Source organism: Pseudomonas congelans, assembly GCF_900103225.1.
Classification (GTDB): Bacteria; Pseudomonadota; Gammaproteobacteria; order Pseudomonadales; family Pseudomonadaceae; genus Aquipseudomonas; species Aquipseudomonas congelans.
In genome coordinates this window covers 57147-113460 of the sequence record NZ_FNJH01000002.1, presented here as the reverse complement: position 1 = coordinate 113460, position 56314 = coordinate 57147, and the positions used below count along the sequence as shown (strand labels likewise).

At 59.7% G+C, this 56314-nt stretch carries 56 protein-coding genes and 2 tRNA genes (2 of these 58 only partly in view); 32 read left to right on the top strand and 26 right to left on the bottom strand.

The genetic code is table 11. The features are described 5' to 3' along the window. The 4 genes from BLR20_RS07300 to BLR20_RS07285 form a co-directional block, all read right to left on the bottom strand. Positions 1-1164, bottom strand: partial view of a hypothetical protein gene (locus BLR20_RS07300; protein ID WP_143009982.1) — the 5' portion only. It extends 711 nt beyond the left edge of the window; only the first 1164 of its 1875 coding nucleotides appear in the window; the start codon lies at positions 1162-1164; its stop codon lies beyond the left edge, outside the window. Between the two features lie 224 nt (positions 1165-1388). Continuing rightward, positions 1389-1877 carry a CesT family type III secretion system chaperone gene (locus tag BLR20_RS07295; RefSeq protein ID WP_010427572.1) on the bottom strand — a complete coding sequence of 163 codons (489 nt, stop codon included), beginning with the start codon at positions 1875-1877 and terminating at the stop codon, positions 1389-1391. Positions 1878-2248: 371 nt separating this feature from the next. After that, entirely contained in the window at positions 2249-3361 is a 1113-nt protein-coding gene (locus tag BLR20_RS07290; RefSeq protein WP_235810027.1) for a hypothetical protein, read from the bottom strand. A 42-nt stretch (positions 3362-3403) separates the two neighbouring features. Next, positions 3404-3646, bottom strand: a complete 243-nt coding sequence (locus BLR20_RS07285) for a hypothetical protein (protein ID WP_054994549.1) — start codon at positions 3644-3646, stop codon at positions 3404-3406. Between the two features lie 209 nt (positions 3647-3855). Between BLR20_RS07285 and BLR20_RS07280 the strand changes: the two genes are divergently transcribed. The 15 genes from BLR20_RS07280 to BLR20_RS07210 all read left to right on the top strand — a co-directional run bounded on the left by BLR20_RS07280 (position 3856) and on the right by BLR20_RS07210 (position 13954). Further along, positions 3856-4341 carry a Rap1a/Tai family immunity protein gene (locus BLR20_RS07280; protein ID WP_143009981.1) on the top strand — a complete coding sequence of 162 codons (486 nt, stop codon included), beginning with the start codon at positions 3856-3858 and terminating at the stop codon, positions 4339-4341. A 524-nt stretch (positions 4342-4865) separates the two neighbouring features. Further along, complete coding sequence (locus BLR20_RS07275; RefSeq protein WP_010427580.1) at positions 4866-5774, top strand: sigma 54-interacting transcriptional regulator; 909 nt, start codon at positions 4866-4868, stop codon at positions 5772-5774. A 259-nt stretch (positions 5775-6033) separates the two neighbouring features. Beyond that, on the top strand, positions 6034-6315 hold the full coding sequence (locus BLR20_RS07270; protein WP_010427582.1) for a hypothetical protein: 282 nt from the start codon (positions 6034-6036) through the stop codon (positions 6313-6315). Positions 6316-6408: 93 nt separating this feature from the next. Beyond that, positions 6409-7389 carry a hypothetical protein gene (locus BLR20_RS07265; protein ID WP_010427584.1) on the top strand — a complete coding sequence of 327 codons (981 nt, stop codon included), beginning with the start codon at positions 6409-6411 and terminating at the stop codon, positions 7387-7389. Between the two features lie 20 nt (positions 7390-7409). Next, positions 7410-7784: an EscI/YscI/HrpB family type III secretion system inner rod protein gene (locus tag BLR20_RS07260; protein ID WP_010427586.1), complete on the top strand. Its 375-nt coding sequence runs from the start codon at positions 7410-7412 to the stop codon at positions 7782-7784. Between the two features lie 11 nt (positions 7785-7795). After that, positions 7796-8626: a type III secretion system inner membrane ring lipoprotein SctJ gene (sctJ, locus tag BLR20_RS07255; RefSeq protein ID WP_032612075.1), complete on the top strand. Its 831-nt coding sequence runs from the start codon at positions 7796-7798 to the stop codon at positions 8624-8626. Then, positions 8623-9183, top strand: a complete 561-nt coding sequence (locus BLR20_RS27730) for a hypothetical protein (RefSeq protein WP_054994551.1) — start codon at positions 8623-8625, stop codon at positions 9181-9183. Before sctJ ends, BLR20_RS27730 begins: the two co-directional genes overlap by 4 nt. Then, positions 9161-9733, top strand: a complete 573-nt coding sequence (sctL, locus tag BLR20_RS07245; protein WP_050549112.1) for a type III secretion system stator protein SctL — start codon at positions 9161-9163, stop codon at positions 9731-9733. Before BLR20_RS27730 ends, sctL begins: the two co-directional genes overlap by 23 nt. Before the next feature lie 112 nt (positions 9734-9845). Next, positions 9846-10067, top strand: coding sequence for a hypothetical protein (locus BLR20_RS07240; RefSeq protein ID WP_010427593.1), 222 nt, complete (start codon positions 9846-9848; stop codon positions 10065-10067). Then, positions 10054-10494, top strand: coding sequence for a hypothetical protein (locus BLR20_RS07235; protein WP_010427595.1), 441 nt, complete (start codon positions 10054-10056; stop codon positions 10492-10494). Before BLR20_RS07240 ends, BLR20_RS07235 begins: the two co-directional genes overlap by 14 nt. Continuing rightward, positions 10487-12592, top strand: a complete 2106-nt coding sequence (gene sctC, locus BLR20_RS07230; RefSeq protein WP_032612077.1) for a type III secretion system outer membrane ring subunit SctC — start codon at positions 10487-10489, stop codon at positions 12590-12592. The genes BLR20_RS07235 and sctC overlap by 8 nt, the downstream gene beginning before the upstream one ends. After that, positions 12589-12792: an HrpT family type III secretion system protein gene (hrpT, locus tag BLR20_RS28055; protein WP_025990807.1), complete on the top strand. Its 204-nt coding sequence runs from the start codon at positions 12589-12591 to the stop codon at positions 12790-12792. The genes sctC and hrpT overlap by 4 nt, the downstream gene beginning before the upstream one ends. Before the next feature lie 5 nt (positions 12793-12797). Next, complete coding sequence (locus tag BLR20_RS07220) at positions 12798-13163, top strand: hypothetical protein (RefSeq protein ID WP_010427599.1); 366 nt, start codon at positions 12798-12800, stop codon at positions 13161-13163. A gap of 40 nt (positions 13164-13203) precedes the next feature. Next, positions 13204-13590, top strand: a complete 387-nt coding sequence (locus BLR20_RS07215) for a CesT family type III secretion system chaperone (RefSeq protein WP_010427600.1) — start codon at positions 13204-13206, stop codon at positions 13588-13590. A gap of 163 nt (positions 13591-13753) precedes the next feature. Further along, a complete protein-coding gene (locus BLR20_RS07210; protein ID WP_010427602.1) occupies positions 13754-13954 on the top strand; it encodes a hypothetical protein in 201 nt (66 codons plus the stop codon). Between the two features lie 183 nt (positions 13955-14137). Here the strand turns inward: BLR20_RS07210 and BLR20_RS07205 are convergent, their stop codons facing one another. The 12 genes from BLR20_RS07205 to BLR20_RS07150 form a co-directional block, all read right to left on the bottom strand. Continuing rightward, positions 14138-19672, bottom strand: coding sequence for an AvrE-family type 3 secretion system effector (locus BLR20_RS07205; RefSeq protein WP_162235688.1), 5535 nt, complete (start codon positions 19670-19672; stop codon positions 14138-14140). Positions 19673-19786: 114 nt separating this feature from the next. Next, complete coding sequence (gene sctU / locus BLR20_RS07200) at positions 19787-20875, bottom strand: type III secretion system export apparatus subunit SctU (RefSeq protein ID WP_032612081.1); 1089 nt, start codon at positions 20873-20875, stop codon at positions 19787-19789. Beyond that, positions 20872-21681 (bottom strand): type III secretion system export apparatus subunit SctT, encoded by an 810-nt coding sequence (sctT, locus tag BLR20_RS07195; protein WP_025990808.1) that lies wholly within the window; start codon positions 21679-21681, stop codon positions 20872-20874. Before sctT ends, sctU begins: the two co-directional genes overlap by 4 nt. Then, positions 21681-21944, bottom strand: a complete 264-nt coding sequence (gene sctS / locus BLR20_RS07190) for a type III secretion system export apparatus subunit SctS (RefSeq protein ID WP_010427610.1) — start codon at positions 21942-21944, stop codon at positions 21681-21683. Before sctS ends, sctT begins: the two co-directional genes overlap by 1 nt. 7 nt (positions 21945-21951) lie before the next feature. Next, positions 21952-22605, bottom strand: coding sequence for a type III secretion system export apparatus subunit SctR (gene sctR, locus BLR20_RS07185; RefSeq protein ID WP_032612085.1), 654 nt, complete (start codon positions 22603-22605; stop codon positions 21952-21954). Beyond that, positions 22602-23783: a FliM/FliN family flagellar motor switch protein gene (locus tag BLR20_RS26415; protein ID WP_054994553.1), complete on the bottom strand. Its 1182-nt coding sequence runs from the start codon at positions 23781-23783 to the stop codon at positions 22602-22604. Before BLR20_RS26415 ends, sctR begins: the two co-directional genes overlap by 4 nt. After that, on the bottom strand, positions 23780-24388 hold the full coding sequence (locus BLR20_RS07175) for a type III secretion system HrpP C-terminal domain-containing protein (RefSeq protein ID WP_050549113.1): 609 nt from the start codon (positions 24386-24388) through the stop codon (positions 23780-23782). The genes BLR20_RS26415 and BLR20_RS07175 overlap by 4 nt, the downstream gene beginning before the upstream one ends. Before the next feature lie 22 nt (positions 24389-24410). Next, entirely contained in the window at positions 24411-24869 is a 459-nt protein-coding gene (locus BLR20_RS07170; protein ID WP_032612086.1) for a hypothetical protein, read from the bottom strand. Further along, a complete protein-coding gene (locus BLR20_RS07165; protein WP_390175875.1) occupies positions 24859-26223 on the bottom strand; it encodes a FliI/YscN family ATPase in 1365 nt (454 codons plus the stop codon). The genes BLR20_RS07170 and BLR20_RS07165 overlap by 11 nt, the downstream gene beginning before the upstream one ends. Further along, positions 26220-27134: an FHA domain-containing protein gene (locus BLR20_RS07160; protein ID WP_032612088.1), complete on the bottom strand. Its 915-nt coding sequence runs from the start codon at positions 27132-27134 to the stop codon at positions 26220-26222. The genes BLR20_RS07165 and BLR20_RS07160 overlap by 4 nt, the downstream gene beginning before the upstream one ends. Before the next feature lie 28 nt (positions 27135-27162). Next, positions 27163-29259 (bottom strand): type III secretion system export apparatus subunit SctV, encoded by a 2097-nt coding sequence (gene sctV / locus BLR20_RS07155; RefSeq protein WP_010427626.1) that lies wholly within the window; start codon positions 29257-29259, stop codon positions 27163-27165. Next, positions 29256-30347: an HrpJ domain-containing protein gene (locus BLR20_RS07150; protein WP_054994554.1), complete on the bottom strand. Its 1092-nt coding sequence runs from the start codon at positions 30345-30347 to the stop codon at positions 29256-29258. Before BLR20_RS07150 ends, sctV begins: the two co-directional genes overlap by 4 nt. 282 nt (positions 30348-30629) lie before the next feature. On the opposite strand from BLR20_RS07150, the gene BLR20_RS07145 reads away from it, so the two are divergent. The 4 genes from BLR20_RS07145 (at position 30630) to BLR20_RS07130 (ending at position 33214) form a co-directional block, all read left to right on the top strand. Then, positions 30630-31175: an RNA polymerase sigma factor gene (locus BLR20_RS07145; RefSeq protein ID WP_010427633.1), complete on the top strand. Its 546-nt coding sequence runs from the start codon at positions 30630-30632 to the stop codon at positions 31173-31175. Positions 31176-31310: 135 nt separating this feature from the next. After that, complete coding sequence (locus BLR20_RS07140) at positions 31311-32144, top strand: hypothetical protein (RefSeq protein WP_054994555.1); 834 nt, start codon at positions 31311-31313, stop codon at positions 32142-32144. A 74-nt stretch (positions 32145-32218) separates the two neighbouring features. Next, positions 32219-32599 carry a hypothetical protein gene (locus BLR20_RS07135; RefSeq protein WP_010427636.1) on the top strand — a complete coding sequence of 127 codons (381 nt, stop codon included), beginning with the start codon at positions 32219-32221 and terminating at the stop codon, positions 32597-32599. 39 nt (positions 32600-32638) lie between these two features. After that, positions 32639-33214 carry a lysozyme family protein gene (locus BLR20_RS07130; RefSeq protein WP_010427638.1) on the top strand — a complete coding sequence of 192 codons (576 nt, stop codon included), beginning with the start codon at positions 32639-32641 and terminating at the stop codon, positions 33212-33214. A 132-nt stretch (positions 33215-33346) separates the two neighbouring features. Here BLR20_RS07130 and rdgC read toward each other — a convergent pair whose 3' ends face one another. Further along, positions 33347-34261 (bottom strand): recombination-associated protein RdgC, encoded by a 915-nt coding sequence (gene rdgC / locus BLR20_RS07125; protein ID WP_010427639.1) that lies wholly within the window; start codon positions 34259-34261, stop codon positions 33347-33349. Positions 34262-34432: 171 nt separating this feature from the next. On the opposite strand from rdgC, the gene BLR20_RS07120 reads away from it, so the two are divergent. The 5 genes from BLR20_RS07120 to BLR20_RS07100 all read left to right on the top strand — a co-directional run bounded on the left by BLR20_RS07120 (position 34433) and on the right by BLR20_RS07100 (position 37129). Beyond that, a tRNA-Val gene (locus BLR20_RS07120) sits at positions 34433-34508 on the top strand. 21 nt (positions 34509-34529) lie between these two features. Beyond that, a tRNA-Asp gene (locus BLR20_RS07115) sits at positions 34530-34606 on the top strand. 362 nt (positions 34607-34968) lie between these two features. Then, positions 34969-35364 carry a hypothetical protein gene (locus BLR20_RS07110; protein WP_054994556.1) on the top strand — a complete coding sequence of 132 codons (396 nt, stop codon included), beginning with the start codon at positions 34969-34971 and terminating at the stop codon, positions 35362-35364. 125 nt (positions 35365-35489) lie between these two features. Continuing rightward, complete coding sequence (locus tag BLR20_RS07105) at positions 35490-36680, top strand: CaiB/BaiF CoA transferase family protein (protein ID WP_032612097.1); 1191 nt, start codon at positions 35490-35492, stop codon at positions 36678-36680. A gap of 56 nt (positions 36681-36736) precedes the next feature. Beyond that, on the top strand, positions 36737-37129 hold the full coding sequence (locus BLR20_RS07100; protein WP_032612100.1) for a VOC family protein: 393 nt from the start codon (positions 36737-36739) through the stop codon (positions 37127-37129). A 32-nt stretch (positions 37130-37161) separates the two neighbouring features. On the opposite strand, the gene BLR20_RS07095 is transcribed toward BLR20_RS07100, so the two are convergent. After that, positions 37162-37680 (bottom strand): cupin domain-containing protein, encoded by a 519-nt coding sequence (locus BLR20_RS07095; RefSeq protein ID WP_010439491.1) that lies wholly within the window; start codon positions 37678-37680, stop codon positions 37162-37164. 245 nt (positions 37681-37925) lie between these two features. On the opposite strand from BLR20_RS07095, the gene BLR20_RS07090 reads away from it, so the two are divergent. From BLR20_RS07090 to BLR20_RS07070, 5 genes are all read left to right on the top strand, one after another. Next, the gene (locus BLR20_RS07090; protein ID WP_010439494.1) at positions 37926-39335 is read left to right on the top strand and encodes a DUF4329 domain-containing protein; all 1410 of its coding nucleotides are present in this window, start codon (positions 37926-37928) and stop codon (positions 39333-39335) included. Positions 39336-39541: 206 nt separating this feature from the next. Beyond that, complete coding sequence (locus BLR20_RS07085; RefSeq protein ID WP_003346532.1) at positions 39542-40312, top strand: BamJ family beta-barrel-assembly machinery protein; 771 nt, start codon at positions 39542-39544, stop codon at positions 40310-40312. 366 nt (positions 40313-40678) lie between these two features. Continuing rightward, positions 40679-41131, top strand: a complete 453-nt coding sequence (locus BLR20_RS07080) for a YkvA family protein (protein WP_010439499.1) — start codon at positions 40679-40681, stop codon at positions 41129-41131. A gap of 100 nt (positions 41132-41231) precedes the next feature. Further along, positions 41232-41573 (top strand): helix-turn-helix domain-containing protein, encoded by a 342-nt coding sequence (locus BLR20_RS07075; protein ID WP_010439500.1) that lies wholly within the window; start codon positions 41232-41234, stop codon positions 41571-41573. Beyond that, on the top strand, positions 41570-41941 hold the full coding sequence (locus BLR20_RS07070; RefSeq protein ID WP_003430937.1) for a hypothetical protein: 372 nt from the start codon (positions 41570-41572) through the stop codon (positions 41939-41941). Before BLR20_RS07075 ends, BLR20_RS07070 begins: the two co-directional genes overlap by 4 nt. Positions 41942-41958: 17 nt before the next feature. Here the strand turns inward: BLR20_RS07070 and BLR20_RS07065 are convergent, their stop codons facing one another. Together BLR20_RS07065 and BLR20_RS07060 are read right to left on the bottom strand one after the other, a co-directional pair. Further along, on the bottom strand, positions 41959-43731 hold the full coding sequence (locus BLR20_RS07065) for a bifunctional diguanylate cyclase/phosphodiesterase (RefSeq protein ID WP_025991158.1): 1773 nt from the start codon (positions 43729-43731) through the stop codon (positions 41959-41961). Between the two features lie 117 nt (positions 43732-43848). Continuing rightward, a complete protein-coding gene (locus BLR20_RS07060; protein ID WP_186005904.1) occupies positions 43849-45930 on the bottom strand; it encodes a carboxy terminal-processing peptidase in 2082 nt (693 codons plus the stop codon). 138 nt (positions 45931-46068) lie between these two features. Here BLR20_RS07060 and BLR20_RS07055 point away from each other — a divergent pair, with 138 nt between their 5' ends. Beyond that, the gene (locus BLR20_RS07055) at positions 46069-47031 is read left to right on the top strand and encodes an NAD(P)H-quinone oxidoreductase (RefSeq protein ID WP_010439510.1); all 963 of its coding nucleotides are present in this window, start codon (positions 46069-46071) and stop codon (positions 47029-47031) included. 19 nt (positions 47032-47050) lie between these two features. Here BLR20_RS07055 and BLR20_RS07050 read toward each other — a convergent pair whose 3' ends face one another. The 6 genes from BLR20_RS07050 to BLR20_RS07025 all read right to left on the bottom strand — a co-directional run bounded on the left by BLR20_RS07050 (position 47051) and on the right by BLR20_RS07025 (position 52380). Then, positions 47051-47704 carry an HAD family hydrolase gene (locus BLR20_RS07050; RefSeq protein WP_032612104.1) on the bottom strand — a complete coding sequence of 218 codons (654 nt, stop codon included), beginning with the start codon at positions 47702-47704 and terminating at the stop codon, positions 47051-47053. A 109-nt stretch (positions 47705-47813) separates the two neighbouring features. Next, on the bottom strand, positions 47814-48803 hold the full coding sequence (locus BLR20_RS07045) for an ABC transporter ATP-binding protein (RefSeq protein WP_010439513.1): 990 nt from the start codon (positions 48801-48803) through the stop codon (positions 47814-47816). Position 48804: 1 nt separating this feature from the next. Continuing rightward, on the bottom strand, positions 48805-49602 hold the full coding sequence (locus BLR20_RS07040; RefSeq protein WP_003368352.1) for an ABC transporter permease: 798 nt from the start codon (positions 49600-49602) through the stop codon (positions 48805-48807). Next, a complete protein-coding gene (locus BLR20_RS07035; protein WP_054994557.1) occupies positions 49589-50431 on the bottom strand; it encodes an ABC transporter permease in 843 nt (280 codons plus the stop codon). Before BLR20_RS07035 ends, BLR20_RS07040 begins: the two co-directional genes overlap by 14 nt. After that, positions 50428-51234, bottom strand: coding sequence for an alkaline phosphatase family protein (locus tag BLR20_RS07030; protein ID WP_054994558.1), 807 nt, complete (start codon positions 51232-51234; stop codon positions 50428-50430). The genes BLR20_RS07035 and BLR20_RS07030 overlap by 4 nt, the downstream gene beginning before the upstream one ends. A 78-nt stretch (positions 51235-51312) precedes the next feature. Beyond that, entirely contained in the window at positions 51313-52380 is a 1068-nt protein-coding gene (locus BLR20_RS07025) for an ABC transporter substrate-binding protein (RefSeq protein WP_010439519.1), read from the bottom strand. Between the two features lie 354 nt (positions 52381-52734). Here BLR20_RS07025 and BLR20_RS07020 point away from each other — a divergent pair, with 354 nt between their 5' ends. Beyond that, positions 52735-53454, top strand: a complete 720-nt coding sequence (locus tag BLR20_RS07020; RefSeq protein ID WP_032612107.1) for a UTRA domain-containing protein — start codon at positions 52735-52737, stop codon at positions 53452-53454. 457 nt (positions 53455-53911) lie between these two features. After that, on the top strand, positions 53912-56314 hold the 5' portion of the coding sequence (locus BLR20_RS07015; protein WP_054994559.1) for a beta strand repeat-containing protein. 1332 nt of this gene lie beyond the right edge of the window; only the first 2403 of its 3735 coding nucleotides appear in the window; it begins with the start codon at positions 53912-53914; the stop codon falls past the right edge of the window.

Genomic DNA, 56314 nt, shown 5'->3' with positions numbered 1-56314 from the left:
GTGGGTTCCGCCCATGAAAAATCCGGCAAGAATGGAACCGAGCGTTACCGCCCCTGCGTCCTGAAACGCCGTCAGGTCCATATCACTGGTGATAGCGGCACGCGCGCCCTGAACGCCTGAAAAAAACGCCCAAGCCTTGGCTTCGCCGGGAAGAGAGCCTGTCTTGTTGGCATTTTTGCTTTGCTCATGTTCCTGACGCATCGCATTGACCAGGTCCATTTCCTTTTTCATTTCTTCGTCATTGCGGGGGCGGACCTGACCGTCTTCACTGACCAGTTTGTTGGGCGTTGGCAGAACCTCGGCACTGTTGATGGGGCGTGTTGCCCCTCCGACTATTTCCAGGATCGCCGTGGCCAGCAGTTGAGTGCCGACTTCGTGGGCGATGCCGGTAGTGAGGCCTGCGCCGAACACCTGGGCAACGGGGTGATTTGCCATCCCCGCGAGTGTGAACGCGCGGACGGCTCCGAGTGCGAAGCCGGACAGGCCCGCCTGACGCAGGCCCTGACCCATGAAGGCGCGCCCCTGGTTCTTCCAGTCGGAACTGGTGTCCTGATACTGCTTGAGCACCAGCGAGAGCTTGGCCTGATCGATCGCCGTCTTGAAGTCGGAGGAAATATCCTTCTGGACTTCCTTCAATTCATTCGCAGTGGCGTGCCATTGTGCCGCCTCTTCGGGTTGCCCCAGTGTGTCCAGTGAGGCGGCGATCACCGAGGCCTTGTCCAGTGCCTTGTCGACCATGGCTGGAATCTGCACGGCACTGTTGGTTGCGTAAGTCGCGAAGCTCAATTCGCTGCGCAGGATATCTGCTTTGTCTTCCGTGGAAAGGTTCGGCATCCTGCGCACTTCTTCATACTCTGCGGCATGTGCGGCAAACAGCCTGGATTGGGCGTTGAGCAAGTCCTTGAGCAGGCCCGTCATGTGCTGCATGTTGCTCTGATCCGGCCTGGCCGGCTCCGCCAGGAGTTCCTCAAGCTGTCTGGATAACTGCGCGCTGGCCTGGTCGATTTCGTCTGCGATCGAGTTCTCCGATCCGAGCCCCGCAGCGATATGGGAAAAGCTCACATAACCGCTCTCGGGTTCTCCGATTTGTTCAGCATGTGCCATGCGTTCGGCAAGGTAGCGCCCTTCGACCTGCATACGATGGCGCAATTGATCAGCGCTCATTTTCTGCTTGCCTTTGGCAAGCTTCGTCGCATCTCTTGCAAGCTGTGACGACATCCTGAAAGGAGCTCTGTTTCTGGTCTGCTGGAGGTCGCCAGGCACCTGGTGAGGATCGACGGGGCCTCGGCTGGAGGTTTTCACGCCCTGCACTTTGGCCAGTTCGATGTTGTCGTGTTCAGGTGTTTGTACGCGCCCGATTTGCTTTGAGCTGCCAATGCCGAGTGGACTCATGAGAGGGCCCTCTGCGAAAGTACGGTGCGTGCCGGTTGCGGCGCTGGCGCTGCCGTCGTCCGCTGTTTTGAGCTGCTGTCGCCGAGGAAGAAATGCTCACGCCATGCCAGTGCGTAGTCGGCCAGCGAGCCCATCTGATCGAGAACCGCCTTGCCGGACAGATCAGCCAGCGGCTGTGCTGCGCTGAGCATCATGTGCCCGCTTTGCTCGTTGCGACAGAACGTGACGGATTTTGCGGAATTCACCATATGGAAATTGGTGTCCATCAGGCGGATCAGCACTTCTTCGCGGCGCTTGTCGGGCAGTGCGCCAAGCTCGCAATGGATCACGACGTGCTCTTGCTGCTGGTCGCCGACCGGGTACATGGAAAAGTCGACGCCGCGAATGGTGAGGTGCGTCAATTCATGAGACAGGATGGATTCAGGCAAGAGGGCCAACTGGCGGATTTCGTCCAGCAGCCGGCGATATTGATGAGGTATAGCCATGATTATTATTGTCCTCAGCTAGGGATGGGGTGCTGCGATGCAATCGCTTGTCCAGGCCAGGCAGCCATAGGGCAAGCGTTAAAAAGTGAGTGGCAGCACGTGCACAACGGGTTCCCGACAAGGGTGTCCGTTCGGCCGAAAATGCCGTGCAGGGGGATCTGTTCAGTGGGGTGTTACGGTGCCTGCGTGCAGGCAGGGGGCGATGTATCGAGATGCGCACGCTGTAACGAAGGTCGTGACGAACGGCCACGATGAGGAGTGATGCCGTACCTGCCTGGCAGGTTCAAGACCCGCCGCGCATGTTTACACCAGCGAAATGCGCGGCAGGGGACAGTGCCTGAAGCCAGAAAGCTTGAAGCCAGAGAGGCGGCTTAGAGCATGCCAGCCACCTTGCGTACTTCTTCAGGGGCCGCCTCGTTGCCTGCCAAGGCCCCGGTATAGGCCCCGAAGAGCGCCGTTGCAGGGTTCTTGCCACCGCGGGCAATGCCTTCGAGTGCGTCCACGGCCGTTTCTACACCACCTTCGATGCCACCCTTGATCATCCCGCCCAGGCTGCCGTCCGAATCGCCGACACCGGTCAACACTCTGCTCAAGCCGGGAATGAACCACAGCGCCTTGCCGGCCTCGCCTGCAGCCCAGGGCAGATCATTCTTGGTACTGCCATCTGCTTTCACGTGGGTGTCATTGGTCTTGTCCAGGCGGTGATCATCCTTAAGTGCGCCATAGCCTTTCTCTGTGAAGTCCTTCCAGTTGCCGGCGGGTGTTCCGTGCCGTGCATCGCCGTCGTCGGTAATGCCTTCCAGGTCGCCGTTGCCTGCCTTGTCGCCGCGATCACTGCCACTGGCGCCGTGCGAGGCATCGATGTAATTGAGCACGCGTGCAGCGTTATAGGCCGCGTCGGCCCGTGCCTCCGGGTCCTTGTTATTCTCCGTCCAGTCTCCGAGCTGCTTGTAGGCACCCTCACGGTTGATGTCCTTCTGATCGCCCAGTTTGGCGAGGATAGGGTTGGCCTCGATGATTTCCTCGGCGCTACGGGTGTCACCGGCTGGCCTGCCGGTGGCTTCGGTCGGCTTGGTGGAGGTGTCTTTCTCGCTCTCCGCTGCCGGTTGCGCGCCGGCGTCGCCGGTGACCTGCGAAGGTGCTGCGGTGGTGGTCGCGCTGGACGGAGTTGCAGCAGGCTGCAATTGCGCCAAGGGGGCGGCTTGCTGGGCGCTGTTACGACCTGCTGTGCCCAGCTGGATGTTGATTTCTACGTCAGGGGTGGGTTTGTTCTGCGCAGACGCATTGCCGCCGACGTACTGCATGCTTGAGCCATCGCCGGAATGCTGGAGCATGGTGCCGAGGACTTTATCCAGCATCTTCGCCAGTGGCGAGAGCAGTTTCGACAGCCCGTCACTGCCGCTCAGCCCCTGACTCTGCTGACTGGAGGTGTTGTTTTGCAGAGAGGGCGGTATCGAGCCACCGCTGTTGCTGCCATAGCTCACGCCACCAGAGCTGCCTTGAGCGCCTTGATTGCCCTGCGTCGCCTAGGGCTGGTTCTGACTGCTTTGGTCGGCGCGATACAGAGACGCACTGCCGCTGGCCAATGACCCTGTGCCTTGAGCCACGTTACTGAAATTGCCGGTGGCGCTGTTGCCGCCGTTACCGGAGTTGTTCTGGGTGTCGGCCGGTTTGCTGGCGTCCTGGCTGGGCTTGGCTTCAGGCTTTGTAGCATTCGGTGTGACGTCAGGGGTTTTGGGTGGCGAGCTGCTGAGTCCAGGTAATTTCATGTGCTCTCTCCGAACGGATGATCGATTGGCGGTGCTCCAGCCCACTGATGGCCGCTTGCCGGGCAGCGGGCGTATTCGAGGTTGCCGGTAGGGGTTGATGCTTGAAGACCCGCGGGTGAAGTGGGCAAGGGATGTGTGGCTGCGCAGGGACAATCGGTTCCTTGCAAACGCGTTTCAGAAAACTTTGCACAAAACATGGAACCGGTTTGGTGGCTTCGACCACACAGCGTCATGATCACGACGAGATCGACCCGATGGTGCCTGGCAGTTTTTTCCGTGCGCAGTACGTGCACAAGCCTTCGCGCGGGCGTACGGAAAGGTCTGTGGCCAGCAGCGCAGGCGATAAACATTTGATGCGCTCGATGCGATTCGCCGGCGGGCTTGTGCTGGCCAGTCTGTGTGCTTCTGCCCACGGCGCTTTTTTCAGCGGGCACGACCTGCAGCAACCGTTACGCGAGATCCGGCAGGGACGGCCATTGACGGCCGGCCAGATGCAGGCGTTGGGATACGTTCAGGGTGTTTACGATGCGAATGCAGGCTTGTTGTTCTGCAGTCAGGAGGGCGTGGATGCCGGTGAGGTCGTGCAAACCGTCAATGCCTACCTGCTGACGCATCTGCAGATGCTGGACCAACCGGCAAGTGTCGGCCTGACCGCTGCGTTTATTGCCCGATGGCCTTGTCGACGCCAACACTAGTGGAGCGATCCAATACTCCTTTTCACGGGCAACAATACTATTTTGTAGTTTATAAACTTTGAACAGGTTCACACCGTATGGCACAGTAGTGGTGGCGCAGTTAATGTGATGCGCGTACATGATTATGAGAGTTAAGTTGTTGGTGTGAAGTGCATTCATAAAAATGTCACTTTTAACAGTCACCCTGATCTGCTGTGTCGCAAACAGTAGGTGAGTGTCGTTTTTAGAGTGCTTGAAGGCTCTGGGTCGGCACATGCAGTAAGCCAGTGTTTACGGGCTTAACAGCATTAAAAAAGCGCTAACTATAACTTCCCGGGAACTTAGTTCGTGAAGCCTAGGTCTAGGATGAGCGGACTTTTCGAAAATACCGCATCCCCTCTGACTGCCTTCCCGTTGTAACCAGGGAGAGGAAAGTCATTAGAAATGCAATCACTTTACTTGTGCGGCCTCTGTAGTTTGTCAAGCGCAAATTATATACCAATAAGGCCGAGACACCGGACGTTTGTGCGAAGAGGGTATCCCACATGGATAGACGTGAGTACGAAGCGGACCTGAAGGATATTGCCTATTTTGGCGATTTCGTTGACTTGCAGTACCTGGCTACCAATACGGCTCCGTTGAATATCGACCTGTTGCTGGTCGGTGAAACCGGCACGGGAAAGGATACCCTCGCTCGACAGATTTACCGTCTGTCGCGACGACGCGGAGCGTTCGTCGCGATGAATTGCGCTGCCATTCCGGAGAGTCTGGCCGAGAGCGAACTGTTCGGTGTCGTCAGTGGTGCCTATACAGGTGCCAGCAAATCACGCAGTGGTTATGTCGAGGCTGCTCAGGGGGGCACGCTATACCTCGATGAGATCGACAGCATGCCACTGTCATTGCAGGCCAAGCTGCTGCGGGTACTGGAAACCCGAGGTGTGGAGCGCCTGGGATCGACCGAATTCATCCCGGTGGACATGTGCGTGATCACCTCGTCGCAACGTCCCTTGGAGCAACTGGTGGAAGAGGGTACTTTCCGCCGCGACCTTTACTTCCGCCTCAGCGTGGTCAGCATTCAGATGCCGCCGCTGCGCGAGCGTCGCGAGCAAATCATCCCGCTGTTCAATCGCTTCCTGGCCAAGCAAGCCATGCTGGTTGGGCGTCCCGCACCGGTGGTGACGCCAGCGGTGACTCAGCAACTTCTGACTCATTCATGGCCCGGCAACATCCGCGAGCTCAAGTCCAGTGCCAAACGTTTCGTATTGGGCTTTGCGCCGCTGGCCCAGGCATGTTCACCGGAGCCCTTGCAGTTGAAGGCGCAGTTGCGGGTCATCGAGCGGATTCTTATCGATGAAGCCATGAAGCGGCATCAGCAAAGTGTCGAGGCGGCCAGTTTCGAACTGGGCATCCCGAGTCGCACTCTTTATCACCGCATCAAAAGCCTTTCAGCCTGACGCCTCGTTTTATCCGACTCGGTTCTCAATACCGTTTTAACCTTCGATCCCGGCCCTGCAGCCAGTATCTGCAATGGTTGCGCGCCTCTGGCGCTCACTGCGGCGGCCGTCGCCAACGACTTCATTCGTCAGTCACCGACTAATCAATTCGTTAAAAGTGGAACTGCTTTCTTCCTCGTGCCCACTCAGTGATCAGGACTGACGATCCAACCGTGTCAGGCCTGAATCTCCCACGCTATTCAACAAGCTGAGGTGCATTATGCTGGGCAATCTTTTTAACTCCATTAATAACACTATTGGCAGTGCTTCCAACGCGTTCGGCGCGATGACCGCGGGCAGTGACGGTGGCATGACCGATCGCTCCTCCGAGAACGCCGAGAACTTGTCCGACGCCACGGGCGCAGCTGACTCCAAGGTCACTAATGCCGGTCGCGAAAGCGTCAAGGTACAAGCTGAAAACGCCGTGCAGAGCATGGTCCAGAAAGCCGACATCAATCACATGAACAACGTCTCGCAGAACGTCGGCTCCATCAGCTACTGATCGCGTCTGGCGGCGGCTTGGCAAGCCTGTTGCGAGGTTTGCCACGACGCCGCCGTCATTCTTGTATGCCTGATCATCAGAGGACGTATAGGCATGTCTATCTCCCCCATGAATATCGAAAATAACAGTCGGTCGTTCGGCCTCGGCAACGAGTCGCAGACGCGATTCGGCACGAACGCGTCTGGCGCAAGTGAGCGCCCACAGACCCTGGATGCCGCGCTGGACACATTGGTCAAGTCGATGACCAATGACAAGGGTCAGGTCAACAGCGACAACCCGCTGGTCAAAATGCTCTCCGATTTCCTTGAAAAAGCCCTCGGTTCGATGCTCCAGCAGATGGGCGCAGGCAGCGGTGCGCAGGGCGCCGCGCAGGGCACAGGCGCCTCTACGGTGCAGAACATGTCGCCGGAAGAACTCAAGGAAGCCTTGAGCGGCATGATCGAGCAACTGCTCGGTGGCAGCGCGGGGGCGGGCGGCAGTAGCGGCGCAGGCGGTGAAGACATATTGTCCAAACTGCTTGGCGGCCTGGCTCAGGAAAAGCTCAACAGCCTGCTGCAACCTTCTGATGAAGCCTCCAATTCGGGGGGGGCCACGTTTGACGAAAAGGACAAAGCCATCCTCGAAGAGGTTGCGCAGTTCATGGATCAGCATCCCGAGGAGTTTGGTTCTCCGCATGACGCAGACGGCAACACCAAGTCGTGGTCTGACGAACTCAATGAGGTCGATGACAAAGGCAATCCTGACTTCAAGCTCAACAGCGCCGAGGCCAGCGCCTTTCAGGATGCGATCAATATGCTGGGCCAAAGCGCTGCCAGTGGCTCTGCGTCATCGTCGGGCATGCTGGCAAACAGTGGCTTGCCCATCTCCTCTGGTGAAGGCGGCGGTGGCGGATCGGCTGGCGGTCCTGGTGGTGGAAACTTCGGCGGCGGCAACGTGAGCGTCACCCTCAGTGCCGAGGACTTCCTCAAGCTGATGCAAGGCGGCACTCAGGGTGGGGCTTCCGCGCAGAGCCAGGCTCTGAGCCAGGATGCCTCGCAGACCGCCGGATCAATCATGGACAAAATGTTTAGCTGACAACCGCGACGGAGGTCGATATGTCGATTGGAAAACTGGATAACAGCTCGGCCTCCGCCGCGGCACTCAAGCCGGAACTGGAGGAGCAAGAGGGCTCCGCGACTCGCGGCGATGCCGACTGGTTCAAGGCTGCTCTTCAGAAGACCGAGCCCACCGAGGCTGCGGGGAGCTTCTCCGAGCAGGTGATGAACCCGCTCACGCGCAAGGCCCTGTCTCTGGAGGACATGTCCAAGGACGCCGGCAAGGCGCTTCGTGAAGCCTCCCTGGACTCGGACCCGATGAAATTCATGGAGGCCAGCCGGGCGCTGAGCTCCTACTACTTGCAAACCTCACTGTCGGTAAAAATGATCAGCAAGGGTTCGCAAGCCTTGGACAAACTCACCAACATGCAGTGACGGATGGGCTGATGAGGCATTTTCTGCGACATCTGGGCATGATCGGGCTGGTACTGTTACTCAGCGCCTGCGGCGACGAGATCGAGCTGCACGGCAAGCTGTCGGAGAACGATGCCAACGACGTGATCGCCGAGCTTTCGAGCAAGCACATCGAGGCTACCAAGCGCAGCAACAAGGAAGGCGTGAGCGTGCTGCTCTCGGCCAGCGATATCAACCGCGCAGTGCGGGTGCTGGAGGCGGCGGGGCTGCCGAGACGTACGCGTACCAACCTGGGTGAAATTTTCAAGAAAGAAGGGGTCATTTCCACGCCTCTGGAAGAGCGGGCCCGCTATATCTACGCCTTGTCTCAGGAGCTTGAGTCGACCTTGTCGCAGATCGACGGGGTCATCGTTGCCCGTGTGCACGTGGTATTGCCCGAGCGTGTCGCGCCTGGTGAGCCAGTGCAGCCGGCCTCTGCCGCAGTTTTCATCAAGCATGCCGCCAGCCTCGACCCGGACACGGTGTTGCCGAGAATCCGGCGCATGGTGTCCAGCAGTATTCCGGGTATGGCGGGCGCTCTGGATAACACCGAAAAACTTTCGGTGGTGTTTGTCGACGCCCAGGCGTACCAGGAGCAGCAGGTACTGGTCAGTTTCGGCCCGTTTCTGGTGCCCGAACAGCAGCTTGGCTCGCTCAAGGCGTGGAGTGTTGCGCTCGCTGTGGGGATTTTTGTCTTGCTCGCCGGTCTGGCGCTCTGGCTGCGTCCGGCCCTGCGTCATACGTTGCTCGGTTTTCTCGGCAGGCGTTCTGCACCCCCCGCGCCGGGGACCGATGTCGTTCCAGCGGGCGAGCGCGCCACATGAATCAGGCGCTGGCCCACTACTGGCTGCAATGGTGGCTGCGCCCCTGGCAGTGGGCTGACCCCAGCTGGTCCAGCGTGCTGGGCGAGCGTCAGTTGAGTAATGACCAGTTTGTTCTGCTCTCATCGCTACACCCGGATCATCTGGGTACGGCGTTTGGCGTACAGGCCAGCAGTCCGCTGCTGCCCGATGCGCTGATCGTGGGACTTATTCAGGCAAGCGAGCAGCGAGAGACGGTGCTCGCGGTCGTTGAACACCTGTGTACCGCGCGCGCCACCCGGCCTTTGCCCAATGACGATTTACGCCCTTGGTGTCGCAGTATTGCCAAGGCGCTGCGTCCCGGCAGCTGGTTGCCCGACGAGCACATTGAGCCTCTTCAATTGCTGGCCCAATGGTGTGGCGAGCAGCAGTGGCAGCGTCTGCGCCTGTTATGGCCACGGGCTATGGCGATGGCTATCGAGCCGCAGCCATGCAACGAGCCCAGACGTCTGGATATGCTCTGGCGTGCCGCGTTGCAACGAGTTCTGGAGGAACCTCATGTTCATTCGCCGCAAGCTTAGCCTTGACCCGAACCTTCCCAGCCTGGCCCAGCCCTTGTTGCGTCGTGAGTGTTTCAGTGATGTGGCTTTGGCCAGTGAATATCTGCAACGCGCTCGCGCTGAAGCGCAGGCGCTGCTCGCTGATGCCCAGGTTGAAGTCGAGCGCATGCTTGCCGAGGCTCAAGCAGATTTCTGGGCGCGTGCCGATGCCTTTCTGGGTGACTGGGAGGCTGAACGTCAGGCACAACGCGACGCGCTGGTCGAGCAGGCACAAGGCCTGTTGAGCCAGACCCTGAAGACCTTGCTGGACGAGTTTCCCCAGGAACAACGTGCCTTGGCGCTGGTACGTCAGCTTGACCAGAGCCAGTCCCGGCCGGTGCGTGCCACCTTGCGTTGTGCAGTGGACATGCATGAACCCGTCGAGGCCTGGCTGCAGCACCAACCCCGAGCGCATTGGCAACTGGAGCGTGATACCGGCCTCGCTTCCGGCACGTTGTTGCTGAGCACCGAGCAGGGCGATTTCGGCCTCGACTGGGAACGCCTGCGCACGTGCGTGCTTGAGCTTGCCTGAACGGCTCCCGCGTGACGCAGCTTTCAAAAAAATGATCAATGTGACGGGTCACGGAACCGTTTTCCGCGGCGCGACCACTCATCACTGTCATCCTTTTTCGAGAGAACGCGCCATGACGACCAACGCCCTGGAAAGACGGCTGGACAACAACTACGAGCGAGCCAATCGCAGCTATGAGTCGGTGACCAAAGCCGCCGCCGACGACCCCAGTGTCGAGAACATGCAGGCTATTTTTGAAGAGACCATGAAAACCTCTTCGGCCAACTTCGCCATGAACCAGGCGTTCAAGGTCAAGCACAGCCTGACCAAGACGGTGCTCGATGGCTTCCAATGAGCTGTACGCTCAGCTCGAAGCCTGCCGCCTCGAGGCTGGCGGGCTGTTCGAATGCTGGGTGGACGGAGTCAGCATCCAGGTGCAGAACCGTGGTGGTTTCTTCTGCCGCGTCGCGTTGCCTGGGCGCATTGGTATGCAAAACGAGCAATTGGCACCTTTGCTTCGCCTCGCCGAGGCCAGCCTGATGGGGGACGACCCTATTGCCCTCGCTTACGACAGCCGTCAACAGCGAGCCTGTCTGGTGCGCTGGCTGAACGCCGATGCCGACACCTCGACCCTGATCGCCACGGTAGAAAACCTGGCCAATCAGCAAGCCGCCTGGATTCAGGTACTTGCCGAGCAGGCACCCCGCCAACCCGCTAGCCGACCAGCCATTCAGGCTTCGCTGGGCCTGGGACTTTTGCACAGAGGACTTATGAATGGCTAGAACAGCCTGGACCTGCCTGCCCTTGATGGCTGCGATGCTCTGGGCGACGCCCACCCTGGCAGTTGTACCGGAACAATGGCGCGATACACCGTATGCCTATGACGCCAAGAATGCCCCGCTGAGCCAGGTGCTCAACGACTTCGCCGAAAGCTTTGGCGTCAAGCTGGAGGCGGAGGGAATCAGCGGCACCGTAAACGGCCGGATGCGCAGCGAAAGTCCGGAAGCCTTTCTGGACCGCCTGGGGCTTGAGCACAAGTTTCAATGGTTCGTTTACAACAACAGCCTGTATGTCAGCCCACTCGACCAGCAGCAGTCGAAACGTATTGAAGTGGACGAGAAATCCGTGGACGACCTCAGCGAGGCGTTGACCGATGTCGGCCTGCTGGACAAGCGTTTCGGCTGGGGTGCGTTGCCCGAGCAGGGCGTGGTGCTGGTGCGTGGCCCGCGCAAGTATGTCGAGCTGATCGAGGATTTCAGCAAGAAGCAGAAGAGCCGCGATGAAAAGCAGGAGGTCATTTACCTGCCGCTGCGCTTCGCCAACGCTGCAGACAGACCGATCAAGTATCGCGGCGAAAGCCTGAAAATCGATGGCGTTGCCACGCTGCTGCGCAACCTGCTCGAACGCCGTGCCTCGTCGCTCGGCGGCGGAGCCTTGAATGCCGATGCGTTGCGTTCCGGTACGCTGCCGATGGCAGGCATGGGTGGCTTCGGTGCTGATGCGAGCAACTTTCCGCAGTTATTCGATGACTCCCGTTCGAGCGAGTTTGCCGGCCAGAATTACCAGCCTCCGAGCGAAGATGAACAGCGCTCCAGTCGTTCGCGCAGTCATATCAGGGTCGAGGCCGACGTACGCAATAACGCCGTGCTGATCTACGACGCACCCGAGCGCCGCTCGATCTACAAGGATCTTGTCGAGGAATTGGACAAACCGCGCAATGTGATCGAAATCGACGCGATCATCGTCGACGTCGACCGCAGCCAGATGGACGAACTGTCCAGCAACTGGGGGCTGAGCGCCGGCAACTTCAGCGGCGGAGCGAACATTGCCGAGAACGGCCGCAGCTCAACCATGTTCGTCCAGGATCAGGACAAGTTCTTTGCCGGGCTGCGTGCCCTGGAAGGCAACGGGTCGGCCACGGTAATCGGTAATCCATCGGTGCTGACCCTGGAAAACCAGCCTGCAGTGATCGACTTCAGCCAGACCGAGATTCTCGAAGCCGTGGGCGAACGGGTCGCCAACTTCCAGCCGTTGACCGCAGGCACCAGTCTGCAGGTCATTCCCCGCTCGATTACCGCGTCCGGTGCCAAGAACCAGATGATCCAGCTGGTCGTCGACATCGAGGACGGGCAGATCGAGGAGTCCAATATCCGCGCCGAGCAGCCATCGGTAAGGCGTGGCAACGTCAGCACTCAGGCCGTCATCGCCGAGAAAGCCTCGCTGGTGGTGGGTGGTTTCCACGTTTATGAAAATAACGAGCGGACGAAGAAAGTGCCGTACCTGAGCGCCATTCCGATTCTGGGCAAGCTGCTGTTTACCGCACGCGAGCGGGGCCAGTCCAATCGCGAGCGGCTGTTCATCCTTACCCCGCGCCTGGTCGGTGATCAGGTCAATCCGATGCGTTATATCGACTATGGCAATCCCAATCATGTGCAGGACCGTCTGAACAAGATCAAGGAACGCCGCGAGGGTGCCGAGCAGCCTAACCGCACCGTGGTCAGCAATGCCCTGAGTGAAATGATCCGCGGCACGGTTCCTGCCGGATTCACCAGTGCTTCGATCCCGCTGCGTCCGGAGACACTGTGTGACGGCAATCCTGCGCTGCAGCTCGATCCGCGTCGCGCCCAGTGGTATGCCAGCGATCAGGGGTTCGGCATCGCAGTGGCTCTGGTGCGCAATACCACCGACAAACCGCAACGCGTCGATGAAGCCGGTTGTGGCGGGCGCTACGTGGTGGGTGTGAGTGTCTGGCCCAACGCCTGGGTGCCACCTGGTGGCGAGGCCGAGGTGTTCATTGCCTTGCGACCACCCAAGGTCAACAGCGGTGCGCCATCACGCCGCTCCTTGCTGACAACTGCCGCGGAGGTGCGCCAGCCATGAAGGCTCTGGTACTTGCTGTCACTGTTTTGATATTGGCCGGTTGCTCATCCTTTGGTCACTCCGGATGCACCGGGGAGGCATGTGATCGGCCAACCTCCACTAACCGTGAGGTTGTTATCTGGTGGCCGCCGCAAATGCGCGACGGTCTCGGCCTGGGGGATGAACAGGTCGATTTTACTCGAGTGCCTCTGGAGGATTGAAAGTTATGACCACTCGTAATATTGACAAGGAGCAGTTCTACGCCGAAGTGGTGGCAGGGCGTCCTGCCATCTGGGAAATCGCTGCGGGCGTGTCGTTCTGTACGCGCCGTGAGTGCATGGACTGGGGGCTGGCCCTGCAGGTCGACTGGCACAACCTTGGCCCGTCGCAGTTTGGCGAGGCGCTTGAACGTCGTTTCGATGACCCGGAACGCTACCACGATTACTTTCTGTTTCTGGACTCACGTCGTGAATTCGTGATCTGGCGCTGTCTGCCGGGTGAGCTGGACAGAGCCGCACTGGATGAAATCAGCACCCATCAATTGCAACTGATGGGGCTGGAGCATCTTGGCAAGAGCCTGTCGCGTCATTGAGACCCGTCAGGTTCCTCATAGCTGATACGGAGCATAACTTGTGAGCACACCTCATGCAGATCGCCTGCTTGCGGCCCTGGCCGCTCAGGCTGGCAGTCCACTGGCGTTCGAGAATGGCCTGTGTGCACTGGCCGATGAGCAAGGCCAAGAATTGGCCAACATCGAAGTCCCGGCCCCCGGTGACGTAGCGTTCGTACACGCACGTATCGATCTTGATCAAGCCGGCCCGGGCGTTCACGAGCGTTTGCTGCAGCTCAACTTCAAGCCTGAACAGATGGGCGGATGCTGGCTGGCGCTGGATGCGCAGAACAGCGTGCGCCTGTGCGCCCAGCAAGACCTTGGCAGGCTTGACGAGCTGAGCTTCTGTCAATGGATCATGGGGTTTGTCGATCGTCTCGGAACCCTGCGCAAGATATTGGTGCGCTAGGAGCGCTCGGCGTTCCAGCTCGGGTTGCGCTGGGACAACAGCCGCTCCTGACGCCGCGCGTGATCTTTTCCGGGCCACCAGGTTCAACCTGCGGCCGGATCGGCTCAGGTGCCTTCAACCGGTTAAACCATAACGTTGTTCATAAACCAGAGAGGAAATCCCCATGCTCCAAGCACTCGCTGCAATCGCACGTCCCCTGGCTCCGATCGCTCAGGATGCCATGCGCAACGTCGCTCAAGGTGCCGGTCAGCAATTGGCCGGAAGCGGTGTAGACGCCATCAAGAACATGATGAGCGGCCAGCCCAGTGGCGGCGCAGTCTCTTACGCCAACGACCCGTCGGAACAAAAACCGGCGACCTACTAACCTCGTTTCGGGCGAACGGTGCTGCCGAAAGGCAGCCCGTCGCGCCTGTCTCTCGCAACCTCCCGCCTGCTTGTTTCGTTCTCCTGCCTCTATTGATTTTTCATGCTTGATCAGCGATCAGCGATCAGCGATCAGCGGCCACGCGAATGCCGACGGCCGCTCGAGAGCGGCCGTCGGCAGCCATCACAACGCGCCTGTGCCTCGTGGTCCACTGCCGGTATTGGCGCTGCCGCTGGCATGTTCCATCGCGCTCTCGCCAGGCTCTGCCGGAGCGCTGTGCAGATTCTTGCGGTTATTGCTGCTCCTGATCTTGATGTTTTGCTGCGCCAGGTCGTCGCGTACATCTTTTTTGACCCATGGCATGACCAGCAGACCACCCGGTGTCACGCTGACGGGCTTGTGTTCCTGATCATGGCTGTACTTGAAGTCCAGTGAAGCCAGAACCACCGTGCTGTTGACCGCTGCACTGCTCTTGGCGCTGAGCAGCAGGCTTGGCGTGGCTTTGCCGTCACTCTGCGTAGCGCTGCGCAACACGGTCATACTCTTGATGCGAATGTTTTCGTCGTCACGCAACGCGGCTTCGAGTTTTTTCTGGATATCCGGATCCCCGGCATTCAAGCCAGCCTCGAGGTGCTCCAGTGTTCTGGGCTTGAGTTCCAGAACCAGCTCCATGGATGTGGGGCCTTCGTTTTCGGCGCGTCTGGCCATCTCCTGAAGCACCGGGTGCTTGTTGATGAACCTGACGATCTCGTCGGCGTTCTTGCCAGAGGTCCTGTCACGCCAGGGCGCTGAAGCCCCGGTCAGACCACCTTTGTTCAATTGCACCCCGGTCGCGGTGTACTTGTGTTCACCTGAGGCCAGCAGGCGTCCGCCGGATTTGGACAGCTCGTTGTTCTTGTCCAGTTGCTGAACGGTGTAGGCCAGCTCTTTGAGCGCCTCATTTTCCAGAGGCAGATGCTCAAGTTGTTTGACTACGCGTTGCAGCGCCGCCAGGTGGCCTTCCATTTCCGTTTTCTCCAGCTTTTGTCCCGCAGCGATGGCCTTGGTGGCTTTTTCCTGTAGGGCGGTCGTGTCGTCTGCCATCGTGTTGGCTTTCATATCGACAGCCAACTGGCGCGCCTGGGCCAATACCGCATCGCGCTGTGCTTCGGTTGGCTGGGCGGGCAGGGCATCCACCGCGTCTTTCAAGTCGGTTACCCGATTGGCCTGGCGGGGCAAGCCCTCCTTCAATCGGGGTAGCAGGGGTTTCAGTTCATCCAGACGGGTCGCAGCCGGTCGTTGTCGAGTGGATACCGTGGGCGAACTGAAGCTCCCCAGAGGGCCGGGTGTCAGTGTGGGCGGAACGTTTACCGGTGCCGGCGCACACCCCTCCAGTTCGTCCAGCAGAGCCTGCCGTTCACTCACCGCCTGTGCAACCTCCTTGTCCTTGAGCACTTTTGTCAGGGCTTTTTCAACATCGTGCAGCTGCGGTGTGGTCACCGCCTTGCCGGGCTTGAAGTTGAGCGTGAATTTATCGTTCTTCGCGCGATCGATGGCAAAGCTCACGCTGAAGGCATCGGTCAACACTGTCTGGCCAACGAGGATATGGTTTTTGACTCCCATATTATTGGCGTACCCGTCAGGGTGGACGATGCCATTGGTGGCGCCACCGATTCGGGAATAGGTGCCTACACTGGCGCCTGGCAGTACATCACGGGCCCGTTTCGTTGCGATGGCGTCCTTGCCCTCGCCTTTATGGGTGGTCACGCTGGTCTTGGAATTATTCAGCAACGTGGCTTCGGCATTGACGCCCAGGGTGGCACGCAGGAACGCGTTCCAGACGCCACCGTCTTCGCTGCGCAGCAGCGTGCCGCCCAGGTTCAGACGCCCGATGTCCACGCTCGCACCGGCGCCCAGAGTCTGCTGGAACAGCTCGCTTTCTTCCACCGAACCGCCCTTGTCCTGGCCCAGCCGATACAGGTCCGACAGCGAAGCACTCGGGTCGAGCAGGTTTTCCATGATATTGGCCATACTGGCGTTGCTGGCGGTCAGCCAGCCTGCGATCGCATGGGTGTAGGTGGCCTTGGCACTGACGTCGGCGCTATACAGGCTGCTGATTCTGCTCGGATTGTCGGTCGGACCGGAACCGAACAGGCGGTGCGCCACCGCCGAAGGCGCGTGGTAGTAACCGACGTTTAGAAAACCATTGGTGCTGTGGCTGTTTTTCAAACCCAAGGTGGTTGCGCTTTCACCGCCTTCGGTTTCAAGGCTGATGCCGTGCTCGCGTCCTCCGCCGAAATTGACGTAGATGCCACCGCCGTCAGGGGTGAGCGGGACGATCAGCGAAGGTGTGGTAAAGGTAGCGCCCTTGCTGCGCAGCAATGATGTCGCATCGCCCGCTTTCAGGTTGCCGAAGTGGTCACCGATGACGTGCATGTCCGCAGAGAACGAGCGGGTGGTGTTGTACTTCAGGCCGTGTTTGCCGGTCAGCTCGCGTGCCACGGTATCGCGGGCCTCCTGGAGTTTTTCCAGCTCAGTATGGCTGACGACGCCATTGTCGCTGAACAGCTTGATGTCGTTGTTCTCGTACGCCATGCGTAAACCCTGCAACTGATCCAGCGCGGAGCTGGCACCGGTTTTTTTGCCGGCGTCATTGCGGCCGCCTGTAACCGTTTCGTCGTTCGGATTTCTGCTCAGAAGGTCGGCCATCTGATGCAGGAGCTGTGCGTCGAGCAGTATGCGATCTTCCAGCAGGCTGCTGGGGCTCTTGCTGCGGCCGGTGTTGTCGAGGCTCGGTTCGAGTCGGCGGTCCGGTAGCTTGAGGCCCATGTTCACCAGCTCGCGAAGCTTGGCCCGAGCCTTGTTGTCGTTATCGAGCCCGCTGCCGTTCAGCGCTCTGCTCAGCACGCTCACGGTTCCGCCGTTGGCGTTGGGCATGCGAGTGACAGGCTTCAACGCGACGCCGCGCTCGTCCAGCAACTCGTGAATCTGCCCCAGACGCACAATGGCCTGGTAGCTGCTATCCTCGACACTCTCGCGTAATGCCTTGATCTGTTTATGCAGTTGCGCTTTTTCTTCGCCCGCGCGGCCCTGTGGCTGACTGCCAGTCTTGAGTTTGTCAATGCGTGGGTCCAGCGGCGGTTTGCCGATCATGGCCGTTGGGTTATCGAAACTTTCGTAGAGTCGTTGTGATTCCTGATAGAGCGGGTTGAGCCCCGCACGGCTCCGCGCACCGGAGGTTGCGATATGATTGAGCGCGTTCTTGAAGCGGTCTTTGGCCTTGTCGCCTGATTGATAAGCCCGCTTGAGGTCCTGGGCATTGGCCCTGTGCGTTTCAACGGGATGGAAGTGGTGTCGGTAGGATTCCCCCATTCGATGAAACGCTTCATTGGCGTTCTTGAAGATGTTCCCGCTGCTCACGCGCGCATTATCGGTGGTGGAGCCAAGCATCGTGGTGGTCGACGAGCTATTGGCATTGCCAATCTTGCCGGTGCGGTGGTTGCGCGCCTGCATCATTTCCCATTGGGTATTGGCCGCCGGGTTGGACTGAGCCTTGGTCGGCCGCAGGCTGATCGCGCCGAGGCGGTCATAAGACAGTTCCAGTGTGTGGGTAGATACTGAAGGGCGGTTTTTTGCGGCGTTGGTGTTCGTGGCTCCGCTATCTGACGCAAGGCCCACACGCGCCTCGCGGGCCAGGGGCGTTTCCTGCCCGCTTGGCTGTAGCCGTGGACGTTGCAGCCTGACCTCGAACACCGGCCGCTTGTTCGGACCCATCTCGACCTTGCCGATGGTGACTCGGGCCCGGGAAAGCTCGGCTTCGCTCAGCGCCATGCCAGGCTGTTTTGCCAGAACTGCCTTGACCTGGTCCTTGAGTACGTCGGTGGGGGCGTGCGAAGGCTCCTCGGCAATGCTTTCCAGAGCCTGCGCCGAGGTGGCGGCTGTCTTGCCAGCAGAGCCGGCCTGCAATCCGGCTGGCGTCCACGCCGCTGTTTCTCCGTGTTGACTCTGCGTCCACTGGTCATGGTGCAGCCTGTAAAGATTGCCACCGGCGGATGCATACAGGTGTTTTGCCTGATCGAGCGCCAGACTGTTGATGGGCAGCGGCCTGCCATTGGCATCACGCGGGGCGGGAATATCGACACTCAGGCCGTCCAGGCTTGCCTTGAGCGCAGCGGGAGCAGTGCTGTCGGGGCGGGTGAGCAGGGCGAAGTGCTTGTCGTCGAGCACCGCACAATGACTGACCGGCTCCTCGCTCAAGGTGCTACCCAGTTCCGCAGAGGTCGAGCGTCCCAGTGCCACCGGCTCCTCGTTACCCAGTTTCAACTTGGGTTGAGCGAAACTGACATCGAGAGCCTTGGGTGCGTGTTTATGGATCACATAGGGTTTGTCGTCCAGGCCCAGCACCAGATCACTGACGCCATGCGTATGCAGTTTGTCCCACTGCTGAGTGGTCTCGTTCCACCCGCAGAGCTCGCCGGCCTTGTTCAACCCCAGCGCTGCCCCGTTGTGCAGGCGGATCTGGGTGTCGCTCGCGTTGATGCGATCGGGCAGGCCGTTGTTATTGAGCAGGTGCAGTTGCTTGCTTATCCGCCAGCCCGGCTCGATTCTGGCCTGCACTTCTTCTGCATCGGGGATGACCCTTGGCTGGTGCAGTCGAGTACTGTGACGCAGACCCATACCGTCGCGTATCACGGCTTTGAGTGTGCCGCCGTCGGCGATGAATCCCTCGACGGCCGCCTTGTCGGCGGCCTCTGCACCGACGGCCTGATCAAAGTGCAGTTTCACGCGCTGCAGTTTGAACTCGTCCTTCGGCTCCAGCTCCTTGGGCATATGCAGGTGATAAAGCCCGTCATCCTTGTCGAGGACGAACAGGGTCGCTCGTCCGTTGGTGGCTGGCAGCAGTCCCACGCGCTTGACATCAATGGGCTCGCCATTGGCCTTGCGCAGAAGTGCCTCACAGCTTTTGCCCTGATACGTTTTCTCGGCCAGTTGCACCTTGCCATTGCGCATCAGGTTCGCTTCATGGGTTTGTGTCGCGCTGTGGTCGCGCACGTCGTCCTTGTGGCGGTAACGTTTCAGATCGCCGTTGAGGTCCAGCGACAGGCGAGAGATGTCATCCTGGGACGGTTGATCAGGTACCCAGCGCTGTGTGTTCTTATCGAACGCGTACACCGTGCGGCCATGCAGGGTGAACTGGCGATTACGCCGGTCGGTATAGATGCCGGTACTTTCGGCCTGATGCCCCCGGCCAGCCGGGTCCGGCCTCCATTTCATCGGCATCGACGATTTCAACGTGCTGATCAGTGCAGCACTCTGTTGCACCTGATGGTAATGATTATCCTGATCGCGCATCAGGTAACCCCGCACATCGGTGCCTGTTTCATGAGCCAGCAATGCCCGAACGTCTGCGTACTTGCCTTCGGCGTTGAGCTTTTGGGTAATTGCGTGCGCCGCGCTGGAGTTGACCATCTGCAGGCCGTTCTCGCTGCGGTCTCGCGGCGGTCGCATCAGAGGCTCGTGCCAGGCGCGCTGTTCGTTTTTGTCGACCTTGCGCTGGCTTGCACGGAATGCGCTGGTGAGCTTGCTGCCGGCCTTCACCAGAGAGTTCGCCAGGCGTACTCGCGATGAGCCATCCTGGATCTGATTGAGGCGCGGGGCCTTTTTCTGGCTGTGCAGATCGGGCTGCTGTTCTTTTACCGCATGAGGTTGACCATGCGTGCGGAATGAGAGCGGATTCAAGTTGACCATACCTGGAATACTCATTTGCAGAACCGAACATCTGTGTGGCCTTAAGGCCGAGAGTGGTTCCAGAGGCTCTGGAAAAGGGTTCTTGATAAATCCTGCAAGGCGGTGTCAGAGGATATCGATGTCGTTGGCCTGGATGACTTCACGCTTGGCTTCGTCGTCCAGTTGCTTGATCACGCCATAGATCTGCGCCACGGCCTGCAAGGTGTCACGCGGGATGAAGCGGTCCTGGGGGACGCGATACAGCGTGCGCGCAAGCCAGATGCACTGCACGACAGGTATGCGTTCACGCTTGGCTTCTTCGATCAGAGCCAGGGCGCCTGCGTCGATATTTTTACAGTGAATGCGCGGCAGCGCGGTTTCGCCCGGTCGGTAATACAGGGCCACCGCGTAGTGGGTCGGGTTGACGATCAGCACATCGGCATCCTTGACCGGCTTTGGCGGGGCCTTGGGTGCCTGATTGAGCAGTTCGTGCGCAAGCTGGCGACGGTGACCCTTGATCTCAGGGTTGCCCTCGGAGTTCTTATATTCCTGCTTGATGTCTTCCATGCTCATGCGCAGCTGTTTGGCGTGGAAATATTTCTGAATGGCAAAGTCGGCGACGGCGAGTACCAGCAGGATCCCGCACGTGACTCGCAGAATCTGGTGGAACAGTTTGGAAAGTGCATGCCAGAACGTCACCAGGTCGCTGTGCACCAGGCTCACCAGAGTGCCCAGCGCGGGCTCGACGATCATCCACATCACTACAGCTATAATCGCTGCCTTGATGATCCCGGACAGTGACGTGGTCAGGCTGCGCAGGGTGAACATCTGCTTGAGGTGGCTGAACGGGTTGAGTTTTTCCATGCTCGGCTTCAACGCTTCGGGCGCGAACAGCACGCCGAACTGCATCCAGCTGCCCAGCAGTCTCATCAGCATGGCGACGCCCACGCTGAGTACTGCGAAGGCCGCCACCAGCCAGACACCCTGGGTCACCACTTCTCCAACGGTACGCAGGAAGGGCTGATCCATGCGCGTCATGGATAGCTTGATCAGCGACTGAAGTTTTTCCATGCTGACATCGGCCATGCCCAGCGTGATCTCACTGACTACCACCAGAATCAGCAGCTTGGGCAAGTCCTGGCTCTGGGCGACCTGCCCGCGCTTGCGGGCGTCGCGAATCTGCTTGGGCGTAGCGTCCTGATTCTTTTCACTCATGGCGCAGGCTCCAGAGGTGCCGGAACAATCAGCAGCAGCGTGTGCCGCACGTCGCGCAGCAGTTCAAGGCGCTCGGTACCCAGATCCAGCAAGGTGGGCAGGTAGATCACCAGAAACGCCAGACCGATCACGCACTTGGCCGGCATGGCGAGGATGAACACGTTCAATTGCGGGCTGTAGATCCCGATCAACGCCATGGCGGCTTCCACCAGCAACAGCAAGGCAATGAACGGTGCCGAATACAGCAGCAAATGGGTGAAGGTGTCGTTCACCAGGCCCAGGTACACCTCGAAGCCCTGTGCCTGCAGCGCTGGCCACCAGCTGGTGGCTGGCCAGATCTGATAGCTGTCCCAGATCACCTGCATCAGCAGCGGCAGGCCGCCAATGATGATCAGCAGCATCACCAGGGTTTCCTCGAACAGTTGCGACAACGGTGTGACATCAGCGCCCAGTGCCGGATTGAGCTGGCCGCCGGTCAGCGCGCCGCGCTGGTTGTCGAGCAACACACCCACGGCGCTGAACAGGAAGAACGGCAGATAGAGCACCAGCCCCATCAGGGTGCCGAGGACCATTTCCTTGAAGATCAGGAAGAAGATGCCCGTCCACGACTCGCCCAGACGGCTCAGCTCCTGACCGATGCCGGGAGCCGGAATCAGTGCCAGGGCGGCCAGAACGGCATAGCGCGGCAGGCCCTTGAGATGCTTGAACAGAAAGGCCGGCACCAGAAACATGCAGGGATAGAGGCGCGCCATCGACAAGGCGATGCCATTGAACAGTTCATAGGCGAACTGGGCGTCGAACATGATCAGCCCTTGCCGCTCTGGGCAATCATGTTGAACGCCAGGTTGGTCAATTGAATCAGCTCGACGCCGATCCAGCGGCCCGTCATTGCCAGGGTCAGCCCCACCGCCAACAGCTTGAGGCCGAAGGGCAGGGTCTGGTCCTGGACCTGCATCAGCGCCTGCACCAGCGAGGTCAGCACGCCGACGGCAACGGCGACGATCAGTGGCGGGGCGGTCAGGAGCACGACGAGAATCATGCCCTGCTTGAACAGGTTCAAGGCTTCCATCGTACCCTCACATATAGGAGTAAAAGAGGCTGTCGAGCAGGCGTGTCCAGCCGCTGACCAGCACGAAGAGCAGGATCTTCAAGGGCAGCGAGATGGTCATCGGAGAGACCATCTGCATGCCCAGTGCCAGCAGGAGATTGGAGACAATCAGGTCGATGACGATAAACGGGATGTAGATCAGGAACCCGATCTCGAACGCTGCCTGCAGCTCGGACAGCACGAACGCCGGGATCAGTAGCAGCAAGTCTCCACGGCTCGCGGCATCGGCCATATCCTTTGGCCACATGCGCAAAGCGTTTTCGTGCAGATGGGTCAGCACATCGGGGTCCACGTTGTGATTCATGAACGCCTGCAGCGGTGCCAGCAGGGCCTTGGCGCTCCTGGTCAGGTCGCGGGTGTCGCGCAGTTGCAGCGGATTATCCTGAGCGATGGTCGCGATCTCGGAGAACACCGGAGCCATGACGAACAGCGTGGCGGCCAGGGCGATGCCATACAGCGCCATGTTCGGCGGCACTTGCTGCACGCCGATGGCGTTGCGAGTGATCAGCAGGACCGAGGCGATTTTCAAAAACGAGGTGCACACCACCAGCAGGAAGGGCAGCAGGGACAGCGCTCCGAGAAAGAGCGCCAGCATGATCGGGTTCGTGTCATTAAGCGTCATCCGCGCTCGTCCACCTGAAGGATCTGCAAGCCGAGTCGCCCCTCGACGTCCACCAGCTCACCCTGCGCCAACCGCCGCTCGCCGTAGTAAAGGCCGGCCAGCCCCGGCTTGATGCCTGGCACTTCGAGTACCGTACCCGGCACGAGGGTCGCCAGCTCGCCAAGGGTCAGGTTGATCTGGCCGCAGCGCAGCGTCAGCGGGAGCGCCAGATCATTGAAAGCCCCGGTTGGTGTTTCAGACACAGGACCGGACGACGGGTGCGGGTCGGCGTGATGCTCATGACCGTCCTCGTCTTCAACCGCGTCGTCTTCGTATCGGTCATCGTCAAGGCCGGCGTCTTCCTCATAGGCATCAGCCCCATAAGCGTCCTGCGCATAGGCGTCATCGGCCTGCGCTTCATCGTGCGCCCATGTCTCGGCGGCCTCGCTGATCGGTTGATCCAGCTCATCACGGTCTGTCACCGTCCTCTCCTCGATTTGCAAAACTTCCAGTTGCAGGCGTTCGGCGTGCTCAACGATACGTACCCGAACGTGGCGCGGCCCCATGACCAGCGCGCCATGTCCGGCAGTGTCGAAATCGGCTTCGCCGGGGCAGAGCACGTCACCCGGACGCAGGCTTTCGATCGCTTGCCAGGGCAGGCTCAGGCGTCCGAGACGCATTGCGAACGTCAGTGCCAACCCTGAGTGGTCGAGTGGTGGATTTACGTTCCATACGGGTTGCTCGAGCCAGTCGGCGAGCGCGTGCGCAGGGAGTGCCAGTACGCTGTGCAGGCGTCCGGCGCTCAGTTGCAGGGTCAGCTCGCAGTATTCGAACTCCTCCTCTTGCTGTTCAGGCGAGGCCGATCGCTGCAGGGCGCCCAGCACATTGGCCAGCTCTGCTGACAGCCCGGCGTTGTACAAGGGCCACAACCAGCTTTCGGCGCTGTCGGCGGTTATGAAGGCGGGGGTGCTGGACCAGGCGCCGAGCACAGCCTGGGCATCGCTGAGCCCCATCTTTCCCAGCGCGCAGTCGAACCAGTGCATGGGTGTGCTGGCAGGGGCACGGCGGCTGGTTCTGAGGGTCATGCGTCCCGGCTGATCGGAGACGCTGAAATCCATCCAGGGTTCGCCTGCCAGACGCCGGGCAATGCGCACCTGGGCATGGCTGAGGCGCCGCAGCGGCAGGGCGTGGGCATTCATGCGCGCCCCTCATGGCGAACACTGAGGTTGACCGGCTGGCAGAGTGCCCTGCTCAGATCATCCTGACAGCGCGTATGTTGCTGGCGCAGATGCTCGGCGGCATGTGCCTCGGCGCAGTCCAGATCGATGTCCCAGCCGCGTGGCGAGCGATTGCGTGCATTGAGGCCGATGCGTCCCAGGTTGGGCATGAACAGCGTGGCCTGGAGAGACTGGCCGGAGCCCGACGGCAGGCGCATGGCCAGGTCATCGACCAATTGATTCCACCCGGCGAAACCGGCCAGACCAGCCGTGTCGGTCTGGCCCATGAACGACTGCCCTCGTGAGCCGCCTTGACCTTGACCATTCATGCCGCCCGGCGGAGCCAGCAGTTGCTCAAAGAACAATCCGTCGGCGAGTCGCTCGGACTCACCGTGCCGGGTTTTTCCGGCCTCCCTCGAAGGGGCTTCCCGAAGGCGCTCGGGCTCGTTGTTTCTCCCTTGCGGGCGTGCAGGCAAACCTTGCGGCCGAGGGGTGTCGCGGGCAGGTTCGCGTTTGCTTTCCTGGCGTTCCGGCACTGAAGGTTGGCGGTGATCGAGCAGGTGATGGACGGGGCTGTTGAGGTTCATTTCGTCTCCTGTAGCAGATCGTCTAGGCCAGGGTTTCACGCAGGCAGGCCAGTTTTTCCAGGGCTCGCTGGCTGGCGCGCAGTTCGGTCTGCACTTCTCTCGCCCGCAATTGCTGGTTCTCGAGTTCCAGGTTCAGGCGTTGCGTATGCAGGCGCAATTCGGTCTGGCGGTCCATGAGCTGCTGCTCCTGTTGCTGCCATTGCTGGATGCCATTGATGCTCATCACCTGGCCCTCGCACTGCAGCGCCAGCGCCTTGCGTTCCTGCCTCTGCTGGCGCAGGTCTTCAACACACTCCTGTTCGGCCAGTTCGATGGCAGCCTGCATTCGGCTGATCTGTTCCTGCTCTTCCCGGCAGCGGCGTTCCAGGCTGTTTTTGCGCCGCTCCCGCAGCGGTGTGAGCAATGCGACGACCTCGACCAGCGCGTCACGTTGCGGGTCCGGATCGGGTGCCGCTTCCTCGACCGCGACCCTACGGCGCATGATCGATCAGCGCATAAAGTTGGTGAAGGGTGTCCTGCAGCGCCTGAGGCTCGCGCAACTCCTGCTGGAGAAAACCGTTGATCTGCTCATGCAGTTGCACTGCGCAGTCGGTCATGGCGTCGTTGCCAGGCGTGTATTCGCCCAGCCGCAGAAGCATTTCCACCTGCTGATAAGCCGCCAGCAGGCGGCGCAGGGTGACGTTGCCGCGCTGATGCTGGCGGTCCGTGACGCTGCTGGTGATACGGCTGAGACTGGCCTGCACGTCGATGGCAGGATAATGACCGCGCTCGGCCAGCTTGCGTGACATCACGATGTGCCCGTCGATCAGCGAGCGGACTTCATCGGCGACCGGGTCGTTCATCGAGTCCTGTTCGATCAGCACGGTGTAGATCGCGGTGATCGAGCCTTGCTCGCTGCGGCCGGCACGTTCGACCAGGCGCGGCAGCAGGGTATAAACCGACGGCGGCAGGCCGCCGCGGCCGAGGGGTTCACCCGCTGCAATACCGATCTCGCGCTGGGCCCGCGCGAAGCGGGTCAGGGAATCGATAAGCAGCAACACACGTTTGCCGCTTTGTCGGTAGGCCTCGGCAATGGCCGTGGTGGTGAAGGCTGCGCGCGCGCGCTCCATGCTCGAGCGGTCCGAGGTCGCGCAGACCAGCACCGAGCGGGCGCGCAGTTCATCGTCCAGTTCATGATCAAGAAACTCGCGCAGTTCGCGACCACGCTCGCCGATCAGGCCGAAGACGATTACATCGCAGGGCATATTGCGCGCCAGCTCGGCCAGCAGTGTGGTCTTGCCACACCCCGCGCCTGCGAACAGGCCGACGCGCTGGCCTTCACCCAGAGTGATGGCTGCGTCTATGGCACGCAGACCGGTAGGCATGGCATCGGCGATACGTGGCCGCTGGGTGGGTGGAATGGCGTCGCAAATCACCGGCTGGGTAGGGCGGTGCTCGCCGGGCAAGGCGAAGGCACCGTCTCCCTGACCATCCAGACGTCGTCCGAAGCCGTCCAGCACGCTGCCCAGCAGGCTGTCGTCGACACTCACCGAATGGCTGACGCCCAATGGCTCGATCCGTGCGCCTTGCTCGATGCCTTCGGGCGTGCCCAGTGCACTGAGCAGGGCGCAGTCTTCGGTAAAACCGACGATTTCCGCCAGCATCGACTCGCCGCCGGTCTTGTATACGCGGCACAGATCGCCTATCCGGACAGCAGGCACCTGGCATTCGAGCAGGATGCCGTTGACGGCACTGACCCGTCCGCTGACCACCACCGGGCTGAGACTGTTCAAACGCCCACGGCAGGCATCGGCCCACTCGGCGAGGGGCGCAGCGCTGGCCAGTCCCGGGTTCACCACTTCACCTCGTAGTGCTCGTCGCCATCGAACTCGACGTGATTCTTGTCGATTTTGGTCAGTCGCAGGCCGTCCACCTCATCGCCCAGGAACAACCGACGGTTATCGGCCAGCACCACGTGAGCCCGTTTGCCGCTGGCGATCTGCACGATGTCGAAAGGCAACTTGCGGCCGAACGGTTTGACGTGGTCGAGCACCGCGACTGCGCTTTTTTCCTGTTGATTGAAGCGTTCGAGCATGCGTCGGAACAGCGCCAGTTGCTCCGGGGTCAATGAACCGCGCAATTCGATCCCCTCGGAAACACTGTTCACGCTGACCGCATCACGCAGTTCGCGCTCCCTGAGCATGGTCTGCAGCCTTTCGACGGTATCCGTTGCGCTGAGGGCCTGCGGCTCTCTCTCCTGCACCGGCGCACGGGCGGTGCTGATCACCGGCGCCGGGCTAGTGAGGGCCCAGGCGCTGCCCGCCAGGGTGACCACGATTCCGGCGATCGCCAGTCGCTTGTGCAGCGCAGGGCGTTTGGCCGGTCTCGGCGGCTCCTGGGTTTGCTGCGCTTCTGCCGTCGGCTCATCGGTCGGTGCACCTGGCGCGGCCGCAGGTTCGCTAACGGCAGGCCAGTTCGACGAGCTGGACATGATGCTCAACTGCACAGTGCCGAGCTGGAATGTCTGGGCCTCTGTCAGGTCAGTCAGGCTGTCGCAGGACTGGCCCTTGTCGTCGATCAGCGAGCCGTCTTCAGCTTCCAGGCGCCAGTGTTCGCCATCACGCGTCAGACGGCAGTGGCGTTTGGCAATGCCGGGATCCTGCAGCAGCAGGTCGTGCTGCTCGTCACTGCCGACCAGCCAGTGATCGCCAATCAGTGGCAGGGCCGCACCGCGGTGCAAGCCGTTCAATACGCGTAACTCGTACATCACTCACTCCTCGATCGGTTAAGCAAACTCATGCCGCGTTTTCGTCGGCGATGGTTTTTTGCAATTCGTCGTCCAGGTCCAGTCGGCCGAGCACCTTCACCTGGGCTGTGCTGTTGAGTTCGGCAAAGGACAGCACGGGAATTCGATGGAATTCGTCCTGCAACAGCGTGCGCAACGGGCTGCGCAGGTCTTGTGCGACCAGCAGCACGGCGCTGTCGCGAGCGCGACGCGGAAAGGCCTCTGTCAGTTGATCGACCAGTTGCTGGCTCGCCTCGGCGGGCAGGGCGAAGAAAGTTTCGTTCTGGGTCTGACGCTGGCTGTCACGCATCAGGTTTTCGCTTTCCGGCGATAACAGCCACACCTGCAAACCTTCCGGACCGCAGTACTGGTGGAAGATCAGCGACTTCAGCGCGATGCGCACGTAGTCGGTCAGCGCACCCACTTCACGCTCATGCTGGCCGTGTTCAATCAGTGCCTCGGCGATCAGGCGAATGGCGCGCAACGGCACACACTCACTGGCCAGACGCTGCAGCACTGCGGAGAAGCGCGAAAGGGGCAATACACGCTGCATCTCCTGCGCCAGTTCCGGTTGGTCGCGCTCCAGCCAGCTCAGGATCGCCTTGCTTTCCTGAAGGCCGATGAACTGCGGCCCGCAGGCTTGCATGGCGCGGAACATGCGATCGACGATCAGATCGCTCGAAGTACTGGGATAAAGCTCGGCGTCCTGCAGTGTCGGGTCGTCGGCAGGTATCCAGAGCAGATCGCCTTCTTCGCGGGCCACGCTGCCCGGCAGGGCATGGATCGGTTCGGCCGCCAGCAACTGACGCTCCACGGCGAGAAAGCCCTGGGTGAAGGTCGCCTTGAGCATTGGCACCTCGTAAACCAGAAAGCGGAACTCATCCGTGTCCAGGTGTTTGGCGTACTCAATGTCGAACGAGGGCAAGGTGATGCCGAATTGCGCCACCAGTTGGTTGCGGCGTTGGCGTATCTGGCTGATCAGGGCGATGATCTGCGCCTGATCCTGGTCCGGATGAAACTGCAGAAGGAAGGTTCGGCAGGGAAAGAACTCACGAATATCCCGCTCGCCATTCTGTTCAGGCGGCACCTGGGCAGCGGCAGGCTGCAGTTTCGGGTTGCGGCTGCGCAGCAGGAAAACCCCCAGGCTGCCGACCAGAATCGAAATCACTACGAACACCATGGTCGGCATGCCCGGCAGGGCTGCGAAGCCAAGCATGGCCACCGATGCGATGATCAGTGACTTGGGTTGTGCGCCCAGTTGCTTGGCGATGTCGCCACCGATGTTGGAGTTCTCGTCACTTTCCTCGTTGGGCACGCGGGTGATGATCATGCCGGCGGTGATCGAGATCAGCAGCGCCGGAATTTGCGCAATCAGGCCGTCACCGATGGTCAGTACCGAATAGAGCTGCATCGCGTCGCCAGCGGCCATGCCGTGCTGGACCACGCCGATCGAGATACCACCAATCAGGTTGATCGCGACAATGATCAGGCCGGCGATGGCGTCGCCGTTGACGAACTTCATCGCGCCATCCATGGCGCCGAACAGCTGGCTTTCCTTGCCCAGGTCCGCACGCCGCTGACGGGCCTGATCGACGCTGATGAGCCCGGCGCGCAAATCACTGTCGATCGACATCTGCTTGCCCGGCATGGCGTCGAGAGTGAAACGCGCACCGACTTCCGCCACCCGTTCCGAGCCCTTGGTGATGACCAGGAAGTTCACCACCGTCAGGATCAGGAAGATCACCATGCCCACTGCCAGGTTGCCACCGACGACGAAGTTGCCGAAGGCTTCGACGATGTGCCCTGCGTCCTGCTCGAGCAGGATCAGCCGGGTGGTGGCGATCGACAGTGCCAGGCGGAACATGGTGGTCAGCAACAGCACGGCCGGGAAGGTCGAAAAGGCCAAGGGTTTGGGAAGCTGCATGGCCAGCATGATGAGCAGGCAGGAGACGCAGATATTCACCGCGATCAGCACGTCCACCAGTCCGGTCGGCAGGGGGGTGATGAACATGAAGACGATGCCGATGACGATGATCGCGCCAGCGACTTCCGAACGTTTCGAGGCGGCGACGGCCACCCGGGTCAAACCGTTGAGCACGGCATTCATGAGCGGCTCCTCCGATCAGGCAAGGCCTTGCGCTCGATCGGCACCAGGTCATCTGTGACCAGCTTCACGTTGCGCAACGAGGTCTGAAGAATCTTTTCGTCACGGCACACGTTGGCAACCAACTTTTGCAGGCGGTTGAGAAAGGTCAATTTCAGCGAGGGCGAAGGACCGCCGGCTTGTTCCGAAAGTTTTTGGGCATCGACTACGTTCATCGACTTTTTGGCCAACTGCATCAACTGGCGCATCAGCATAATGGTGCTGAGGGTCATGGCCGGGTTTTTGGCAGCCATGCGGCCTACCAGGTCCGAGCAGCCATGCATCAGGTTGTTTACCTGGCTGGTACACCCCAGACTTTCCATCAATGAGCGAAGCTTGCCCTCTTGAGGCAGCTGCGCCAGATTGGCAATGTCGTCCGCCAAAGCCTGCTGCAAAGCGCGCAACCCCTTGAGGAAATGCTCTTCGCCGCACAGGTGCAGCACCGCCTCGATGAAGTTGCCCAGTGACGGGTTCTTGATCAGGTGCTCGTAATAGACCTTGCGCATGCTGTCACGCAGGTCGGGGTTCTTCACGGCCTGAGTCAGCGCCGGCGTGATGCTAAGGCCACTGCGAATCTCCTCACCATGCTCGGCGTCCAGTGCCTCCAGACAGGACTGAGCCTGCTCTGCCTCGCTGTCATCGCCTCGCTCTCTGGCCTGATGGTTGATTTCCTCGAGCAGCAGATGCGTCTGCAGCGGGTTGTCGCCCTGATCCTTGAGAATCTCCTTCAGCGATTTCTGCTGGCGCAGCAGTTGGCGTGTCTTGTTGAGCTGGGCATTGATATTCATCGACCCATGATTGCCCATGCCCTGCAACAGCTGCTGCAGGCTCATGGGCTGGCTGTTGGCATGCTTGCCGCAAACCACTTCACGCTGACTCAATAACTTGCCGGTGGCGACCAGGGCTGCGCTCATCAACTGGCTCAAGTGAGCTGACTCGTGCTGTTGATGAACCGTGGTCACCGCGGCTTTTGCCGTCGTCGCAGCCGCAGCCTGAGGCGCCGCTGTCTGGACGGTGGTCGGCTGGAAAGTATTGATACGTTCGAGGGACATGGGCCGGATACGCGTCTGGAGAACACTCCTCTGTGTGGTCGCAGGCGCTATCCGGTTCCATGCAAAAGGCGCTCATCGGCCTTGTATCCGGATTTTGCAAAATATTGCGGAGCTTTTCGGGAGTGCTTGCAAAAGATTGCGGGGCAGGCGACCTGCGTTTTCTGAAAATACCATTCATAACAATGATTTAAAGGCATTCAGGAGGGTGGCACAGGTTTCGCTATAGGACCTTCAGCATCGCCGTGAAGCGCTCACGGCGAATGATCTAAGGGAATACTTCATATGAATGCCATGAATCAGAGCCTGCTGCCCACGCCATCCGGCACCTCGTGCTTCGCTCAGTTGACCCAACAACAACTCCAGAAACTGCAGAACTTCATACGCAAGCGCGTCATTCATCAGGAAGATGCCGAAGATATTCTTCAGCAGACCTTCGTCGAGGCTCTGCACGCAGAGGGCAAATTTCTGCAGCAGAGCAAACCGGAAACCTGGCTTTGCGGTATAGCGCTGAATCTGATCCGCAATCACTTCCGCAAGGTTTACCGGCGCCCCATGCACGTTGAGTTCGAAGAGCAACTGGCGCATGCTGAGCCCACTCAGGATATTTTCGGCCACATCGAGAGTTATCGCGACCTCCAGCAGACTGTCCAGGCCATCTCTGTATTACCAGCGGTCATGCGCCATACGCTGGAAATCACGGTCGAGACCGAAGGCAGTTATCAGGAAGCAGCGGATGCTCTGGGTGTGCCGATAGGTACAATTCGATCGCGGCTTTCCAGGGCCCGTTCGCAGTTGCGCGACTGCCTGCCAGAAGGGTTTCGCGCGTGAGAGGTGAGCATGTCGAACTTCAGGATTGGCCGTCCTCGTCAGGTTCAGCCGGGGTCCGAGGCCATCCCGTCAAGGGCGGTTCAGGATCCTCTTGATCAGAGCATTCAGCGGGTTTGCAAGAGTGCCTGGTCAGGGATGCCGGATTCCCATGCGCAGATGTTTCAGCGCTTTGCCGAACATCGTCGGCTGGTGTTCGGCGTGCGCGCCAGCGGTGCCGGAATAGCCCGTTTGTGGGCCGGGGGGCAGTTGCTGTGCGAGATCGATGGCCTGGCGGGTTTCAGCCAGCCCGGCCTGCCGGCGTTGCCCGACGGTTTGCCATTGACCTCTTCCGCTGCGCGTGCAGCCCAACTGAGCGACAGCCATCTGCGTCAGTTGCTGAGCCGTGGAGACCTGCTGGCGATGGGGGGCGAGCGCAGTGGCGTACAGAGTTTGCAGACCCTCGGCGTCGGCCAGCAGATTCTCTCGCTTCAGGCGCGTCGCGAAGGCCCTGAGCTGTGGAGCCTCTGGCATGGCAGCGCGCCTCTGGTACTGAACGCCGAGCCTGACGTGCCCGCTGCCATACCTGCTCGTTACGAGCTGTTGCTGCTGGCCCCGCTGCTTGACTATGGCGGGCCGACCTACGCCGACACCCAGGCATGGAATGCCGCTTACCGGCGCAGCCTGGGTGATAGCCCTGAACCTTTCGATCCGGCCTGCGCCGAGATGGCCGGACGCATCGAAATGATCCTGGCTGCCCTCGACGATGATGCTGCCGGCATCGTACCTCTGGACCACGACATCAGGCCTCGTCCGGGAGGTCTGAAGGTGGAAGACTTCCCGGCAACGATGTTTCTCCCCCATCCCATCGGCGACTTTCCCTCACTGTGTCGGGTCGATGACCGCGCCGCGCTCTATCGTTTGCTGTTAGCCGTGCATGAGGCCGGCATTGCACTGGATATCGATCCGGGCTGGCGTGATCTGATCAATTGATCAGCGGCATGCAACGTTTTCGCAAGCTGTGACCACACAGGCTCAAGTGCGGTGACGCAAGCGGAGACAGGATCATGAAAATCAAGCTGTACCTGGCGATAGTGTTGGCGGGATTGCCGTGTCTTTCTCTGGCAGCAGGGCCTTCTCCGAGCGCCTGCGCTCAGGCCCACAGCGCCGCGAGCCAGCGGTTGGCCGAGGCCACCGCCGAACAGGACGGCATTGCCGCGGGCAATGCTCGTCGACAACTGGCCACAGTGGTTGCGCAATGTCAGGCGGCACAGCAGCAGCGCCAGCAGTTGCAGAACAGTCGCCAGAACCAGCAGCGTCAACGGCAACAGCAGCTCAACTACCAGCGCAATGTTCAGCGTCGCATCGTCGAGCAGCAGCGTCTGCGCCAGCAGATGCAGCAACAACGCATCAATAACCAGAACAACATGCCGGACATCCGTTACTGATGCCTGCTGTTCGTCATCTTCTTCATCAAGGAAGTCGTTATGAATGTCAGCTCTCCCGGCATGAGGCGCGGGTGCTGTAAAAGGACGGGTCAGGCCGGTGCCTTGCTGGTGTTTCTCGGTCTTTTCATGGCCGATCTCGCCTGGGCGAGGCCACCCACCGCCTATAGGCAAGTGGCCGAGGCTGCCGGCGTTCCCGAGCAGTTGCTGTACGCGGTAGCGCAGACCGAGAGCAACACGCGCCTGCAGATCGGTTTCTATCCCTGGCCCTGGACCCTGAACGTCAAAGGCAAACCCTTGCGTTTCGAAACCCGTGAACTGGCCTGCCAGGCCGTGCACAAGGCAATTGTCGAAGAGGGCATCTACGCAGTGGATATCGGGCTCACCCAGCAGAATTGGGGCTATATCGGGCGTGCCCGCTTCCGCGAGCCTTGCGATGCGCTGCATCCGATCCACAACCTGCAAAGCGCTGCCTTGCTGTTGCGCCAGTATTACCAGCAAACCGGTGATTGGGTGAGCGCGGCGGGGATGTACCATCGCCCCGCAGGCGGCGAGCCGGCGCGTCTGTATAAAAGCAAGATTCAGGAACGCCTCAGGCACATGGTTGCCGATCGCTGAAGCTTTTGAAGGGAGGTGAGTGTGCGCGGGGCAGGGCAGGGGAAGTCATTGCGGACCGGGCGAGCCCGGTAAGGCCCTGAAAAGCATTCGCGCTGTTTCAGGACTCACCGGGAAACACCATGCGCAAGCCGCTTACTGAGGGACGGCCTCGCCACCCAGCGCTTCGAACAGCTCCGGCAGAAACTCGCCGAAGGTCAACATCATCAAGGTAAAGCTGGCATCCAGTTGGCCAAGAGCCTCGTCGCCGCCGTCCTGTTCAGCCTGATCCTGCAGCAGGTCTTCGAACTTGAGGCGTTTGACGATCATCTTGTCGTCCAGTACGAACGACAATTTGTCCTGCCAGGCCAGCGACAGTTGGGTCACGACCTTGCCTGTGCTCAGGTGCAGCTGGATTTCGTCGCCGGTCAGGTCTTGACGCTTGCAGCGCACGATACCGCCGTCTTCGTGGGTGTCGCGCAGTTCGCACTCGTCCAGCACGAAGAAGTTGTCGGCCGCTTTCTGGGTCTTGACCCATTCAGTCATGGTCGCGCTTGGCGAGGCATTGACCGTCAGTGGACGCACCGGCAGCGAGCCCATCACTTCACGCAGCGTCGACAGCAGGTCTTCGGCACGCTTGGGGCTGGACGCATTGACCAGAATCAGACCCTGCTTGGGCGCGATGGCCGCGAAGGTGGCAGAGCGACGGATAAACGCACGCGGCAGGAACGCCTGGATGATTTCGTCCTTGAGCTGATCGCGTTCCTTCTTGTAGACCTTGCGCATCTGCTCGGCTTCGATCTCGTCGACCTTTTCCTTGAGCGCGTCACGCACGACGCTGCCCGGCAGAATGCGTTCTTCCTTGCGTGCTGCAATCAGCATGAAGTCCTGACTGATATGTACCAATGGAGCGTCTTCGCCCTTGCCGAAAGGAGCGACGAAACCATAGGTGGCTACCTCCTGGCTGGCGCAGGCGCGCGCCGGCTTGGTCGCCAGTGCTGTCTCCAGCGCTTCGGCATCAAAAGGCACGTCCTGGGTCAGGCGATAGACAAGCAGGTTTTTGAACCACATGAGGTGAATCTCTCTTTCTATACAAAGGCGGGCATTATTCGCTCCTCAGCCGCTGCGGCCAACCCTGTACAGAGCGTTTGTAAGCCTTTGGAAGGATTATAAAAATTATTTAAAAAAGTGCTTGCCAGAGTACAGGTCGCTCCGTAGAATGCGCGCCACACCGAGAGTGAAGGGTGATTAGCTCAGCTGGGAGAGCAGCTGCCTTACAAGCAGCGGGTCGGCGGTTCGATCCCGTCATCACCCACCAAACTCGCTTTTAGTGTTACGCGCAGCGGTAGTTCAGTCGGTTAGAATACCGGCCTGTCACGCCGGGGGTCGCGGGTTCGAGTCCCGTCCGCTGCGCCATATTCCGCTTCAAGGCCCTTGAACTCCTTGAAGCAAACAGAAAGCCCGCCTAGTGCGGGCTTTCTGCTTTCTGTCGTTTGGAAATCTAACCCTCCTCCTGCAATGCCCCCGCGGCAGTTTTATTAAACTTATGTAGGAATTATTCTTCGCGGATGTAAGTAATTTCCTTAATTTTTGAAGTTAAAACCAGACTTGTTAGTTAGTCTCGGTGAATGCTTGATTTATCTTCTTTGCTGGTATTAGCTGAATGGGTTGACGGGGTATTCAGACATCAGTCATGTCTGTCGAGTACTCAAAATAATTAATCCAAATCGGCCGCCTGATTCAGGTGAGCTAATACTATATTGAGTGAAGGGATAACTATGGAAAATCGTTTTAAACTGCTTGCAGGCACCGCCGCCTTGATCCTCTCTGCAAGTGCGCTGGCCATGCCGGAACTGCACACGGCGACCATCGACCAGCATGGCAATGTCGTTGCTCGGTCGTCCCCATGGATCAAGTCTGTAAGTTACAGCAGCCAAAAAGACTACTTCGCTACTTATAAGGTGTTCTTCAAGGAAGGGCAGTTTGAAAAGTCTCCAGGTTTCTGCTCTGTATCTTCCATTGATACCAGTGATCATGAGCGGCTGTTCTACGGACACGCCAAGTTGGGCGGCGCTGCAACGACAGAGCAGGTCAATGTATTAGGGCTTATGGTTGGTAAACGGGGTGCTTCGGGTGATTCCTCGATGAGTTTCCAGTTGGCCTGCAGTAATTGATTCAATGAACCCCGCCTGGTGCGGGGTTTTTTACGGTGGTCAGGTCTGGCGGCGCACCGTCCGGCTTTCCATCCAGCGCATTTGCGCAGATCATTCCTCTACCTCCCAACAAGAACGGACGTGTCATGAGCCTACCTCTTCAGGGCATCAAGGTAGTGGAGCTTGGTCAGCTCATTGCCGGGCCTTTCGCGGCGAAGATCCTCGCCGAGTTCGGTGCCGAGGTCATCAAGGTCGAGCCGCCGCTGACCGGCGATCCTCTGCGCAAATGGCGTTTGCTGCATAACGGCACGTCCGTCTGGTGGGCGGTGCAGTCCCGCAACAAACAGTCGGTGACCCTCGATCTGCGCCAGCCTCAAGCGCAGGAAATGGCGCGTCGGCTGATCCGGGATGCCGACGTACTGGTCGAGAACTTCCGTCCCGGCACACTTGAAGGCTGGGGATTGAGCTGGGAAGTGCTGCACGCCCTCAATCCGAAACTGATCATGCTGCGCGTGTCTGGTTATGGGCAGACCGGCCCGTATCGCGACCGGCCGGGTTTTGGCGTGATCGGCGAGGCCATGGGCGGTTTGCGGCACCTGTCGGGTGAGGCAGGACGCACGCCTGTGCGTGTCGGCGTATCGATTGGTGATTCGTTGTCAGCACTGCACGGCGTCATCGGTATTCTGCTGGCGCTTCGTCACCGCGAGCAGAATGGCGGCGACGGGCAACAGGTAGATGTCGCGTTGTACGAGTCAGTGTTCAACATGATGGAAAGCCTGATTCCCGAGTATTCGGTATTCGACACTGTCCGGGAGCCGGCTGGCAGCAGCCTGCCAGGTATCGCTCCGAGCAATGCCTACCGTTGCAATGACGGCAAGTACGCGCTGATCGCGGGTAATGGCGACAGTATCTTCCGGCGCCTGATGGAAAAGATCGGCCGCGCGGACCTGGCCAGTGACCCCGAGCTTCAGCACAACGACGGCCGGGTCAGGCATGTGGCACGCATTGATGCGGCCATTTCGACCTGGACCGCCGAACGCTCGATGGACGAAGTGCTTGCGGCGCTCAACGAAGCACGTATCCCGGCAGGCAAGATCTACGATGCTGCCGACATCGCCAGCGACCCGCATTATCAGGCGCGGAACATGCTGTTGCAGGGCACGCTGGACGACGGAACGCCCGTCACCCTTCCGGGTATCGTGCCTAAACTTCAAGACACGCCGGGTCAGGTACGGTCGTCTGCGCCTACACTCGGTCAACACACCGATGCCGTGCTTGAAGCGCATGGCATCAATGCGTCCACACGTGCCGAGTGGCGTCGGCTAGGCATCATCTGATCCGAAACGTGGCCGTTGTCGTAAAACAGAATTCTATTCCAAACGGAGCTGATCCCGTGATTGATCATCTGGACCACCTGGTACTGACCACTGCCGATATCGACGCCTGCAAGGACTTTTACGTACGCGTTCTGGGTATGACCCCTGAACGCTTTCGTCAGGGGCGTCTGGCATTTCGCTTCGGCAATCAGAAAATCAACGTCCATGAGCGCGGCAAGGAGTTCGAGCCCAAGGCCCATTTGCCAGTGCCGGGTGCGCTGGATCTGTGTTTCATCGCCACCATCCCGCTGGAGCAGGTGATTGTGCACCTGCAGGAGCAGGAGTGGCCTATCGTTGAGGGTCCGGTCGAGCGCACCGGCGCCACCGGACCGATCCAGTCGGTGTATGTGCGTGACCCGGATCTGAACCTGATCGAAATTTCCGAGCCGGCGGTGGATGCGTCGATTTAATCGCGCTCGCTGACAGCGGTTACGTCAAGGCATCAGCAGCCCTTCGCAGGCGCTCCGTCCTTCGGCACGAACGCGCTCTTGTCGCCTGGCTTGGTGATGATGTACGCACGTCGCCAAGGCTGATCGTCGATCAGCTTCCAGCGATGACCGGGGCCGGTAGTGTCCTGTGCCAGCAACACTTCCCCGGGGTGCAGGACAAAGTTCTCGCCACCCGTGGTGGAAAATTCCAGCGTGCCGGACAGGGTGATCACGTACTGCTCTTCGGGTGCCGGATGCCAGTCAAAGGTCGAGTGCGCCGGGGTTTCCTTGAAGTGCAGGGCGCTGACATCGGTCATGGCCTGTTGATCAATCGACCCCTCGATGACGTGTGACAGCTTGTCTGAGCCTGTGCACAGCCGGTAGGCCTTGATGCCCTCAGTGACAACCAAAGGCGGCTTCTTGGTGGCGTGGGCTGCGCTGACCGGCAACATGGCTGCTGCTGCGATCACGGCCAGGCTTGCCCACTGGCGAGCTGTCGAGCGCTTTGGGCGAAAACGAGTGGTCGATTGCATAAAACGTTCCTGAGCACGACATGCTGCACGAGCCCTGATCGCCAGTCGCGATGGTCGACGCAGGGGCTGGGCAGATTCGCCCACGCCGAGGATCGAAGCACATCCCGGAGTGCTTAAAAATTATCTTTAATTTCATGTTGTTCGCGCCGGCTGACCTACGTGACGCCATATTCATCTATGTCACTCGCTGTGTCGGGTTTCCTTACGCTCATGACTCAATCAGTCAGGCTTTCAAGGAGCCCCGGATGTACCTCAGAAAAAGACTCTACAAACGATCCATCGATCACCATTCCGACATGCCGGCGCTCAGCGCGCCGTTCGATCATCCTGATGACGCGGCGCGTTATGCCCATGAGCGAATCGGCAACCGGCGTGATCGCGAATACGGCGGTTTCATTCTGATTCGCAGGGACGGCAAGTATGTTGCGACCGAACCCATGAACGGCAGCCAGTTCAGCTTCGATCCCAACGAAGTGTTTCCGCGTAATGAGCAGGAAGGTTACGTGCTCTACCCGCAAGGGCATGAGGACTATGCGGTCTACCATTCTCACCCGTCACTGCAGGCCGGGCTCGACGAGTGGCCGGAGAGTGAAAAGGTCACTTACCCGAACAGTTTTTCAGCCGGCGACATCTATGCGGTCATCGATGATCAGGAGGTGTGTGCCGCGACCTACCTTTCCGGGCCGGACGGTTCCCTGATCAAGTACACGCTGTCGCGCTCTGCCGCCGAAGACACCCTGCTTGCGCGCGTCTCCGGTCCGCAGAGCATGCCGCACCTGTGTGAGCTCAGCCAGATCCACAAGGCGTTGCAGAACCTCAGCATGATGCCCAGTGATGTGGTCCGCCTGCTGGCCGGTGCCGGGGATCTGCAGGTGATCGTGCCCAGTCGCCTGTGGGGGCAGGCCGGCAAAGTCGCGGCCGACTGGCACCCTTACCCCGACGAGGCTGCCGCTCTTAGACCGCCCGCCAAGTCGCCCGCAAGTTGCGACGCGCAATGGCCACCCCGGCCTCTGAGCCTCAGCGCGCCGTTCAGCAGTGCCGATGAGGCTGCACGTTACGCACATGGTCGTATCGGCAGTCGTATTCACTCGCAAATCATCGGTTTTCTGCTGTTCAATCCGGTCACGCGAGCCTATCGGGCTGCCGAGCCGATTCTCGATGACGGCATGCCGGTGTATGCGCCGTGTTCGGCGTTCCATCCCGATGCGTATTACCGGCCTGCATTACCTGACGGCTACCGTGTGGACGGCATGTATTTCTGCTCTGCCAATCTGGCCGCCGAGGGCGGGCGTGCAGTCATCAACGATTTCTTCGAGCCGGATGACCTGCATCGGGTGTTCAGCTATCGGCACAAACCGGAAAAGCGCCGCAAAGGCTTGCCGATTCGCTATGGGTTCGAGATGTCCGCCGTTTATTTCTCGGCCGCCGACGGCGCGCTGCTCTGTTACACCCCCAGCCAGTCCGACGAGGAGTTTCAACTGTTGCAAAGCGTATCGCGGGTGTACTCCGGGGCCGATTCCATTCAGGCGCAGCTCGCTGCCGGTACCCTCAGCGTGCAGGAATTCGTCCTTCGGGTCGCGCGGGCCGGGCTTCTGCGCGTGCTGCAGACGAGTGAGCGCTGGCCGGATGCCGGTGTGATCAGTCCGGTGGCCTGAGCCCTTTGCAGCGAGTCAGCGCCTTGCCTGTATGAATTGCAAACTGAACTGCAACTGAACAATGCGGTACAGATCCGGGAAAACCTTTGGATACCTGAACTTATCGGCGTTTTCTGCCTCTCATGCCGGTAGCCATTGATCGCGGCGGCCTGATAAGCTCGCGGCTTTACTCGTTTGCCCTTTTGGCGCATGAACAAGGAATTAGCATGAAACAGCATCGGTTGGCAGCGGCGATTGCCCTGGTCGGTCTGGTACTCGCAGGTTGTGACAAGCAAGCCAGCACCGTAGAGCTGAAAACCCCAGCACAAAAAGCGTCTTATGGCATCGGTCTGAACATGGGCAAAAGCCTGGCTCAGGAAGGTATGGATGATCTGGATTCCAAGGCTGTGGCCCTGGGTATCGAAGACGCTGTCGGCAAGAAAGATCAGAAACTCAAGGACGAAGAGCTGGTTGAAGCCTTCTCCGCGCTGCAAAAGCGTTCCGAAGAGCGTCTGGCCAAGATGAGCGAAGAAGCTTCTGCCGCTGGCAAGAAATTCCTCGAAGAGAACGGTAAAAAGGACGGCGTGGTCACCACCGCTTCCGGCCTGCAGTATCAGATCATCAAGAAAGCCGATGGCGCTCAGCCCAAGCCTACCGATGTTGTGACTGTTCACTACGAAGGCAAGCTGATCGACGGCAAGGTCTTCGACAGTTCCGTTGAGCGCGGCAGCCCGATCGACCTGCCTGTTGGCGGTGTGATTCCGGGTTGGGTCGAAGGTCTGCAACTGATGCACGTCGGCGAGAAGATCAAACTCTTCATCCCGAGTGATCTGGCTTACGGCGCACAGAGCCCGAGCCCGGCGATCCCGGCCAACTCGGTACTGGTGTTCGATCTCGAACTGCTGGGTATCAAAGACCCTGCAGCGGCACCGACGCCTGGTGCTGATGCCGACGAAGAAGAGGCAGCCCCTGCCGCTTCGGCTCCGGCCAAGAAGTAACGCACCACCTGGCTACAGAAAACGCCCTGTCTCGACAGGGCGTTTTTGTGTCCGGCTTATTTCCCGAACGCTTGGCCATTCGGGCAGTCCCACTATCATGGATGCATGCAAAAGCATTGTCCGACAGTCCGGCAAGATCCAGGCATTCGTTTCATAGAAGGTGTCGGGTTCACACGTTTGTAGTTTTTTTGTGAGTAAAAAACGCCCGATTTGACTACGGCCCCCCGAAAATGGGGTGTTGAGGCTGGAAAAAAGCCGCTGTTCACAAGGTTATCCACAATTATTGTGGATAACCCTGTGGCACTGTCCAGGCAGGTTCAGCGGATCTGCTTTTATCGAACAACGATTTGCTGAACGGGAGTGGGTATGAAAGCACCGTGGAATTTTATCCGTTATCTGCCAGGAGCCCGGCGTCTGCTGGCCGCTGGACGATTGCCAGGACTGTTGTTTGCTGTTGCGCGCAAGGGCAACAGTGAAGGCAGTCGTCTGGGCAAGCTCAAGGACGATCTGCGTTTGCTGCAGGCCTTGTGCCTGGCTTACTGGCGTGGCGAATACCGCAGCATAAGCCCCAAAGCGATCCTGTCCATTGTCGCCGGTCTGATGTACTTCCTCAGCCCGCTGGATGCGATCCCTGACTGGATACCCGGCCTCGGCATGCTCGATGACATTGCCGTGCTGGCATGGGTTACCAAGCACCTGAGCAATGAGCTGGACGCCTTTCGTGCATGGCGCGCGCAGCAATCGCCCGAGAAACTCATTGTGGTCGAGCAACTGCCAAAGACTCAGGCATTGCTGGAGCAAGAGCGGGGCAAGGTGTAAGTCTCACGCAATGAACACAAGCCCTGGCGTTACGCTGTTAAGATGCCTGCCTATGGATCAGGCCTGATCAGTATGCGGTCGTGTAGTACAAGGTGATTCTATGGATCTTCAAGTGATATCCCGTGACGGTGAGCCGGAATACGCCGTGCTGCCCTGGGCGCAGTATCAAGCGCTGCTCAAGGCCGCCGGACTGGCCGACAAGCCATCCAGCGAGCCGGCTGCATCGACTTCCGGTACCACCGCCAGTGAGCTTCCCGGGTTCGATGAATTGCGTGCGCTGCGCGAGGCCAAGGGCCTTGAAGCGGCGAGCCTGGCGCGTACCGTCGGGATCAGCCCGTCCTATCTGGAATTGATCGAAAACGGTACTCGTCAGCCGGACGGCGCAATCAAACGTAGCCTGGCGTGGGAGCTTGGGGTACCGGGCTGGCGAGGTGAGTCGTGAGCGTGCGCATCAGTCGTCAGCATTGGGACGGGTTGCTCAATGAACTCGATCTGGCCCGGCGCCAACGGCATCTGCTGACCTATCGCGCTCTTGTGGAGCGCCTGCAATTGCCCAGCCCGGCCATGCAGACCCTCACCGCGGCCCTGGAGCACCTGGCCGCCATGGATGCCCGCGCCGAACAGCCCTTGCGCAGTTCGCTGGTCATCAGCCAGGGCGCAAGCCGCCTGCCGCGGCCTGGGTTTTTCGAGTGCGCCGAGCGCCTGGGCCGTTTCTCCGGGCCTTCGGACGGTGTCGCTGCAGCCTCCTGGCACGCCTCGGAGGTGGTTCGGGTCTTTGAATACAGTTATCCGGAAGTTGAAGCGCAGTAAGGGTATGACACCGGCCCTTACGCCTGCATCAACAAATCCAGTCGCGTCGAATCGATGACGTGAATGCTTGCGCCGGCGATATCCTTGGCGAAGTGCTTGGCCTGTGAGGCGAGGTCGGCCAACTGGCTGGCATCGACCAGCGTGCAGCTTTCTTCATGCAGGTGGACCACGCCAATCGACAGTGACAGCAGGGGGAATTCCTGGCGTTGCCCCTGACGGTTGAGGGCGATGAAGCAACCGGCTTCCAGGTGTTCTGCGCGGTAGAAACGTCGACATTGATTCTGAAAATCATCCAGCAGGGTTTTCAGGCGCCGTTCCCAGTCATCAAAGCCCAGCACCATCAGAAAATCATCCCCGCCGATGTGCCCGACAAAGTCCCTGGCCGGATCGACGCGGTCGCTCAGGCATTGCGCCAGACACAACAATACCTCGTCGCCACGGGCGTAACCGTAGATGTCATTGAAGGGCTTGAAGCTGTCGATGTCCACGTAGCAGATCATCGACGCACGGCCCTGCTGCAGCAGCCGAGTCAGGCACTGCTGAATCGGAACGTTGCCGGGCAGCAGGGTCAGCGGGTTGGCGTAACGTGCCTGCTGGATCTTCATCTCGGTAATCAGCTTGAGTACGTCGATCACCCGGCCCAGTCCCAGATAGGCACCGTTCGAGGTGATGATGAAATCCTCCTCGATGCGCTGCCGGGCACGGCTGGTCAACAGCCGGCTGACCTGTTGCAGCGACTGGCTGACTTCAACGGCCAGAAAGTCACTGCTCATCAGGCGGCTGATCGGTTTGCGGGCAAACAGCTCGGTACCGAAGGGCTTGAGCAGTGCTTCTGACAGCGAGTGCCGGTGGACGATGCCACACGGTCGGGCTTCGTCATCCAGCACCGCCAGAGAGTTTAGGTTGGCCTGCCTGCGAAACGCTTCCAGGACTTCAGCTGTGGGAGTGGACTGGCTGACCGATGGCTGTGGGTTGAGCAGGGCAGACAGATCGGCGGCTTCTTCGTTGAGCGGCGCCACTGCGATCTCTGTTCTGGGCAGCATGGCGCGGGTATCGCGCGGCGGGCGCTCCTGAGGGCGAGCCAGCAGATAGCCTTGAACCAGGTTCACGCCCATCTCTTTAAGCGTCGCCAGCTCTTCTGGCAATTCGATGCCTTCGGCAATCACCGTCGCTCTGGAGGCCTTGGCCATCTGCAGCATGGAGCCGACGAACTCGCGCTTTACCGCATCCTGGTGAATGCCGTCGATGAAGTGCCGATCGATTTTCACGTAGTCCGGGCGCAGCTCCGACCAGAGTCGCAAACTCGAATAACCGGCACCGAGATCGTCCAGCGCGATGGAAAAACCCATGTCGCGATAGTGGTGCAAGGCGTTGTACAGCAGATCGAAATCATCGGTCGGCATCTGCTCGGTCAATTCAATGACCACGTCCTTGGGCGCTATGTGGTACCGACGCAGCATTTCCAGAGTCCGACCTGGAGGATGAGAGGTTTCGAGCAGCGATTCGGGGGAGACGTTGAGAAACAGCTTGCCCGGCAACTTCTGCTGACTGAAACGCCGGCAGGCGCTGTCCCGGCAGCTCAACTCCAACTCGCTCAGGCGACCGGCCTGGCGGGCGATGGCGAACAGGTTCAAGGGCGAGTGCAGGGCGCTGTTGGACGGGCCGCGAGTCAGGGCTTCATAGCCCAGAATACGGTGCTCCGACAGCGAGACGATGGGCTGGAACAAACTGTGCAAATCACCACGAGCCAGAATGGAACTCAGTGCGCTCAGCTGCTCTGTTATGGTCATGGTCGTCTCGAAGAGAATGAAAAAGGGCTGAGCGCTTTCGCGTTCAGCCCCGTATTTCACGACAGCTTCATGACTGTTTGATGACGTTGAGACTAAATAGCCATCAATGAGGCTGCGTTACTTTTTCGCGACAGCCGCACTCAGACCCAGGTAGTCGATAAGAATGCGCCCGGTCTCTGCCAGATAGGCATCGTCCTCGGGTTTGGTTTTCTCGTCTTCTACCGGCAGCGCGTCTTCGTCCTCTTTCTTCAGCTCTTTGAGCGGCTCTTCACCCTTGGCCTTGCGGCGGGTGTTTTCCAGCGCAAGCTGCTTGCTTTCGATAGAGGCATGCTCGGCACGACGGTCAGCTTCATTGAGACTGACGGTCTTTTCGTTCATCAGCTTCTTGGCCAGCGCCAGGCGATCCTCGATGAACACGAACTCGGCGTCTTTTGCCGAGCGTGCCTCATGACGCGCCTGCAATTGGGCCAGGAACGGCTTGAACGGATCGATCGCCGGCCTGATCGCCGGTTTGATGCTGTCCCACGGCATGGCCTCGGGCAGCGCGCTCTCGCCGATTTCCTTGGTGTCGATCAGCGACGGGTAAGTGATGTCCGGTACCACACCCTGATGCTGGGTACTCTGGCCGGAAACCCGGTAGAACTTGGCCAGCGTCAGTTTCAGTTCGCCGTGATTGAGCGGCTGAATGGTCTGCACGGTGCCTTTACCGAAGGTCTGACCTCCGATCACCAGCGCGCGGTGATAATCCTGCATCGCCCCGGCGAAAATCTCCGATGCCGAAGCAGACAGACGGTTGACCAGCAATGCCATCGGGCCTTTGTAGAACGCGCCCTTGGCTTCGTCTTCCAGAACGTCGACCTTGCCGTCGGCATTACGCACCAGTACGGTCGGGCCCTTGTCGATGAACAGGCTGGTCAGCTCGGTGGCTTCCTGCAACGAACCACCACCGTTGTTGCGCAGATCCAGAACCACACCGTCGACCTTCTCGGCCTGCAACTCGGTGAGCAGTTTCTTCACGTCACGGGTGGTGCTCTTGTATTCCGGATCGCCAGCACGGTAGGCCTTGAAGTCCAGATAAAAGGCCGGAATGTCGATGACGCCGAGCTTGTAGTCCTTGCCATCCTGCTTGATGTGCAGGATCGACTTCTTGGCCGCCTGTTCTTCAAGTTTCACCGCTTCACGGGTGATGGCAACGATCTTGCTGGTCTGGTCATTCGGCGCATTGCTGGCCGGGATGATCTCCAGGCGTACCACGGATCCTTTCGGACCGCGGATCAGCTTGACCACTTCATCCAGGCGCCAGCCGATCACGTCGACCATTTCCTTGTCGCCCTGGGCAACGGCCACGATCTTGTCGGCCGGCGCGACCTGCTTGGTCTTGGCCGCTGGACCTGCCGGGACCAGACGCACGATCTTCACGTTGTCGTTGTCGCTCTGCAACACGGCGCCGATGCCTTCCAGCGACAGGCTCATGTTGATGTCGAAGTTCTCCGCGCTGTCAGGTGACAGGTAGTTGGTGTGCGGGTCGTAGGACATGGCGAACGTGTTGATGTAGGCCTGGAAGATATCTTCGGCACGGGTCTGGTTCAGACGCGCCTGCTGATTCTTGTAGCGTTTGGTCAGGGTTTCCTGAATCTTCGCCGGGTCCTTGCCTGCAATCTTCAACCGCAGGACTTCATCCTTGATGCGCTTGCGCCACAGTTCGTCGAGCTCGGCTGTATCCTTGGGCCATGCGGCGTCCTTGCGGTCGACCAGCAGGGTTTCCTTGGTATTGAAGTCGAGCTTGTCGACGCCCTTGCCCAACTCGCCCAGCGCAAAGTTCAGACGCGCGTTGACGCGGTCCAGATAGCGCTTGTAGATGATGAAGCCGGCGTTCAGGTCGCCACTTTTCAGGAAATCGTCGAACTGGAATTGCCATTTGTCGAAATCGGCAATGTCGCTGGCCATGAAATAGCTGCGCGAGGGGTCCAGTTGCTTGATGTAGCTCTGGTAAATAATCGCTGAGCGCTTGTCGTCCAGGGGCGGCTTGCTGTAGTGATGTCGTTTGAGCAGCTCAACCACGTTGAGGCTGGCAATCACTTCGTCGCGGTCCGGCTGAAGGTTATCCCAGCTGTTGGCGGCAAAGGTACTGGCTGACATCGGCAAAACGCTAAGGCCGACAAACAGTGCGAGGGCAGTGCTGGGGAATAATTGCTTCATGCTGATTCGACGCGAGGACAATTGATAACGCATATTAGGCCGTCTTTGAGGTCGCCGGTTCCTTTGGACCCGGCCGCATAATGCAAAAGCCCGGGCAAAACAGCCACGGGCTCAGTCTGGACTCACTATGGAGGCACCGTGAAGGCATTGCAAGGCGTTGAAGGACATGTGGAATGGGTCGAGGAGCCGAGTCCGGCCCTTGATGTGGGGCAGGTACGTATCAAAGTGGCAGCTGCAGGTTTGAATCGTGCCGATCTGCTGCAGCGCGAAGGCAAGTATCCGCCGCCGCCCGGCGTCACTCAGACACTGGGTCTGGAGTGCTCGGGCGTGATCGCCGAAGTCGGCCCGGGTACGTCCTGGGTGGTCGGAGACCGCGTCTGCGCGCTGTTGGCGGGCGGGGCGATGGCCGAAGAAGTGGTGGTCGACGGGCGACACGTGCTGCCGGTACCGGAAGGGCTGTCGCTGCATGAGGCGGCGGCCATTCCCGAGGTCTATGCCACGGCGTGGCTGAACCTGTTCGAGCTCGCCGGGCTCAAGCCTGGCGAGAAGGTTTTATTGCACGCTGGTGCAAGTGGGGTTGGTTCAGCCGGGATTCAGCTTTGCAAGGCGTTTGGCAACCCGGTCTGGGTCAGCGTCGGCTCGGCCGAACGGCTGGCCTATTGCGTCGAACTGGGTGCTCAGGGCGGCGTGGTACGCAGCGAAAGTCTTGAGGGCCTGAACGATTTTGCACCGTTCAACGTCATCCTCGACCCGGTGGGGGCGAGCTACGCCGAGCTCAACGTCAAACTGCTGGCCCTGGATGGTCGCTGGGTGCTGATCGGCATCATGAGCGGCCGCGAGGCGCAGGTGGATCTGGCTCACGTGCTGGGCAAGCGTATCCAGTTGATGGGATCGACCCTGCGCAGCCGAGACGATACATTCAAGGCCGATCTGCTCAGCGATCTGGGCCAGCACGTCTGGCCGCTGTTCACTGAAGGTCGCCTCAAGCCGCAACTGGCGAAATCCTTTGCGGTCAAGGATGCCGAAGCGGCGTTCGAAGAGCTGGCGACCAACACGGTGTCCGGCAAGATCGTGCTGGTGATCGACGAAAGTCTGGTCTGACCCGGCGGTGCCTCTGGACTCAGCTCCAGTCGTGCACCGGCCAGCCTGCTTTCTGCGCGTGTTCCAGTAACACGGCATCGGGGTTGACCACGTTAGGGTGGTCAACCTTGAGCAGCAGCGGCAGGTCATTGCGCGAATCCGAATAGAAACTCGCACCCTCGAGATTTTCCCCCTCGGCATCCAGCCACTCCATCAGGCGCGTGATCTTGCCTTCCCGATAGGTCAGCACGCCGACGGTGGCACCGCTGTAGACGCCATGCTGCACCTCCAGCTCGATACCCAGCACTTCGTCGATCCCGAGGCGTTCGGCAATCGGCTTGACCAGGTGCACGCCCGACGCCGAGATCACCAGAATGCGGTCACCCTTGGCGCGGTGCTTTGCAATGCAGGTGCAGGCGTCACTGTAGATGATCGGTTCGATGACGTCCTCTACCCAAGGGCCGACCAGATGATCGATTTCTTCAGGTGTACGGCCAGCCATGGGTTCCAGGCTGAAGGCCATGTAGTCTTCCATCGCGAGCTCGCCCGCGCTGTAGGCAGCCATCAGTTCGTCGTTGCGTTGCATGAACGACGTCGAATCAACCCAGCCCAGGCGACCCATCTGCTCGCTCCAGAGCGTGGCGCAGTCACCACCGATCAGGGTCTCGTCCAGGTCGAAAATTGCCAGGGGCATGTGCGTTTCTCCTAAAGTCTGTTGAATCAGTTGTCAGCTTCACGCTTGGCGTCTTGATCGGCAAGCGTGTGGCGTTATTCGTGCAGAACAAATTCAGTTCACGGCGCGTTCAGTTCAAGGCGCAAAGTGCCGACGGTTCGATGTTCAGTGTTACACGCCTTCCGTCCGGGTGCAGGTCGTCGGCGCTGCGGTTCAGCACGTCGACCACCAGTTCCACGCCACGGGCCTGCACCCGGTAGCGGATGACGTTGCCAAGCAGACTGTGACTGCGTACTTCGCCTTCCAGTTCGCCTGTCAGGCTCAATTGGATCGATTCAGGGCGGATCGCGACACGGCTGTTGATCGGGCGCTGCATCAGGCGAGTGGCGTCGTCGGCTTCCAGCAGGTTGTAGTTGCCGATGAAGCCTGCGGCGAAGACGTCCACAGGCGCGGTATAGAGGGTTTCGGCGTCGCCGCTCTGCACAATCCGGCCCTGGTTCATCAGGAAAATACGGTCTGACATGGTCAGCGCTTCTTCCTGGTCGTGGGTCACGAAAATAGTGGTCAGGCTCAGCTCGCGCTGAATGGCGCGGATCTGTTCGCGCAGGTTCTTGCGAATCCGCGCATCCAGCGCTGACAGCGGCTCATCGAGCAACAGCAGACGCGGGCGAGTGACCAGCGAGCGTGCCAGCGCGACGCGCTGGCATTGCCCGCCTGACAACTGATGCGGGTAGCGCGTGGCAAAATCGTGCAACTCGACCATGCGCAGAATCTCGGCAACGCGCCTTGCGCTCTCGTCGGCACTGACTTTCTGAATCCGCAGGCCGAAGGCTACGTTTTGCTCGACGGTCATGTTGGGAAACAGCGCATAGCTCTGGAACACCATGCCGATGTTGCGCTTTTGCGGTGTGAGCGGCACCAGGTCGCTGCCATCGAGCAGAATGCGCCCGCTGTTGACCGGGGTCAGCCCGGCGATACAACGCAATAAGGTGGATTTGCCGCAGCCCGACGGGCCCAGCAAGGTAACGAATTCGCCCTTCGCGATGCTGCAGTTGATGTCGCTGAACACTGACGTGCTGGCGTAGCTTTTCTGCAGGTTTTCAATGCTGACAAAACTCATCTCAGTCTTTGTCCTTGTTCAGTCGATTGGCGGCCCAGGTCAGCACCAGCACGAAGAGGAAATAGGAAATCACCAGCGCACTGTTGAAGTGACCGCTGCTGTTGCGCATGTTGTTGAGGTAGACCTGCAGGGTTTCATAGCGCGTGCCGACCAGCAGGTTGGCGAACACGAATTCGCCGAACAGAAACGAGAACGACAGCAGCAGGGCAATCATCAGGCCCTTGCGCAGGTTGGGCAGCACGACCATGAACGCCGCCTGCCAGGTGCTGGCGCCGAGCAATTGGGCTGCATCCATCAGGTCCGTCAGGTTGATGGCCTGCAGGTTGTTGGTGATGGCGCGGTACATGAAGGGTAGGGCGACCGTGAAGTAACAGCCGATCAGAATCCACGGTGTGCCGACCATGGCCATGGGCCCTGAGCCATACAGCTGCAGCAGGCCGACCGAGGAGACCACCGGCGGTACGGCGAACGGCAGCAGGATGAGGATGTTCATCAGCCCGTCGAGGCGCGGAAAGTAGTAATGCACGACGAACAGCAGGGGCAGAATCAGCACCACCGAAAGGACCAGTGCGCCAACGCAGACCAGCAATGACTGGCCGAACGCCGTCAGAAAGCGCGGGTCGCTCCACAGCGCCACGTACCATTTGAAGGTCAGGCCGCTGGGCAGAATGGTCGCCGACCAACTGGTCGCGATCGAGTACAGAAAGGTGCCGGCCAGCGGCAGCAAGAGGATCAGGAACAGCAGGTAGACCACTGTCTTGTGATAAATGCTCGCAGGCCCTCGTTCAACGCGTGACATGGTAGCTCCTTCTCAACAGCCACTGATGGACCACGGTGACCAGGGTCATGAGCCCGACCAGAATCATCGCCAGCGCGCTGGCCATGTTCGGATCAAGCGTGATATCGCCCGCGACCATTGCCGCGATACGGATGGGCAGTACGTTGAAATTTCCGGTGGTCAGCGCGTAGACCGTGGCATAGGCGCCGAGCGCATTGGCCAGCAGAATGACGAAGGTGCCGAGCAGTGCCGGGGTCAGCACCGGCAGGCCGATGTAGCGCCAGAACTGATAGCTGCTGGCACCCAGCAACGCTGCCGACTCGTTCCAGTCTTCGCGCACGGCATCGAATGCCGGGTAGAGCAGCAGCACACCCAGGGGGATCTGGAAATAGGTATAGAGGATGATCAGCCCGGTCTTGGAATACAGGTTGAAGTCATCGATGATCCCGGTCTGCTTGAGGATCAGGGTCAGCGCGCCGTTGAACCCCAGCAGGATGATGAACGCGAACGCCAGTGGAACACCGGCAAAATTGCTGGTCATGTTGGCGAAGGAATTGACGAAATCGCGCAGCCGAGAATCCACCTTGCGCAGTGAATAGGCGCCCAGGACGGAAATGACGATGCCGAACAGGCTCGACCAGAAACTGATCTCCAGGCTGTACTGAATGGCCTGCCGATAGAACTTCGAGCTGAACGCCCGGGTGAAGTTTTCCCAGCCCCAGCCGGCATCGCTTTGCAGGCTGTGAATCGCGACCCACAACAGCGGTGCAATCTGAAACACGATGAAGAATACGGCGAAGGGCAGCAGGCACAGCAGGCCCAGCCACTTGCCTCGGGAAAAGGTCGTCAATTGAGGAGCTCCCGGCAGATCGGCTTGTCGTGGGGGATACCCAGCAGTTCGCAGACCGTGCCGCACAGGTCGGTCTGGCGCGGCGTTGCGTCAACATTCAGGCTGAAGGCATCACCGATGACGAACAGCGGCACTTCCCGCTCTTCCGGCAACAGCCCGTTGTGCGAGCGGTCATTGTTCATGCCGTGGTCGGCCGTCACCAGCACTTGATAACCCGCGTCCAGCCAGCGTTGCAGGTAGTCAGCCAGAATGATGTCGGCGCTGCGGGCGCTGTTGCGGTACTGCGCAGTATCGAGGCCGTGCTTGTGCCCGGCGTCGTCGATGTTCATGGGGTGAATCAGCAGAAAGTTCGGGGCGTGGCTTAGACGCAGACTTTCGGCGTCGGCGAACAGGTGCGAATCAGGGTAGTGATCGGCCCAGTAGAACAGGCCGTGCTGGATCGGCAGGTCCGCTGCCTCGGTGTGGCGATCGCGTGCCGGGTCGAAAGGCGCACGGTTGTACAGCTCGCTGACCCAGTGATAGGCCGCCGCTGCCGTACTCAGCCCGGCGTCGCGAGCATAGTGAAAGATGCTGCGCTGATTCGACAGGCGCGAGACGTTGTTGTGCACGATGCCGCTGTCAATGGGCGCGACACCGGTCAGTATGCATTCGTAAAGGGGACGGGAGAGGGCGGGCAGTTCGCATTCCATCTTGTAGAGCGCGGCCCGTCCTGCAGCGTGCCAGGCTTGAAGATGCCCCATCGCATGGCGTGCCACTTCGTAATTGAGGCCGTCTAGCACGATCAGGATGACGTTGTGTTTCATGGGCGACTCGCTTTGAAAGAACGGGCGAGACTGGCTCGCCCGGTGTACACGACTTCATCCCTGAGCCGCAGGAGAGAATCAGTTCATCTCGATGATGACCTGCTCGTTCCACATCTGCGGCAGCGCTTTGGAGGTTTTCTCCCATGCGTCTGCTTTCTCGATCGGTTTGACATTCTTGTACTGGTCTTGCGGCAGCAATTTGGCTTGAACATCTTCAGGCAGTTTGATGTGCTCTACGCGAATCGGGCGCGCATTGCCTTCTGCCAGCCTGATCTGACCCGCATCGCTAAAGGTGTATTCACGCGCCAGCTTGGCGGCGTTCGGGTGCTTGGCGTACTTGTTGATGATGGTGGTGTAGCCGGAAATCACCGAGCCATCCGACGGGATCAGCACTACGTAATCATCGGGCTTGGTCATCTTGGCTTTGTAGCTCAGGCCATTGAAGTCCCAGACCACACCGACTTCGATTTCGCCTTTCTCGATAGTCTGAATGGTCGGGTTGGCCAGTGACAGACGCTTCTGTTTGGCCAGATCGGTGAACAGTGCCAGGCCCGGTGCGATGTTGGTTTCGTCCCCTTTCATGGCGATGGCTGCTGCCAGTACACCGTTGGCAGCCTGAGCCGCAGTGCTCACGTCGCCGATGGAAACCTTGTATTTACCGGTTTTCAGGTCAGCCCAGCTTTTCGGGATTTCAGAGCCGTGCAGCAGATTTTTGTTGACGATGAAAGCGATGGTGCCGGTGTAGGCCAGCGCCCAGTGGCCGTCCTTGTCCTTGGCCCATTCCGGAATCTGCTCCCAGGTGGTCGGCTTGTAAGGCTGGGTGACGCCTTTTGCTGCGGCGATAGGGCCGAACGCTGCGCCGACGTCGCCAATGTCACCGCTGGCGTTATCTTTTTCCGCCTCGAACTTGGCGATCTCCTGGGCCGAGCTCATATCGGTGTCCATGTGCTTGAGGCCGTACTTGGCTTCCAGGTCTTTCCAGATGCCGCCCCAGTTTGCCCAGTCATTCGGCATGCCGAGGCTGTTGACCGCGCCTTCAGCCTTGGCCGCAGCCTCCAGCGTTTTAAGATCCGTGTCCGCAGCCATGACCAGCGAACTCATTGCCATGGCTGAACCGAGGAGTGATGCCAACAAAAGATGTTTCATTCGGAGCTCCTAGTGCACTTCTTGAGAGAAGCGTTCGTTGCGGATTGTTTGGTCTAGATCAGCAATACCTGAGCCAAGTTAGGCGTTTTGCATGACATTTTCGTGTCGCGTTGCGCAGACAAAGTCGTTTTTCACAGGCCCCGGCAGTGCCTGGCGCTAAGCGTAGACCATCGCAACGTGCGCGCTGAGCAAGGGTTCAAGGGCTGTTTTCGGCGCAGCTGGCATGGAACGTGATTTGTCCTGTAACAGGACAGTCATCTACCCGGCCTAGGCTCACGGCAACGGAGTGAACGGCGTTGGCCGCACTGATGTATGCCTCGTAACAGGGCTGGTCTAGTCCAGACGGATACCGGAATGCGCGAAGATGTACCACGGGCGGTAACAACGATTTGCCATGCGCTGCAGGAGCAGATCGAACACGGCTTGTTGCCGCATGGCAGCAAGTTGCCTGCAGAACGCAAGCTCAGTGAGGTATTCGCCACCACCCGCATCACCTTGCGTGAAGCGCTTTTGCAGCTCGAAGCGCAGGGGCTGATCTACCGGGAAGAGCGTCGTGGCTGGTTCATTTCCCCGCCGCGACTGGCCTATGACCTGATCAGGCGCAGCCATTTCCACGCTATGGTCTGTGCCCAGGGCAGGGTGCCGCATACCCTGCTTCTGTCGGCGCGCCTGCAACCTGCTTCAGCGCTGATCTGCGAAATGCTGGAACTGCCGGCGCTGTCGAGCGTGGTCCAGATCTGTCGCGCGCGGCGAATCGATCAGCGGCTGGTGCTTTACGTCGAGCACTACCTGAGGCCGGAATTGTTCCCCGGCATTCTAGAGCATGATCTCAACGAATCACTCACCGAGCTTTATGCTCGCAGTTATGACGTGCATTACGGGCAGGTGCGTTTCGACATGATGCCGACCGCGCTGCATGCCGACGCGGCTGCCGCACTGAAGGTTTCGCCTGGTAGCCCGGGCCTGCGCATTGCGCGTGTCAATTACGACCGTAAAGACCGGTTGATCGACTGCGATATCGAATACTGGCGTCATGATGCTATTCATGTGCGCGCAGAGGTGCATGGCGACTGAATGCCGGTGTGGCAAGCCCACTTCCCAAGCGCGGCCTGTACCACCGTTAGTTCGCTGTTTTCTATAAGTAAATACTCATTTATTTGATAAAAACTTGCGCAGTGCACAGCCTGTTTAATAGGTTTTGTGTAATGCCCGCGTTTGATTAACAAAAAAATTTAATGAGAATTATTCTATTGCTTCTGGCGTGGCGGGGTTAAATTAGTTGGTTTTTTCATGAGATTTTCCAGATTAATTATTCTAATTTTTAGCGGGCTATAAGAAAAATCTCAATATTAATTAATACTTCTTAATAGGGTGTGGTAAGTTTTTAGTGTGGGCGGGTGTGCGCTGCTTAGTTGATGTAATGTGCACCATCGTTCCACTTTAGGATTAAGGCTGACACGGCGGTTGTCCTGTAAAGCAATGCTTGATAAGTGCAGCTGCTTTTATTTAAAGGATCTATGAGGATGCTGTAATGAATATCGACAAGGCGTTGGTACTGCGTACCTGTGCAAATAACATGGCCGATCATTGCGGCCTTATATGGCCCGCCTCCGGCACGGTGGAATCCAAATACTGGCAGTCAACCAGGCGGCATGAGAATGGTCTGGTCGGTTTACTGTGGGGCGCTGGAACCAGCGCTTTTCTAAGCGTGCATGCCGATGCGCGATGGATTGTCTGTGAAGTCGCCGTTGCAGACATCATCGGTCTGGAAGAGCCGGGGATGGTCAAGTTTCCGCGGGCCGAGGTGGTTCATGTCGGCGACAGGATCAGCGCATCACACTTCATTTCGGCACGTCAGGCCGACCCTGCATCAACGCCAACGCCAACGCCAACGCCAATGGCCACGCCCACGCCTGCGGCAGCAAATATCGCGTTACCGGTGGTAGAACAGCCCAGTCATGAAGTGTTCGATGTGGCGTTGGTCAGCGCAGCTGCCCCCTCAGTAAACACCCTGCCGGTGACGACGCCGCAGAATTTGCAGACCGCTACTTACGGCAGCACGTTGAGTGGCGACAACAACAGCCGGCTCATTGCCGGTTATGGCAGTAACGAGACCGCTGGCAACCACAGTGATCTGATTGCCGGTTATGGAAGTACAGGCACCGCCGGCTCCGACAGCTCGCTGGTAGCAGGCTATGGAAGCACCCAGACCGCCGGTGGGGACAGCGCGCTGACGGCGGGTTACGGCAGCACCCAGACCGCCCGCGAAGGCAGCAACCTGACGGCCGGGTACGGCAGCACCGGCACGGCGGGCTCCGACAGCTCGCTGATCGCCGGTTACGGCAGTACTCAGACTTCCGGAGAAGACAGCTCGCTCACAGCGGGTTACGGCAGCACGCAAACGGCTCAGGAAGGCAGCAATCTCACCGCCGGGTACGGCAGCACCGGCACGGCAGGCTCGGATAGCTCGTTGATCGCCGGTTATGGCAGTACTCAGACTTCCGGAGAAGACAGCTCGCTCACAGCAGGCTACGGCAGCACGCAAACGGCTCAGGAAGGCAGCAATCTTACCGCAGGGTATGGCAGCACCGGCACGGCAGGCTCGGATAGCTCGTTGATCGCCGGTTATGGCAGTACACAAACCTCGGGCGGCGACAGTTCGCTGACAGCGGGCTACGGCAGTACGCAGACGGCCCAGGAAGGCAGCAACCTGACCTCCGGGTACGGCAGCACTGGTACAGCAGGTGCCGACAGCTCGTTGATCGCCGGTTATGGCAGCACACAGACTTCGGGGAGTGACAGCGCTCTGACCGCAGGCTACGGCAGCACGCAAACGGCTCAGGAAGGCAGCAATCTCACCGCTGGGTACGGCAGCACCGGCACGGCAGGTTCCGACAGCTCGCTGATCGCCGGTTATGGCAGCACGCAAACATCGGGCAGTGACAGCTCGCTTACGGCAGGTTACGGCAGTACGCAGACGGCCCAGGAAGGCAGCAATCTCACCGCTGGGTACGGCAGCACTGGCACAGCCGGTGTCGACAGCTCGTTGATCGCCGGCTATGGCAGCACGCAGACGTCTGGAAGTGACAGTGCGCTGACAGCGGGTTACGGCAGTACGCAGACGGCCCAGGAAGGCAGCAACCTGACCGCGGGTTATGGCAGCACTGGTACAGCAGGTGCCGACAGTTCGTTGATCGCCGGATATGGCAGCACGCAGACATCAGGCAGCGAAAGTTCGCTCACCGCAGGCTATGGCAGTACCCAGACTGCCCGTGAAGGCAGCACCCTGACGGCCGGGTATGGAAGTACGGGAACAGCTGGCGCTGACAGCTCGTTGATCGCCGGTTATGGCAGTACGCAAACCTCGGGCAGTGACAGCTCGCTCACGGCAGGTTATGGCAGTACCCAGACCGCACAGCAGGGCAGCGTACTTACATCAGGCTATGGCAGTACGCAAACGGCCGGGGCTGCCAGTAACCTCACCACCGGTTACGGAAGTACAGGCACCGCGGGTCATGAGAGCTTCATCATCGCGGGTTATGGGAGCACACAGACAGCCGGCCACAAAAGTATCCTGACCGCTGGTTATGGGAGTACTCAGACTGCCAGGGACGGTAGTGACCTGGTTGCGGGCTATGGCAGTACAGGAACCGCAGGCTCAGGCAGTTCGCTGATCGCAGGTTATGGCAGCACCCAGACCGCGAGTTACAAAAGCATGCTGACCGCCGGTTATGGCAGTACCCAGACCGCCAGAGAACACAGCGACCTGGTCGCAGGCTATGGCAGCACTTCGACGGCAGGGTCAAACAGTTCGCTGATCGCCGGCTACGGCAGCACGCAGACGGCGGGCTTCAAAAGCATAATGACCGCAGGTTATGGCAGTACACAGACGGCACAGGAGCGCAGCGACCTGGTCGCAGGCTACGGAAGCACG

What these genes read in the sequence shown, in the direction of transcription:
- sctR (WP_032612085.1), bottom strand. Translation starts at nt 22,605, where the DNA reads ATGACGCTTAATGACACGAACCCGATCATGCTGGCGCTCTTTCTCGGA.
- BLR20_RS07175 (WP_050549113.1), bottom strand. Translation starts at nt 24,388, where the DNA reads ATGAACCTCAACAGCCCCGTCCATCACCTGCTCGATCACCGCCAACCT.
- sctS (WP_010427610.1), bottom strand. Translation starts at nt 21,944, where the DNA reads ATGGAAGCCTTGAACCTGTTCAAGCAGGGCATGATTCTCGTCGTGCTC.
- BLR20_RS07260 (WP_010427586.1), top strand. Translation starts at nt 7,410, where the DNA reads ATGTCGATTGGAAAACTGGATAACAGCTCGGCCTCCGCCGCGGCACTC.
- BLR20_RS26415 (WP_054994553.1), bottom strand. Translation starts at nt 23,783, where the DNA reads ATGAATGCCCACGCCCTGCCGCTGCGGCGCCTCAGCCATGCCCAGGTG.
- BLR20_RS07040 (WP_003368352.1), bottom strand. Translation starts at nt 49,602, where the DNA reads ATGTCACGCGTTGAACGAGGGCCTGCGAGCATTTATCACAAGACAGTG.
- BLR20_RS07275 (WP_010427580.1), top strand. Translation starts at nt 4,866, where the DNA reads ATGGATAGACGTGAGTACGAAGCGGACCTGAAGGATATTGCCTATTTT.
- BLR20_RS07140 (WP_054994555.1), top strand. Translation starts at nt 31,311, where the DNA reads ATGCCGGATTCCCATGCGCAGATGTTTCAGCGCTTTGCCGAACATCGT.
- BLR20_RS07045 (WP_010439513.1), bottom strand. Translation starts at nt 48,803, where the DNA reads ATGAGTTTTGTCAGCATTGAAAACCTGCAGAAAAGCTACGCCAGCACG.
- BLR20_RS07030 (WP_054994558.1), bottom strand. Translation starts at nt 51,234, where the DNA reads ATGAAACACAACGTCATCCTGATCGTGCTAGACGGCCTCAATTACGAA.
- BLR20_RS07025 (WP_010439519.1), bottom strand. Translation starts at nt 52,380, where the DNA reads ATGAAACATCTTTTGTTGGCATCACTCCTCGGTTCAGCCATGGCAATG.
- BLR20_RS07085 (WP_003346532.1), top strand. Translation starts at nt 39,542, where the DNA reads ATGAAACAGCATCGGTTGGCAGCGGCGATTGCCCTGGTCGGTCTGGTA.
- sctU (WP_032612081.1), bottom strand. Translation starts at nt 20,875, where the DNA reads ATGAGTGAAAAGAATCAGGACGCTACGCCCAAGCAGATTCGCGACGCC.
- BLR20_RS07210 (WP_010427602.1), top strand. Translation starts at nt 13,754, where the DNA reads ATGCTCCAAGCACTCGCTGCAATCGCACGTCCCCTGGCTCCGATCGCT.
- BLR20_RS07240 (WP_010427593.1), top strand. Translation starts at nt 9,846, where the DNA reads ATGACGACCAACGCCCTGGAAAGACGGCTGGACAACAACTACGAGCGA.
- BLR20_RS07135 (WP_010427636.1), top strand. Translation starts at nt 32,219, where the DNA reads ATGAAAATCAAGCTGTACCTGGCGATAGTGTTGGCGGGATTGCCGTGT.
- BLR20_RS07080 (WP_010439499.1), top strand. Translation starts at nt 40,679, where the DNA reads ATGAAAGCACCGTGGAATTTTATCCGTTATCTGCCAGGAGCCCGGCGT.
- BLR20_RS07150 (WP_054994554.1), bottom strand. Translation starts at nt 30,347, where the DNA reads ATGTCCCTCGAACGTATCAATACTTTCCAGCCGACCACCGTCCAGACA.
- BLR20_RS27730 (WP_054994551.1), top strand. Translation starts at nt 8,623, where the DNA reads ATGAATCAGGCGCTGGCCCACTACTGGCTGCAATGGTGGCTGCGCCCC.
- sctJ (WP_032612075.1), top strand. Translation starts at nt 7,796, where the DNA reads ATGAGGCATTTTCTGCGACATCTGGGCATGATCGGGCTGGTACTGTTA.
- BLR20_RS07145 (WP_010427633.1), top strand. Translation starts at nt 30,630, where the DNA reads ATGAATGCCATGAATCAGAGCCTGCTGCCCACGCCATCCGGCACCTCG.
- BLR20_RS07020 (WP_032612107.1), top strand. Translation starts at nt 52,735, where the DNA reads ATGCGCGAAGATGTACCACGGGCGGTAACAACGATTTGCCATGCGCTG.
- sctV (WP_010427626.1), bottom strand. Translation starts at nt 29,259, where the DNA reads ATGAATGCCGTGCTCAACGGTTTGACCCGGGTGGCCGTCGCCGCCTCG.
- BLR20_RS07060 (WP_186005904.1), bottom strand. Translation starts at nt 45,930, where the DNA reads ATGAAGCAATTATTCCCCAGCACTGCCCTCGCACTGTTTGTCGGCCTT.
- BLR20_RS07270 (WP_010427582.1), top strand. Translation starts at nt 6,034, where the DNA reads ATGCTGGGCAATCTTTTTAACTCCATTAATAACACTATTGGCAGTGCT.
- BLR20_RS07265 (WP_010427584.1), top strand. Translation starts at nt 6,409, where the DNA reads ATGTCTATCTCCCCCATGAATATCGAAAATAACAGTCGGTCGTTCGGC.
- BLR20_RS07065 (WP_025991158.1), bottom strand. Translation starts at nt 43,731, where the DNA reads ATGACCATAACAGAGCAGCTGAGCGCACTGAGTTCCATTCTGGCTCGT.
- sctC (WP_032612077.1), top strand. Translation starts at nt 10,487, where the DNA reads ATGGCTAGAACAGCCTGGACCTGCCTGCCCTTGATGGCTGCGATGCTC.
- BLR20_RS07220 (WP_010427599.1), top strand. Translation starts at nt 12,798, where the DNA reads ATGACCACTCGTAATATTGACAAGGAGCAGTTCTACGCCGAAGTGGTG.
- BLR20_RS07050 (WP_032612104.1), bottom strand. Translation starts at nt 47,704, where the DNA reads ATGCCCCTGGCAATTTTCGACCTGGACGAGACCCTGATCGGTGGTGAC.
- BLR20_RS07130 (WP_010427638.1), top strand. Translation starts at nt 32,639, where the DNA reads ATGAATGTCAGCTCTCCCGGCATGAGGCGCGGGTGCTGTAAAAGGACG.
- rdgC (WP_010427639.1), bottom strand. Translation starts at nt 34,261, where the DNA reads ATGTGGTTCAAAAACCTGCTTGTCTATCGCCTGACCCAGGACGTGCCT.
- BLR20_RS07235 (WP_010427595.1), top strand. Translation starts at nt 10,054, where the DNA reads ATGGCTTCCAATGAGCTGTACGCTCAGCTCGAAGCCTGCCGCCTCGAG.
- BLR20_RS07095 (WP_010439491.1), bottom strand. Translation starts at nt 37,680, where the DNA reads ATGCAATCGACCACTCGTTTTCGCCCAAAGCGCTCGACAGCTCGCCAG.
- sctL (WP_050549112.1), top strand. Translation starts at nt 9,161, where the DNA reads ATGTTCATTCGCCGCAAGCTTAGCCTTGACCCGAACCTTCCCAGCCTG.
- BLR20_RS07090 (WP_010439494.1), top strand. Translation starts at nt 37,926, where the DNA reads ATGTACCTCAGAAAAAGACTCTACAAACGATCCATCGATCACCATTCC.
- hrpT (WP_025990807.1), top strand. Translation starts at nt 12,589, where the DNA reads ATGAAGGCTCTGGTACTTGCTGTCACTGTTTTGATATTGGCCGGTTGC.
- BLR20_RS07170 (WP_032612086.1), bottom strand. Translation starts at nt 24,869, where the DNA reads ATGCGCCGTAGGGTCGCGGTCGAGGAAGCGGCACCCGATCCGGACCCG.
- BLR20_RS07075 (WP_010439500.1), top strand. Translation starts at nt 41,232, where the DNA reads ATGGATCTTCAAGTGATATCCCGTGACGGTGAGCCGGAATACGCCGTG.
- BLR20_RS07285 (WP_054994549.1), bottom strand. Translation starts at nt 3,646, where the DNA reads ATGAAATTACCTGGACTCAGCAGCTCGCCACCCAAAACCCCTGACGTC.
- BLR20_RS07105 (WP_032612097.1), top strand. Translation starts at nt 35,490, where the DNA reads ATGAGCCTACCTCTTCAGGGCATCAAGGTAGTGGAGCTTGGTCAGCTC.
- BLR20_RS07295 (WP_010427572.1), bottom strand. Translation starts at nt 1,877, where the DNA reads ATGGCTATACCTCATCAATATCGCCGGCTGCTGGACGAAATCCGCCAG.
- BLR20_RS07160 (WP_032612088.1), bottom strand. Translation starts at nt 27,134, where the DNA reads ATGTACGAGTTACGCGTATTGAACGGCTTGCACCGCGGTGCGGCCCTG.
- BLR20_RS07110 (WP_054994556.1), top strand. Translation starts at nt 34,969, where the DNA reads ATGGAAAATCGTTTTAAACTGCTTGCAGGCACCGCCGCCTTGATCCTC.